Consider the following 55220-nt stretch of genomic DNA (forward strand, 5'->3'; position numbering starts at 1 on the left):
GGTGGAATTGCTCGACTGGGCGACGGGGGGGCCGAAGCCGGCGTTGGCCGTCGCTACGTGAGCGGGCACGGCTATAGAGCCGTGTCCGGTTGGGTTGAATCATGGGGTATCGGGCGGGCTGCGGATCTGATTCGATGTCGGGCTTTTCAAGGAGAGCGGGATGCCGTCAGCCTTATCGGTGGATCTGCGTGAGCGGGTGATTGCGGCGATCGAGGCAGGATCCTCGCGCCGTCAGGCGGCCAAACGCTTCGGTATCGGCCCATCCAGTGCGATCCGCTGGCACGAGCGCTTCCAAGAAGAGGGGGCAATCGCGCCCCGGCCGCCTTGCGGTGAGCGACCCGTACCCGCCCTTGAGGCGCATGCCGATCGGATCCTTCAAGCCTACGAAGAGCACCCGCAGGCGTTCCTGCGAGAGTTACGCGACAACCTGGCCGAGCAGGGCGTCCGGACGAGCGTCAGCGGGCTGTGGCGGTTTTTCTCCCGGCACGCCATCACCCGTAAAAAGGGGCTTCCTACGCAGCTGAGCAGGAACGGGCGGACGTGAAGGCCGCGCGGGAGGCGTGGTTCGAGAGCCAGTTCGACCTCGATCCCGACGCCCTCGTGTTTATCGACGAGACCGCCGCCGCGACGAATATGACCCGAGCCTACGGTCGGGCGCCACGCGGTGAGCGTTGCCGGCTCCTCGTGCCGCACGGGCATTACAAGACCACCACCGTCACCGCCGCCCTGCGCACCAGCGGCTTGGTCGCCACCACCCTGTTCGATGGGGCCACCAACGGCGAACGCTTCCGAGCCTATGTCACCGACATCCTGGTCCCGGTGCTGAAACGCGGCGACACCGTCGTCCTCGACAACCTGCAATCCCACAAAGTCGCCGGCGTGCGCGAAGCGATCGAAGCCGCCGGCGCGCGGATCCTCTACCTCCCCGCCTACTCGCCGGACTTCAACCCGATCGAACAGGCCTTCGCCAAGCTTAAAGCCCTCTTGCGCACGGCCGCCGCGCGCACCGTCCCCGACCTCTGGCAGGCCATCAAAAACGCCTTCGACGCCTTCCGCCCAACCGAATGCCGAAACTACATCACCGCCGCAGGATACGACGCTTATGACCCAACCTGAACGGCAACAGCTCTAGNTCCCCGACCTCTGGCAGGCCATCAAAACGCCTTCGACGCCTTCCGCCCAACCGAATGCCGAAACTACATCACCGCCGCAGGATACGACGCTTATGACCCAACCTGAACGGCAACAGCTCTAGCAGGCGCGCCGGCATACGAAGGCCGGCGCGTCGAAGGGCGGCTGCGCGAGTGGAAAGCCCCTTCGATCGCCCCAACGCTTGGCCCTGCGCGACGTCGGCCGGGCGCCAAGCTCCGGAACTCGCTCCGGCCGCATCCGCACGGGGCTCGATCCGCCGGATCGGGCACGATGCGCGGCGCGCTCCGCTCGACCATGCCCGGCCCCAGCAACGAAGAAGGGGCTGGCCTGAGCCAACCCCTTGCAAACGTTAGGCAATTCTATGGTACCACCGCCCCGGCTCGAACGGGGGACCCCCAGATCCACAATCTGGTGCTCTAACCAACTGAGCTACGGCGGCACTGAGGGGGCTGTATCGCGAGCCGAAGCGCTTTTCAAGCGCCGGCTGCGCATCGGGGCGAGGAGAATGTGTGGAGAGGGCCGCCGAGGCACCGCGCGGGAAACCGATCGACGCCCGGGCGTGGCCCTCTTAAACCGGAGCCATTCCCCTCGATCGACCCGTTCGGCCCCCCGCGATGATGACGCCACGCCCCATCCTCACCCGTGTGCCGGCCCGGGCTCGCCTGTTGGCCCGGGCTCGCCTGCTGGCGAAAGTCCCCGCACGCGCGCGTGCGGCGGTGCGGGGCAGCGAGATCGGTCTCGTCGCCCTGGCGGGCCTCGCCGGCTGCGTCGCGGGCGCGACGGTGGCCGCCATGCAGGGGGCGACGCAGGTCCTGCGCGCGTGGCTCTACGGCCTGCCGCCCGGAATGCGTCTGAGCGCGAGCCACGACGTGCCGGCCCTGACCCTGCTCCTCGTCCCGGCGGCGGGCGGCCTCGTGCTCGGCCTCCTCGCCCATACCATTACCCGGGCCATCGCCCGGCGGCACGGACGGCGCCCGCACGCAGTCGTCGATCCCATCGAGGCCAATGCGCTCCACGGCGGGCGGATGTCGGTACGCGGCTCGGGGCTCGTCGCCCTGCAGAACATGATCTCGAACGGGTCGGGGGCCTCCGTCGGCCTCGAAGCCGGCTATACCCAGATCTGCGCCAGCCTCGCGGCACGCTTCGGAGCGTCGTTCGAGCTGCGCCGGAGCGACCAGCGCACCCTCGTCGGCTGCGGGGCGGCCGCCGCCATCGCGGCAGCCTTCGGGGCGCCGCTCACGGGGGCGTTCTACGCCTTCGAACTCATCATCGGCACCTACGCCATCGCCACCCTGACGCCCGTGGTGGTGGCGGCCCTGTGCGGCAGCGTCGTCGCCCGCGCCCTGGTGGACCAACCGGCGCTGGTCACCGTCAACGGCCTCGACGCCCTCACCAGCACGGCGATCACCGGCGCCGACACCGTGCCGGTCCTGGGCCTCGGCCTCGTCTGCGCCGGCCTCGGCATCGTGATCATGCGCGGCGTCACCCTGGTGGAGGCCGGCATCCGTGCGAGCCGGATCCCCGCCCCGCTGGCCCCCGCCCTCGGTGGGCTCTGCGTCGGCGCCCTGGCGGTCGCGGTCTCGCCGCAGGTTCTCTCGGGCGGGCACGGGGCCCTGCACCTGCATCTCGGCGCGCACGGGGCGGGCATGGGTCTCGGGGGCCTCGCGCTCCTGTTCGCCGCCAAGGCGACGGCGTCGGCCCTCTCCATCGGCGCGGGGTTTCGCGGCGGCCTGTTCTTCGCCTCGCTGTTCCTCGGGGCGCTCGTCGGGGAGATCTTTTCGGGGGCGATGCCCGGCTTGGCCGCCTTCGCGCCGACGCCGCTCGCCTACGCGGTGATCGGCATGAGCGCGCTCGCCGTCGCGGTCATCGGCGGCCCGCTCACCATGACGTTCCTGGCCCTGGAACTGACGGGCAGCTTCCCCATCACCGGCCTCGTCCTCGTGGCGGTGATCGCCTCCTCGCTCGCCGTGCGAAAAACCTTCGGCTACTCCTTCGCCACCTGGCGCTTCCACCTGCGCGGCGAGAGCATCCGCAGCGCCCACGACGTCGGCTGGATCCGCACCCTGACCGTGGACACCCTGATGCGCCGCGAGGTCGCCACCGTGCCGGTCTCCCTACCGCTGACGGCCTTTCTCACGGACCATCCCCTCGGATCGCCCTCGCGGGTCGTGGCGGTGGATGGCGAAGGTCGCTACGCCGGCATCGTCCGGGTGCCGGAGGCCCACGCCGCCGCCCGGGACGCCGATGGCCCGCCGCCCGGCCTCGCCGACCTCCTGCGTCACGCCGACGACGTCCTGACGCCCGGCATGAACGCCAAGGCCGCGGCCGCCGCCTTCGACCGCACGGAGAGCGAGGCGCTCGCCGTCGTCGACGGGCCGGAGACCCGCCGCGTCGTCGGCCTCCTCACCGAAAGCCACACCCTCAAGCGCTACGCCGAGGAACTCGATCGGCAGCGCCGGGCGATGCTGGGCGAGACGGCGTGAGCGTCACGGCGCCCACGCCCGCCCGAGGTCAGGCGTGGACCACGCGCCCCTTCGCCCCCAGGGCCTCCTCGACGGTGCCGTCGCCGTCGAGATAACCGTGACGTTTGGGGTTCGGCATGATCAGCGAGGCCACGAAGGCGATCCCGAGCATCACGGTGACGTACCAGAAGAACGAACTCTCCGAGCCGATCTGCTTCAGGTAGAGCGCCACCATCTCGGCGGTGCCGCCGAACAGGGAATTGGCGATGGCGTAGGACAGGCCCACGCCCAGCGCCCGCACCTGGGTCGGAAACAGCTCCGCCTTCACGATACCGGAGATGCCCGTGTAGAAGCTGATCACGGTCAAGCCGATCATGATCAGGGCGAAGGACAGGACCGGGTTGGTGGTGCTGCCGATGGTGGTCATCAGGGGCACCACCATGAGGGTGCCGAGTCCGCTGTAGAGCAGCATGTTGGCCTTGCGGCCGATCTTGTCCGAGAGCCAGCCGAAGAACGGCTGGATGATCATGTAGACCAGCAGCGCGGCGGTGGAGATCTGCGAAGCGGTGATCTTGTCGATATGCGCCGTGTTGAACAGGTACTTCGGCATGTAGGTGGTGAAGGTGTAGAAGCTCAGGGAGCCGCCGGCCGTGTAGGCCAGCACCACGCAGAACGCGCGCCAATGCTTGAACAGGGCCGCGAAGGTGCCGGATTCCTTCGAGCTCATGTCCGCCTTGGTGGCGGTCTCGGTCAGCGACGAGCGCAGGTACAGGGCGACCACGGCGGCGAGCGCCCCGATCACGAAGGGAATGCGCCAGCCCCAGGCGGTGAGCTGCTGGGCGGTGAGCACGCTCTGCAGGACGATCAGCACGAGGGAGGCCAGGAGCTGGCCGCCGATGAGGGTGACGTACTGGAACGAGGCGAAGAACCCGCGCCGGCCCTTGATGGCGATCTCGCTCATGTAGGTGGCGCTGGTGCCGTACTCGCCGCCCACCGACAGGCCCTGGATCATCCGGGCCAGGAGCAGCAGGGCCGGGGCGAGGTGGCCGACGCTCGCGTAGGTCGGCAGTACGGCGATCATCAGCGAACCGGCGCACATCATCAGCACCGAAATCATCATCGAGGTCTTGCGGCCGAGGCGGTCGGCGAGGCGCCCGAACAGCCACCCGCCGATGGGGCGCATGAAGAAGCCCACGGCGAAGACGGCCGCCGATTTCAGGAGCTGACTGGTGTCGTCGCCCTCGGGGAAGAACACCGGCGCGAAGTACAGGGCGAAGAAGGCGTAGCAGTAGAAGTCGAACCACTCGACGAGGTTGCCCGACGACGAGGCGACGATGGCCTTGATCCGGCGGCGGTTGTCCGCCGCCTCGTCGAGCCTCGGCGTCATGATTCCGGCACCGTCCGACATGCGCGTCTCCCCCTGTTCTATTTGGGATGTTGTTGAATTGGCTCATTATTTTTTGAGCATGGTCCCGCCCGGGCCTGCTGTGCGGCGACGTTAAGCTCCGCGGAAAAATTCGCAAGAGCACCGGCGGATGCCAAAATGACCGCAGGCAACGCGGCCGTGGAAGATCTGCGCTCAAGCTTTCATTCGGCCTCTCGCGCCCGAACGAAAGTCCCCGCGCAAGTCGATCCGGGGAAAATGCGGAACGGTTTCTGGGACGTCCTCGTTGCGGCTGCGCATCGGCGCCGAACGGCGCTGTCCATCGACGGGGCGGGAAACAAAACCATGAGCAAATTCTTTCGGAGCACGGTCGCGGTCGCGGCCCTGGTCATCGGCGCGACGGCGGCCTTCGGTCAGGGCGGCCCGGGTGGCGGCGCGGCCGGCGGTGGGGCCGGTGATGGCGGCGCCGGCATCGGTGCGGGCGGCGGAGCCGGGGGTGGCGCAGGGGGCGGACGCGGCGGTGCCGGCGGCCCAGGCGCCGGTGCGGCGGGTGCCGCCGGTGCCGAGCGTGGCGGCCCGGCCGGAGGAGGCGCAGGTGTGGGCGGCGGTGCCGGCGAGCGCGGTGGTGCTGCCGAGCGGGGCGGTGCTGCCGAGCGCGGCAGCCCGGCGGGCGGCCCGAACCGGGGCACGGAAGACGGCCGCGCCGGACGCGGCGAGGGCCGGACCGACCGCGACGGTCAGCCGGATCGCGGCGCTGCGACCGATCGCGGCGAGCGGGGTGCCCGCGACGGTCGAGGCGACCGGGACGGCAAGGCCGACCGGGATAGTAGGACGGACCGGGACGGCAAGGCCGATCGCGGGGATCGCGATGGCCGGGGTGATCGCGGCGATCGCGGCGACCGGGGCGATCGCGGCGCACGGGGCGATCGCGGGGATCGGGGCGCGGTCCGGGGCGCTTATGGCCGCCTCGGCGCGCCGCAGCGCACGGAGTTCCGCCAGAGCGTGATCCGGCGCGGCATTCCGCGTCTCGCGGCCGGCGCCTTCGCGCTCACCGTCGGCACGGCCATCGCCCGCAGCTACACCCTCTACGACCTGCCGCCGGACATCGTCCGCATCGCGCCGGAATACGAGGATTACCGCTACGTGCTGGTGGACGACGACATCGTCATCGTCGATCCCGACACCTACGAGATCGTCGACGTGATCCGCGGCTGAGCGGCTTCATCTGGAAGACGGGGAGGGCGCGGCCGCGAGGCGGCGCCTTTTCTCGTTGAAGCGCTTGCTCTCGTCTTAGCGCTTGCTGCGGTCGAGCAGCCCCGAGACGACGCGGGCGGTGTAATCCACCATCGGGACGATCCGGGCGTAGTTGAGCCGCGTCGGCCCGATCACCCCCACGACGCCGACGATCTTCTGGGCCCCATCGCGAAAGGGTGCGGCGATCATCGAGGAGCCCGACAGGGAGAACAGCTTGTTCTCCGAGCCGATGAAGATGCGGACCCCCTCGCCGCCTTCGGCCCGGGACAGGAGTTCGATGACGTCCTTCTGGGTCTCGAGGTCGTTGAACAGCAGGCGGATGCGCTCGAGATCCTCGACGGCCCGCAGGTCGTCCAGGAGATTGGCCTGACCGCGCACGATGAGCTGGCGCGCGTCGGACGGGCCGACGGAGACGGCGAGGCCGGCATCGACGAGGCGCTCGGTGATGACGTCGAGTTCGCGCTTCATCGCCTGGCGGCCGGATTCGATCTCGGCCCGCAGGGTCCCGAGGGTGCGCCCCTGGAGGCGGGCGTTGAGGTAGTTCGAGGCCTCCTGCAGGGCGCTCGCGGGCAGGCCGGGCGGCAGGTCGAGGAGGCGGTTCTCCACCGAGCCGTCGTCGGAGACGAGGACCACCAGGGCGCGGGCCGGGTCGAGGCGCACGAACTCGATGTGCTTCAGGTGCACGTTGGTCTTCGTGGTCAGCACCACGCCGGCACCGCGCGAGATGCCCGACAGCAGGGTCGAGGCCTCGGCCAGCGCGCTCTCGAAGGTGTGGCCGGAGGCCGCCGCCCGCATCTGCGCCTCGATCCGCGCCTGCTCGTCCTGGCCGACATCGCCGAGTTCGAGCATGGCATCGACGAAGAAACGCAGGCCCTGCTCCGTCGGCAGCCGCCCGGCCGAGGCGTGGGGCGCGAAGATGAGCCCGGAATGCTCCAGATCCGCCATCACGTTGCGGATGGAGGCCGGCGACAGGGTCATGGGCAGGATGCGCGCGAGGTTGCGCGATCCCATCGGCTCGCCGGTGGTGAGGTAGCTTTCCACGATCTGCCGGAAAATCTCGCGCGCCCGCTCGTTGGGCGCGGCGAGGACATGCATCGGCTGGGATGCGGAGAAGGGGCGGGCGGGCTCGGTCACGACGGTTTTCCTGGGCCACGATTGTGTCCGCGCGGGGGCCCTCGCACAAGGCGGCGGCGCGCGTCCGCATCGGAACGCGGGCTGCGGCGGGGCAGGGCACGCTTCATCCGCCCTTCAGGAACGATGGGCCAAAAGAAAAATCGCGCTTCGATGAAGCCGTCCGGGCCCATCGTGCGTTCCACACCGCTCACCTGTCCGGCCAAGCTCGAAGTCCGTGCAAGGCCGGCCCCGCGTGGCGTCAGGAGTCCCATATGCGCAACACATCCCGTTCCGGTCTGATCCGGTCCTTGGCCATCGTGCTGGCCATGATCGGCGCCATGTTCGTCGCCGCGCCCCAAGGCGCCCAGGCGGCCCCCGCCATGGTCTCGACGGAGGTCGCCGGCCCGGCTGCCGCCCTCACGGAGGTCCAGTACGGCGGCTATGGCCGTCATCACCGTCATCACCACCGCCATTACGGCCACCGCCGCCACTTCGGCAATCATTTCGGCCATCACCGGGGTCGCCATTACGGCCGTCACTTCGGTCATCACCGCGGTCACCACCACGGCTACGGCCGTCGTCACTTCTACTGAGAGACGTTCGGAGGGGCGCCCGGTGGGCGCCCTTTTCGGTCGGGGCGTTGCCGCAGCCGCGCCCGGCGCCTAAGAGCCGCGTCCTGACACTCAACCGGGAGAGCGGCGATGCGGCCCTCGAAGCGCGCCAACGACGATCTGCGCACCGTCACCCTCGAGCGCGCCGTGGCCCGCTACGCCGAGGGGTCCTGCCTCGTCACCTTCGGCGAGACCAAGGTGCTGTGCACCGCCTCCCTGGAAGAGCGCGGGCCGCCCTGGCTGCGCGGCTCCGGCAAGGGCTGGATCACGGCCGAGTATTCCATGCTGCCGCGCGCCACCCACGAGCGCACCCGGCGCGAAGTGAATTCGGGGAAGCCGTCGGGCCGCACCCAGGAGATCCAGCGCCTCATCGGCCGGAGTCTCAGGGCCGTCACCAACCTGCCGGCCATGGGTGAGCGCCAGATCACCGTCGATTGCGACGTGATCCAGGCCGATGGCGGCACCCGCACGGCCGCCATCACGGGCGCCTGGGTGGCGCTGCACGATTGTTTCGCCTGGATGCGCGCCCGCTCGATCATCTCCGTCGATCCCCTGCGCGATCACGTGGCGGCGGTGTCCTGCGGCATCGTCAAGGGCGTGCCCGTGCTCGACCTCGACTACGCCGAGGATTCGGGGGCGGAGACCGACGCCAACTTCGTGGTCACCGGCTCGGGCGGCCTCGTCGAGGTCCAGGGCACCGCCGAGGGCAAGCCGTTCTCGGAAGAGGAGCTCATGGCGCTCCTGCGCCTGGCCAAGGGCGGCACCGAGCGGCTCGTCGCCCTCCAGAAGGACACCATCGCGCGCGAACCCGCCGACAAGCGCGTCACGGACAAGAAGGCCTCCGCATGAGCCAGCACCGCATCCTCTCGGGCCGGGTCGTCGTCGCGACCCACAATGCCGGCAAGCTCGTGGAGATGCGCGAATTGCTGGCGCCCTTCGGGATCGCGGCGGTCTCGGCCGGCGAGCTCGGCCTGCCCGAACCGGACGAGACCGGCACCATGTTCTCGGAGAATGCCGCCATCAAGGCGCACGCGGCGGCCCAGGCCTCCGGCCTGCCGGCCTTCGCCGACGATTCCGGCCTGTGCGTGAACGCCCTCGACGGGGCGCCGGGCCTGTTCTCCGCCCGCTGGGCCGGGGAGTCGAAGGATTTCGGCGGCGCCATGGCGCGGGTCGCGGCCGAGATGGAGAAGCGCGGCGACACCACGCGGCGGGCGCACTTCGTCTCCGCCCTCGTCGTCGCCTGGCCCGATGGCCACACCGAGACCTTCGAGGGCCGGGTGTTCGGGCAGATCGTGTCCCCGCGCGGCACCAGCGGATTCGGTTACGATCCCCTGTTCCTGCCCGACGGCCACGACCGGACGTTCGGGGAGATTTCTTCGGAAGAAAAGCACGGCGTCGATTGGCAAACGGGCGACGCCCTTTCCCACCGGGCGCGGGCCTTCGTGCTCCTGGCCCGGGCCTGCCTGCGGCGGCCAATCTGAGCCCGCCTGAGGGGGCGGCCGGAGCCGCCGGCACCCTAGAGTATTTTCCATGATCCTCGGATCACGGAAAATTCGCTAAGTTATTGTTTGGTCGCATTTTCTTCACGCGAGCCGGTATCCACCTCGCTTGAAAATGCTCTAGCGGCTCGCCAAGCCGTAGCGACGCCCGTTCAGGGGCGGTCCGTCCTGGCCGTTGCCGGCCACCACCACGAGGCGCTGGACCTCGCCGCGGAGATACGCCTGCAGGAAGCGGTTGTAATCGCGAAAGACCACGCAGCCGTTGGACGCGCCGCTCGGTCCGAGCATGTAGGTGTGGGCGAGGAGGCCGACGCGGCCGTGGATCGCGGCGGGGCCGCCCACGGGGTTGAGGCGGATCGCCCGCACCCCGTGGAACAGGGCCTCGCGCTCGCGCAGATCGTAGGTGCCGGGCGGCGTCGCGCCCCGCATGGTGAGGTGCACGTTGCGCGGGTTGTCCTGGCTCGGCCCCAGGCCCGAATGCGCCTCCAGCACCTCGCCGTTGGGCAGGGTCACCCGCCCGGCGGTGATGTCGTAGATCGCGATGCCGCCGCCCGCCACCGGGGCGGGCCCCGGAACCAGGCGCTGGCGCGACGGGACCGCCTCCGACGCACCGTCCACGGAGGCGTAGGCCGTGGGGGCCGGGGCATCGCCGAAGATGCGATCGAACAGGGAGGGTTCCTCGACGCCCGCCGCCCGGAACACGCTCTGGGTCGAGGGCAGGGCGGGACGCCGGGCGAGGCGCGCGGTGACGGCGACGGGCGCGCGCCGGAACTCGGCCGGGCGCGGGACCGGCAACGGTATCGGCAGCGGCACCGACAGGGCGACCTGCTCGGGGCGTGGCAGGGTAGCGGCGACGGGCGTGGAGCGCGCCGGGGTCGCGGCCATCTGCACCGCCGAAGGGGCGGCCTCGGGCGGGGCGGCCTCGGGCGGGGCATCGGCGGCGGCGACCCGGACGTCGACGGCCGGCGCCGGCTCGGCCCGTTGGAAGCCCGAAGCCAGGGGCCCCAGGGAGAGGGGACCGGTGAGGAGGGTGGCGCCGATGGCGGGCGTGGGATCGAGCATCCAGGCGTAGTCGGCGGGCAGCGGCCGGGCGGCGGCCGTCTCGGACGCCGCTGCGACGCTCGCCGGTACCGCTGCGACGCTCATCGGCGCCGCGTCGATCCCGCCGCCGAGGCGGGCTCCGGCGAGGCCGAGGGCGCCCACCGAAACGGCGAGCAGCACGCGGTTGCGGCGGCGGCGACGCTCCTGCCGGGGAGAGCGGTGCGAGCGGAGCGCGACATAGGTCATGGGGACTCGAACTCGATACGCATGTCCCGTTCGGGCAGCCCGCGCCGAGCCCTGTCCGCGCGGGTGCACCGCGCGGACCTGACACGAAATCGGGAGTCACCGTGAAGGGAACGATTTACCGTAAGTGTCCGTGAGTAAGCACGGGCTTGGTTAATCTCGCCTGAAGCGCATCAGCGTATTCGCGCAGGAAAACCGGCCGCGTTGGTTCAGTTCGACACAGGCGGGGGCATCCGGCGGCGGCACGCGGCGGCGCATCCGGAAAAAAGGTCGGGATTGCCAAACGCGCGGCGCGCGCGCACATCGCGGCCATGACCGAACCGACAGGCCCGGACCATCCGACCCGCGACGCGGGCTTCGGGGTCTACGTCCATTGGCCCTTCTGCGCCGCGAAGTGCCCGTACTGCGATTTCAACAGCCACGTGCGCCACGCGCCCGTGGACGAGGTCCGCTACCTCGCGGCCTTCCGGGCCGAGATCGCCCACATGGCCGCGCGGACGCCCGGCCGCACCGTCTCCAGCGTGTTCCTCGGCGGCGGCACGCCCTCCCTGATGCGGCCCGCCACCGTGGCGGGGCTGCTCGATGCCGTCGCGGGCGCGTGGGCCGTCGCGCCAGACGTCGAGATCACCCTGGAGGCCAACCCGACGAGCGTCGAGGCGGAGCGGTTTCGCGGCTACCGGGCGGCGGGCGTCAACCGGGTGTCGCTCGGCGTCCAGGCCATGGACGATGCCGCCCTGAAGGCCCTGGGCCGGCTCCACACCGCGCAGGAAGCCATGGCGGCGGTGCGGGTCGCGGCGACGCATTTCGAGCGCTACTCCTTCGACCTCATCTATGCCCGGCCCGACCAGGGCCTCGCGGCGTGGCGCGCGGAACTCGAGGGGGCCATCGCCCGGGCGGCCGAGCACCTCTCGCTCTACCAGCTCACCATCGAGCCCGGCACGCCGTTCTTCGGCCTCGCCGCCGCCGGCAAGCTGGTGCCGCCCGACGACGACCATGCCCGCGCCCTCTACGACGTGACCCAGGAGGTCTGCGACCGGGCGGGGCTCCCGGCCTACGAGATATCGAACCATGCCCGCCCCGGCGCACAGTCGCGCCACAACCTCCTGTACTGGCGCTACGGCGAGTACGCCGGCATCGGCCCCGGCGCCCACGGGCGCCTCGTGGCCCCTGACGGGCGGCTCGGCACCGTCACCGAGCGGGCACCCGAAGCGTGGCTCGCCCGGGTCGAGCGCGACGGGCACGGCATCATCGAGACGGAGCGGCTGTTGCCGGCCGACCAGGGCGACGAATTCCTGATGATGGGCCTGCGCCTGTCGGAGGGCATCGACCCGGCCCGCTACGCCGCGCTCAAGGGCCGCGTCCTCGACGCCGCCCGGATCGAGACCCTGGTGGCCGACGGGCTCCTCGCCCGGAGCGCCGGCGGCCGCATCGCCGCGACCCCGCGCGGAGCCCCGGTGCTCAACGCCGTCGTGGCGGCGCTGGCCGCCTGAATCGCCGGGCCGACCGGGCGTCCGGTTCGCCGGTCCAGGCTCCTCCGCCTGCATCGGCGTCACCGAGAACCGGTTCGCCCTTCGTTGGCCGAGGCTCCGGTCACGTCCCCGAGGGCCCGAGCACCCGCGGCGCCGGGCTGACCACCGCGGGGGCGCCGCTGCGGATCTCGTAGACCGCGAGGGTCCGGTCGCTCGGGCCGTCGGGCCGGAACCGGAAGGTGCCGTCAACGCCGGAGAAGCCCGACGGGTTGGTGAGCGTGGTGTCGGCGAAGCGCTGCGAGCCGAATTGCCGGCTGAGCGCCGCCGTGAGCGATACGGCGTCGTACGCGAGGGTCGCCACCCGCGGTGGCACCGCCCCGAACCGTGCCTGATAGCGCTGGGAGAAGTTCGAAAAGCCCGCCGCGTCGGGGGCCGCGAACCAGCCGCCCTGAAGGGAGGGCAGGGCGAAGGCGCGGGGATCGTTCCACACGGCGGTGCCGAGGGGCCGGACCCGGGTCGGCGAGAACCCGGCCTTGGCGAGGACCGGGTCGAGGGCGGCGAGGCCGTCCGGCGTGTCGGGGAGGAACAGGGCGTCGGCCTGGGCGCCCCCGCCCGTGATCAGGCCGGAGAGCCGCCCCACCGCCGGACCGGGATTGCCCGGCGCATAGCGCTCGATGCCGACGAGACGGGCGCCTTTGCGCGCCACGGCCTCGCGGAACTGCGCTTCGACGGCGTTGCCGTAGCTGTTCTCCGGAATCAGGGCCGCGAACGAGCGTCGGCCCTTGGCCACGGCCTCGTCAACGATGCGGTCGACCTCGGCCTGGGGCAGGAAGCTCAAGAGGTAGACGCCGCGCGCCGCCACCGCCGCATCGGTGGAGAACGCGATGACGGGCTTGCCCGCCGCGCGGGTGGCCACGGACGCCGCCTGGACGTTGGCGGCGAAGAGCGGACCGAGCACGAGTTCGGCGCCGTCCGCCAGGGCCGCCTGGGCAGCCTCGCGGGCGCCATCCGCCGTCCCGCGATCGTCCTTCACCAGGATCTGGAGGTCGGGTTTCTGGAAATCCTCGACGGCGAGTTCGGCGGCGTTGCGGAGCGCCGCCCCCACGGCCGCGCCGGGGCCGGTCAGCGGCACCACGAGGGCGACCTTCACCGCGCCGGTGCCGATCCGGGTCCCGGAGGCGGCCGGTCCCGGGCCGGTCTCGCCCGGGGGCAGGTCAGTCGGGGGGAGATCGGCCGGCGGCGAAGCGGCGACCACGGGCGGCGCGGACCGGCGTCCGGCGCGCGGGCCGCCGTCGGGGCCGCCGATGCAGCCCGCCAGGGTCAGCGCCAAGGCCGAAGCCAGGGTACCGACGCCCCAGACGCCCATCTGCCGCCACTTCGCGCGTATCATCGCGGCTCCCCTGTCGCCGAGCGTCCCATCACGTTGGGAGTGTCGTTCGCAAAAGTAAATGTGCGTGCCGGGGGATACACGCATTCCGCACGGAGGCGCCGGCGTGGCATGGTCCCGCCCATGACACAGCGAAGCGACAAGCCGGGCCGACCGCGCCGGGACGCCCCGGCGGGGCCGGCAAAACCCATCTCCACCTTCACCGCCTTCGGTCTCGCGGCGGAAGCCGAACCCCTCGATCCGGGGCTGCACGTGGTGGCGACGCCCATCGGCAACCTCAGGGACGTCTCGTTCCGGACGCTCGCCACCCTGGCGGCGGCCGACACGGTGCTGGCCGAGGACACCCGCGTCACGCGCACCCTGCTGATGCATTACGGGATCACCACGCCGCTGGTGGCCTATCACGAGCATTCCAACGCCGCCGTGCGCGAGCGGATGATCGCCCGGATGCAGGCCGGCGAGGCCCTGGCCCTGGTCTCGGACGCGGGCACGCCCCTGGTCTCCGACCCCGGGTTCAAGCTCGTCCAGGCGGCCATCGAGGCCGGCATCCGGATCACGCCGATCCCCGGCCCCTCGGCGGTGATGACCGCCATCGTCGCCGCCGGCCTGCCCACCGACAGGTTCTTCTTCGAGGGCTTCCTGCCGCAGAAGGCGGGCGCGCGCCGCAACCGCCTGGAGGCGCTGGCGCAGGTCCCCGGCACCCTGGTGCTGTTCGAATCCCCCCACCGCCTGCCCGAGATGCTCGTCGACGCCGCCGAGGTCTTGGGGTCCAATCGCCCAGCGGCGGTCGCCCGTGAACTGACCAAGCTCTACGAGACCATCCGGCGCGGCAGCCTCGGCGGCCTCGCGGCGACCTTCGCGGAGGAGGGGGCGCCGCGGGGCGAGATCGTGGTGATCATCGGCACCGGCGCGCAAGAGCCCGATCAGGCCGAGACCGATGCGGGCCTCGATGCCGCCCTGACGGCGGCGCTCGCCCGCCACTCCATCAAGGACGCCGCCGCTCTGGTGGCCGACGAGACCGGCCAGCCGCGCCGGGTGGTCTATGCCCGCGCCCTGGCCCTGTCCCGGCGGACCGATGACGAGGCCTGAGCCCCGCACCAAGGATGCCGCCCGGCGGCGCGCCACCCACGGACGCGGCCTCACGGGCGAGACCCGCGCGCTGCTGGCGCTCCTGCTGAAGGGCTACTGGCCGCTGGCCCGGCGCTACGCCGCCGTGGGCGGGGAAATCGACCTCGTGGTCCGCCGCGGACGCACCATCGCCTTCGTCGAGGTGAAGGCACGGGCGGACCTGGCGACGGCCCTCGACGCCATCGACGGGCGAAAGCGGGCACGGTTCTCGCGCGCGGTCCGGAGCTGGATCACGGCGCATCCGGCCCATGCCGGGTTCACCCTGCGGGCGGATGCGGTGCTGGTCGCACCGGGGCGCTGGCCGGCCCACGTGGCCGACGCGTTTCCCCTGGACGGGCGGTGAGAGTCAGGCCCGCGCGGCGGCGACGGCGGCGAGTAGGGTGCGCTTGAGGTCGGCCTGGCTGAACGGCTTCTGCACGACGGGACGATCGCGGAACGGCTCGCGGATGCCGGCACCGCCGTAGCCCGTGGAGAACACGATGGGGAGGTTGCGCTTCACGATGGCCTCGGCCACCGGATAGATCGGCTCGCCGGCGACGTTCACGTCGAGGATCGCCACTTCGAAATTTTCGACTTGCGCCATCTCGAGGGCCGTCGAAAGGCGGGCGGCGGGGCCCACCACCGTGCAACCGAAATCGAGCAGCATGTCCTCGAGCAGCATCGAGATCGCCGCCTCGTCCTCGACGACAAGCACGCGAGCCCCGTTCAGAAGGTCTTCGTCCACTTGAGCACTCACGCCGGGGCTTCTTCCCTTCGATTCGTTCCGGGTTCGGGAACGTCGTCTACAAAGAGGAGTCTTGGATCGACCTCGGCGCAGGTGCTTCCACCCTCGACCGCGAGCGCGACAACATTGCCGAAGATCCGGTACGGCGTGGGCCGTTCCGGGACGAAGCGAGCCGTCGCCCGTTCCGCCGAGCGTGTCAAGCGCTTCCCCGGCTCCGGACGACGCCGAAAGACGTTGATGTTACGAAGTGATACATTTGCGTCTCAGCCGGCCGAAAAAGGATCCCCGCACCGGGGGTGAAGGGATTTATGTCGGAACGGTTTCCACCTCGCCCACACGTCCTCGACCGGCGCACCCTGCTCGCGGGGCTTGCGGGGGCGGCCGTTGCCCCGTCACGACCGGCGCGGAGCGCTGCCCCCCTCGTCGTCGCCTCCAAAAGCGACACGGAGGGGGCGCTGACGGGGGCGATGATCGCCCTGGCGCTCGAAGCCCTCGGCCTGGCGGTGGTGACGAAGCTCGGCCTCGGCCCGACGCTGATCGTGCGCAACGCCCTGCTGTCGGGCGAGGTCGACCTCTATCCCGAGTACACCGGCAACGGGGCGTTCTTCACCGATACGGTGTCCGACCCAGCCTGGAAGACGCCGGACGGGGCGTTCGCCGCCATCGCCCGCGCGGATGCGGGCCGCGGCCTCGTCTGGCTCGATCGGGCGCCGGCCAACAACACCTGGCTCATCGCCGTGAACGGTGCCCTCGCCCGGCGCGAAGGGCTCGCCACCATGGCGGATTTCGCCCGGGCCGTGGGGCGGGGCCTGATCCGGCTCGCCGCCTCGACGGAGTTCGTCGAGAGCCCCGCCGCCCTGCCGTCCTTCGAGGCCGCCTACGGGTTCCGGATGCCGCTGGATCGCATCGTCAGCCTGCCGGGCGGCGACACGGCGGTGACGGCCCGCGCGGCGGCGCAGGGGATCAGCGGCGTCGATGCCGGCATGGTCTACGGCACGGACGGGGCCCTCGATGCCCTCGACCTCGTGGTGATGGAGGACCCGAAGGGTGCGCAGATCGTCTACGAGGTCGCGCCGGTGATCCGGGCCGAGACCCTCTCCCGCCACCCCGAGATCCGCCCCGCCCTCGCCCGCATCTTCACCGGCCTCGACGCCCCGACCCTGCGCGGGCTCAACGCCCGCATCACCGTGGAGGGCGTCGTGGCCGAGACCGTGGCGCGCACCTACCTGACGGAGCGCGGGTTCCTGAGATGAGCGCCCCCGGACAGACCCACGGACACGCGGCCAGTGCCGCGCGCGGATTGCCGGCTGTGCTGGCGCTCGCCTGGTTCGTCGGCCTCGGGGCAGCCCTCGTCCACGGGCCGCTCCTCACCATCGCGGCCAATCGTCTGGTCCCCGGCGTTCCGGTGGCCGGCTGGGCCGGTCTCGGGCCCGCTCTGCCGGGGGTGCTCGCCCTGTCCGCCCCCGCGGCGGGCCTCCTGGCATCCGCATCCGGACGCCGGGCCGGTGCCGTCGCCCTGGCCCTGCTCCTCGCCGCCGCCGGGCTCCTCGCCTGGGGAATCGGACACGGCGCCGCCCTGCGGATGGCGGGCGAGCCTCCGGCGGCGCGGGCCGGCCTCGGCGCCGGGGCGTGGCTCGCCGCCGCCCTGCTCGCCGCGGCCCTCGGGGTCGCCGTCCAACGCGGACGCCGTCCCGGCCTCGGGCTCGGCATCGTGTGTCTCGTCGGGGTCGGACTGATCGTGGCCGGGCGGGCCGGCACCTTCGCGGCCCTGTCGCTCGCCGTCGAGTATGCGGGCCGGCGCGCGGCCCTGCACGCCGCCTTCGTCGAGCACCTCGCCCTGGCGGGCGGCGCCCTCGCGCTGGCGATCCCCGTGACGATCGCGCTCTCCCTGTGGCGGCGCGGCCAGGATCTCGTCGGAATCGTGGTCGGCGGGCTTCAGGTGGTGCCGGCGGTGGCCCTGCTCGGCGCCCTGGTGGCACTCACCGGCGGCCTCCTGCGGGCGGTGCCGGCGTTGCGCGAACTCGGCCTCTCCGCCCTCGGGCCGGGACCGGCCGCGGTCGGCATCGCGGGCTACCTGCTCCTGCCCCTGTGGCGCGGCCTCGCTTCGGCGTTGCGGGCGCCCGACCCCGACAGCCTCGACGCGGCGCGGGCGTTGGGTCTCACGGACGCACAGATCCTCGTACGCCTGCGCCTGCCGCTGGGCGCGCCGCAACTCGTCGGCGCCCTGCGGGTCGCTGCGGTCCAGGCCATCGGCCTCGCCACCCTCGGCGCCCTCATCGGCGCCGGCGGCCTCGGCCGCATCGTGTTCGACGGCATGGCGCAGTTCGCCCCCGACCTCATCCTCCTCGGCGCCGTGCCGGTGATCGCCCTGTCCCTGGTCGCCGAGCGGGCGTTGAGCGCCGTGGAAGACCGGATGCGCGTCGGAGCGCCCGCATGAGGCTGCGGCGCATGGTGCCCATCGGCCTCATCGGCCTCGTCCTGGCGGCCGTCAGCCATCCGAGCGTCGCGACCGAACTCGCGAAACTCCTCGGCGAGGCACCGCGCCGGGCGCTGGATTTCGACCGCCTCCTCGCCCTCGCCGTGCAGCACCTCGTGCTCGCGGGGACCGGCCTCGGGCTGGTGACGACCCTCGGGCTCGGCCTCGGCATCCTGGCGACCCGCCGGGCCGGCGCCGCCTTCCGTCCCGCCATCGACGGCCTCGCGGCCGGCGCGCAGGCGGTGCCGCCCGTGGTGGTGGTGGCCCTCGCCCTGCCGATCCTCGGGTTCGGCGGACCGCCGACCCTGCTGGCACTCGTGGCCTACGGGGTGATGCCGGCCCTGCGCGGCACCGTGGGCGCCCTGGAGGCGGTCTCGCGCGACGCCATGGCGGCGGCGGAGGCCATGGGGATGACCCGCCGGCAGATCCTGTTCTCCGTCGAGCTGCCCCTTGCCGCACCCGAGATCGTCGAGACCCTGCGCACGGCCCTGGTGCTGGCGGTGGCCACCGCCGCCGTGGGGGCGCTCGCGGGCGCCTCCACCCTCGGCACCCCCATCGTCGCCGGGTTGCAGAACCAGAACACCGTGCCGATGCTCCAGGGGGCCGCTGCCACGGCTGCCCTGGCCTTCCTCGGCGACGCCGCCCTGCTCGGGCTGGCGGCGGCGTTCCGGATCAATCGTCCTTGAACGCCACCTCGGTGCCCGGGGCGACGCGCAGGGCGAGGCTGCGCGCATCCCAGTTCGTAAGGCGAATGCAGCCGTGCGATTCGGTCTTGCCGACTTTCTCGGGCTCCGGCGTGCCGTGGATGCCGTAGGACGGGATCGCGAGGTCGATCCAGACCACGCCCACGGGATTGTTGGGGCCAGGGGGAATCGTGAACTTCTCCTTCGTCTTCACGCCCTTGAACGCGTATTTCGGGTTGTAGGTGTAGGTCGGCGCGAAGGCGACGCCCTTCACCTTGGTGTTGCCCGACGGCGCCGGCTTCTCGGCGCTGCCGATGGAGGCCGGATAGAACGCCAGAAGCTTGCCGGCCTTGTCGAAGGCACGCACGTGCCGGGTGGTCTTGTCGACGGTGATGCGGGCGACGTCCTTCGTCGGCCTGTCCTCGGATTTCGACGTGTCGTCGGCCTTGGATTTATCGTCGGCCTTGGATTTTTCTTCCGGTTTGGATTTCTCGTCCGGTCTGGGCTTGCCCGTCTCCAGGGCCGGTACCGCCGCGACGGTTATCACCGTACCGGCCTTGTCGAGGGGCTTGTCGGGGTTAAGGGCCACGAGCAGGGCGCGGGCCATGTGGAACCGCTCGGCCAGCATCTCGCGCGGGTTGGTGTAGGACAGGGCCTCGAGGTCCGCTTGGCGCTCCATCTTGGGCGGGATCGTGGCCACGTAGGGCCCCGCCACGTCGGCCTCCGTCAGGGTGTACTCGGCCGTCACCGGCTCGGTGCTGGTCGCCGCGAGCTTCTCGAACACCTCCGCGTTCACCGCCTCGGTGGCCGGCAGGCCGTTGGCCGTGGCGAAGGCCGCGAGGGCGCCGCGCATGTTCTCGCCGTCGCGCCCGTCGATGGCGCCGGGGGAGAACCGTGCCCGGTCGAGGAGAACCTGCACCTTCACCAGAAGCGGATCGGGCCGCTTGTCGTCGGCCTTGGCGGTCTTCTTAGTCCGGACCTTTTCGTTACGGACTTTTTCGCCGTCGGAGGGCTTTGTGTCGGAAGACTTGCTGGCGGATGCCGGGGCGGCGGCCTCGATGGCGTCGCGGGTGAGGGCCGACGAAGCCGCGTCGACTTTGCCGGGAGCTTCCTTACCGAGGGCTTCCTGGCCGGCGGCTTGTTTGTCCGGAGCCGCCGCCACGCCGCCGGCGAGGCAGGCCAGGGCCAGCAGAGAGACGCCGCCCATCATCGAAAATCTACGCATCGTCCAGCGTCCGCATCCTGCCCGGGGCGCCGTCGCCCACGCGCCGGAACAAGCGTGACCGACCGCAAGCCGTTCCGCCGATGGGAATTATTGGCAGAGGCGGTGGCCGGCGGTACGTTCGCGTTCGTCGAGGTGGAAGTGGTTGGCGTGCGCCGCGTCCGTGCCCGGCCCCAGGACCGTGCGGAAGAAGCCGCACGCCTTGGCACGGGCATGGGCGAGGAAGGCCGCCTCCGGCGTGCCCTCGGGCAGGGGGGCTACGGCGATGACGGCGCGGTTCGCGAAGGTGAAGCCCATGACGTCGATGCCGTTGGCGAAGGCGTGCTCGCTCAGCTTGGCGTCGGGATCGTGGTTCTGGCCCCGGCAAAGGTAGGTGGTGCCGAGGCTCAGGCCCTTGAGCGGCTGCGACAGGTCGCGCTCGGCCAGGGTCTGCGCTTCCGTGGCCCAGCGCGCCAGGGCCTCGGCGGCGCCGCACACGAGGGTGGCGGGCGGGTTCAGGGCGAGGTCGCCCGCGAGCGCCGTGATCTTCAGGGGCCGTGCCGCGCCGCACTGCCCGTCCGAGAGGGCGGGCACGGGTTCGAAGCGGGCGCCGAGGCGCTCGAGGCGCTGGCGGCAGGCGGTGTCGTCGGCCGCCGCGACCGTCACGGCGAGGGCCGCCTCGCCGGAGAGTTCGGGCGGACGCGCCGGGGGCAGGGGCGTGGGCTCTGCCGGTTTGGTCTCGGCGGGTTTGGTCTCGGAAGCTTTGGTTTCCGCGGGCTTGGTGTCGTCCGGCTTGATCTCGGGCGCCTTCACGGCCGGGGTGGTCAGTTCCGGCGGGCGCTCGGGCGGACGCGGCGCGTCGAGGGACGGGCCGGGCTCGGGCGGACCGGTCACGAGCTCCGCCGGGCGGGCCGGCGGTGCCGGCGGTGGCACCGGGATCGCCGTCTCGGCTTGCGCGCGGGCGCCCCCGCAGAGCGCCAGCATCACGAGGCCGCAGCGGAACAGGGCCGGTGCGGCTTTGGGCGAGGGCGCGGGCATCCGGTTCCAATCCTGTCCGGACCTTGACCCTGCAAGGCGGTCGACGGTGCCCGCACGATCGGCGCATCGGCGCCCCGGGACAAGGGCAGGGCCGCAACAGCCGCGCACCATCGGCCTCGCGCACGCGACCGTCGGACCTCGCGCGCGCCGGACTTGCGCGCGCCGGACTTGGGCCTACCGTGCGGCCGACACGTCCGAGCCCATAGACCCAGGATGACCATGACCGCCGGTACCCCCTCGACGTCCACCGCCTCCCTCGGCCCCTTCGCCGAGCGCGACTGGGCGACGCCCCACGGCCTGCCGCCGTTCGAGCGCATCGCGCCCGCCCATTACCTCCCGGCCTTCGAGGCGGCGCTCGCCGCCCACAATTCCGAGATCGACGCCATCGCCAAGAACCCCGAGGCGCCGCGCTTCGACAACACCGTCGGTGCCCTGGAGCGGGCCGGCCACGCCCTCGACCGGGTCGCGGGCGTGTTCTTCAACCTCAGCGGCAGCCACACCAACCCCGACCTCCAGGCGGTGGAGCGCGCCATCACCCCGCGCCTCGCCCGCCACGGCAGCGCCATCTACCTCAACCCGGATCTCTGGGCCCGCATCTCCGCCGTCGATGCCGACGCCGAGGATCTCGGGCCGGAGGAGCGCCGGGTGCTCGACCGCTACCGCACGCGCTTCCGCCGCTCCGGCGCCGACCTCGCCCCCGAGGCCAAGACCCGCATGGCCGAGATCGCCGGCCGCATGGCGGAGCTCGGCACCAGCTTCAGCCAGAACCTGCTCGCCGACGAGGGCGCCTTCGCCCTGCCCCTCGACGGCGCCGACGATCTCGCCGGCCTGCCCGACTTCCTGCGCGATGCCGCCGCCGCCGCCGCGAAGGAGCGCGGGGGCAAGCACGGCCACGTCATCACCCTGTCGCGCTCCCTCATCGAGCCCTTCCTGGTGTTCTCCACCCGCCGGGACCTGCGCGAGCGCGCCTACGAGGCGTGGTCGAAGCGCGGCGAGACCGGGGGCGAGACCGACAACCGCGGCATCATCGCGGAGATCGTGGCGCTCCGCGCCGAGCGCGCTCGCCTCCTCGGTTTCGACAGCTTCGCCCACTTCAAGCTCGCCGACACCATGGCGGGCACCCCCGACAACGCCATGGACCTCCTGCGCAACGTCTGGACGCCGGCCCACCAGCAGGCGGCGGCCGAGCGCGACCGGCTCCAGGGGCTGGTCCAGGCGGAGGGGCACAACTTCAGCCTCGCCCGCCACGATTGGCGCCACTACGCCGAGAAGCTGCGCCGGGCCGAGCACGATCTCGACGAGGGCGAGATCAAGCCTTACCTGCCCCTCGACGGGGTCATCGCGGCCGCCTTCGACACGGCGACGCGCCTGTTCGGGCTGCAGTTCGAGGAACTCGCGGACGTGCCGCGCTACCACCCGGACGTGCGCGCCTGGGCCGTGCGCGACGCCGACGGCTCGGACGTCGGCGTGTTCCTGGGCGACTACTTCGCCCGCGCGTCGAAGCGCAGCGGCGCCTGGATGAGCGCCTTCCGCTCGCAGGAGCGCCTCGCCGGCACGGTCCGGCCGATCATCGTCAACGTGATGAACTTCGCCAAAGCCCCCGAGGGCGAGGCGACGCTGCTGTCCTTCGACGACGCCCGCACCCTGTTCCACGAATTCGGCCACGCCCTGCACGGGCTCCTCTCCGACGTGACCTATCCGCTGCTGGCCGGCACGGCGGTGGCGGGTGATTTCGTCGAGCTGCCGTCGCAGCTCTACGAGCACTGGCTCGAACAGCCCGAGGTGCTGCGCCGGCACGCCCGCCACCACCGCACCGGCGAGCCGATGCCCGAAGACCTGCTGAAGCGCCTGCTCGCGGCCCGCACCTTCAACCAGGGTTTCGCCACCATCGAGTACACGTCGTCGGCCATCGTCGACATGACCCTGCACCTGTCGAATGCCGGCGAGGCCGGCCTCGACGTGCTGGCCTTCGAGGCGGATGCCCTCAAGCGCATCGCCATGCCGGCCGAGATCGCCATGCGGCACCGGACCCCGCACTTCGCCCACATCTTCTCCGGGGACGGCTACGCGGCGGGCTATTACAGCTACCTGTGGTCGGAGGTGCTCGACGCCGACGCCTTCGACGCGTTCCGCGAAGCCGGGGACATCTTCCATCCGGAGACGGCGGCGCGTCTGCGCAAGTTCGTCTACGGCGCCGGCAACCTGCGCGATCCGGGCGAGGCCTACACGGCCTTCCGCGGGCGGCTGCCCAGCATCGACCCGCTCCTGCGCAAGCGAGGGCTGGCCGCCTGATGGACGGGCCCACCTTGGTAACCCTTCCGTAAACAAGCATGCTTAACCAATGCTTCCTGACATCTTCGGGAAGCATTGGTCATGACGGACACGGTCGGAACGGCGTCGGACACCTCGCCGGAAGCCCTGCTCAAGCGGGCGGTGATGGGCGCCAGGACGAAGGCTGCGGCCAAGCCCGCCACGGGGGACGCCGCGCTCGGGAACACCTCGGGCTTGGGCGCAGCGGTGCCTGCCTTTCGCCGGATCGATCCGCGTCTCGCCGGCCTCGTCGGGGCGGCCCTGCTCCTCGGGGGGGTCGTCGGCGCCGGCGCGAGCCGCCTCGCGGCGACGGGCGACGACCGTGCGACGGGGGCGATGGCCTACATCCAGCGCCAGCTCGGCGCGGCGCAGGCCGAGACCGAACGGCTGACCACGGCCCTTGGGCAGGTCGGCAAGGCCGTCGCGCACACGCAGGAGACCGTCGACGCGGCCCGCTCGGAGGCGCGGACCCGCAGCACCGCCGTGGTCGATCGCGTCGCCCGGACGGAACAGACCCTCGCCGCCAAGTTCGCGACCCTGAGCGAACGCTTCGAACAGACCGAGAAGGACCAGGCCGGGCGCCTCGCGACCCTGACCGCCCAGGTCGAGAAGCGAAGCGCCTCAACGGCACCGGCCGCCGTGAAGCCGGAGCCCACGGTCACCGGATCGCTTCCGGACGCCAAGGTCCAGACCGACAGATTCCAGGCCGACAAGGTCCTGGCCGAAGCCAAGATCCAGGCCGAAGCCAAGTTGCAGGCAGATGCCAAGGCGCAGGCGGCGTCGAAGCCGCCTGCCAGCGACAACTGGGCCGTGCGCGAGGTCTACGACGGCATCGCGGTTCTGGAGGATCGCAAGCGCCGCCTCGTCGAGGTCGGAATCGGCGATACGGTCCCGGGCGTCGGCCGCATCGAGACCATCGAGCGCCGGGGCCGGGCCTGGGCCGTCGTGACCCGCCAGGGCGTGATCACCCCGCAGGCTTGGTAGGCTGCGCCGGATTTGGTCAGCCGTACCGGCCTTCCGAGGCACGGTTCGCAATGAAAAAGCCGCCGTCCCGGTCTGGGGCAGGCGGCTCGAATTTCCCCGGTGGTCGGGCACGATGGTCGAGGCAGTTCAGCGCCGGCCGAGGACCGAGCCTCAGGTCGCCTGCGCTTCGATCTCCACGTCGCAGGGGCACATGGGATAATGCGGCTCGATGGTCATCGGGTCGGCCATGATCGAGGCGCGCAGGGCGCGGTTGCGTCCGTGCGTGAGTGCCCGTGTCTGCGCCTCCTGGGAGGGGTGCAGGATCGCGGCGAGGAAGGCGTGGCCCTCGAACTCCGCATCGAGATTCTTGGCTTCGAACACTGGCATGGCGTTCACCGACCCGGCGCCGTTGAGGTCTCCAAAGGGAGCCGCGACCCGGTCATTGGCAGAAAGCGTGGATAACGCCAATAAGTTCCCGGCGCACGTGTTGATTGATGATTAATTTACATTTGCGTAGTTCGAGCCGTTGATTGGGTGCGGCCGCGCACGCGAATACATCGGATCACTGATGATGCACCGCAGCGCCCTGCCGGCCCGACGGGCGCCGTCGATGGGCTTGCCGCCGTTGCGCCGCAAAGATGCCCGATTCGCTCGGGGGTGATTCGGGCCGCTGCGAATCACGAATGGTGGTCACGCCGCGTCGTCCTTCAGAAGTTCGGTGTTGATCGCGAAGGCCGCCATCGCGCCTTCGGCCGCCGCCACCACGGCGAATTGCACCCGACGGGACGCATCCCCCGCCACGTAGAGGCCGGGCACGTTGGTGCCCTCGTAATCCCCCGTCGGCACGATGCCCTTCGGCGTCAGGTCGCAGCCGAGTTGCGTGATGAGGTCGGACGGGCGGCATCCCCCGGGCGTGAGGAAGACGGCGTGGCACGGCCGCTCGGTCCCGTCCGCGAACACGAGCCGCTCCGCCTGCTCGCCGTTCCCCGCCAGGCGCGCCACGGCGCCGTCGGCGACCCCGATCCCGTGGCGGTCGAGGCGGGCGCGGTCCGCCTCCGACAGGCTGTCGGCCCGGTCGTCGGTGCACAGGGTCACGTCCCGGCTCCAGACGGTGAGTTCGAGGGCGAGGCCGACGCCGGCGTGACCGTGTCCGTAGGCGACCAGGGGCTGGTCGCGGCTCTCGTAGCCGTCGCAATACGGGCAGGTGTGGACGCCGCGCGTCCAGTAGGTGTCGAACCCCTCGACCGTGGGCAGGTCCTGATGCAGCCCCGTGGCGAGGACAAGGCGGCGTGCGGTTTCCGTTTGGCCGTCGGCCAGAACCACCGCGAAGGCGTCACCCTCGCGGCGCGCCGCCGTCACCTCCGCGGTGCGGCATTCCACGGTGGGGTAGCGCGCGAGATCGGCCCGCCCCTGCGCCCGCAGGGCGGCGGGTGGCGTCCCGTCGCGGGTGAACAACCCCCAGGTCCGGGGCGTCGCGGCGTTGCGGGGGTCGCCGCAGTCGATCAGCAGGACCGATCGGCGACAGCGGCCCAGGATGAGTGCGGCGTTGAGGCCGGCGGGTCCGCCACCGACGATGATGGCATCGTGCATCGGTCGATCGCTCCGGGATGGTGGTGCCGGTACACCAACGACCGGAGGCGCCAACCCGTTGCCGGACACGAAAAAGGGCGCCCGCGGCGCCCCTTTCCATTCCAGGGTTTCGGGTGCCCGTTCAGGCGGCCGTGGTCGCGGCCTTCACCGGGATGCCCTTCTCGGACAGGAACTGCTGCAATTCGCCCGACTGGAACATCTCGCGGGTGATGTCGCAACCGCCGACGAACTCGCCCTTCACGTAGATCTGCGGGATCGTCGGCCAATTGGAGAAGGCCTTGATGCCGTCGCGGATCGCCATGTCGTCGAGGACGTTCACGCCCTTGAACGGCACTTCGAGGTGGTTGAGGATCTGCACGACCTGGCCCGAGAAGCCGCACATGGGAAATTGCGGCGTGCCCTTCATGAACACGACCACGTCCTGGGATTCGATCTCGGTCTTGATGGCGGTGTTGGCGTCGGTCATGGGAATCCTCGTATGGTCGGGAACGGTGTGCGTCACCGTTGAGGTCAGGATTGATTCGTCGATTTCAAGGCCGTCGCGTCGGCGATGGCGCGGAGAGCGGCATCCAGGTCGAAGGGCGCGACGAGAAGGTCGTCCGGTCCGAGAGGGCATCGGGCGGGCAGATGGGGGAGCAGAGTATCCCCATAGGTGGTCAGGCCTAGTTTGGCCTGCGACTGAGCCACGGACCAGATCTTGTCCCAGTCCAGGCGCTGGCGCATCGACCGCTCGTAGCGGGTGAACGCGGCGACCTGGAACGTACCGGCTTCCTTCCGCCAATGCTCTACGGAAAGAGTATCCGGCGCGGACAAGCGTTTGAGCAGATGCGCCAGAGTCTGTGCCAGCAGGCTCTCCACGGCACCGATCTGCGAACGCCCCACGCTCTCGATCTCCTCGGCGACGTTCTCCCAATCGAGGATGTTCGACAGGTCCGGCCGGCGCGCGAGTTCGCGAAGGGTCGACGCCTGCTGCTCGGCCCAGGTCACGATGTCGTCGTCGTAGAGGCTCGGCTGGTCCATTCGGTCCGCCCCGTGAGGTCCTTCGCTTCGCGAAGGGCGCCCCTCAATCCTGGGGGACGCCCGTGGTGAGTGCAAGGGCATGGAGCACGCCCCCCATGCGCCCCTGAAGCGCGCCGTAGACCATCTGGTGCTGGGCCACCCGGGTCTTGCCCTTGAAGGCGGCGGACAGGACCGTGGCGGCGTAGTGATCGCCGTCCCCGGCCAGATCCTTGATCTCGATCCGGGCGTCGGGCAGCGCCTCGCGGATCATCGCCTCGATCTCACGCGCATCCATCGGCATGGGAAGTCCTCCTGAACAGCGGGGATTTATGCGGGAACGCCGGCGGGCTGGCTCGCCATATAGGCGGGCAACCAGCCCTCGTGGGCTTCGCGCAGGTCGGCGACGGCGATGGATTCGCCGCCCGGCAGGGTGATGCGATCGCCCCCCGTCACGCCGACCACGAGGGCGTCGATCCCCTGCGCCGTGGCGCTGTAGAGGAGGTCGGGCGCGGTCTCGGCATCGACGGCGAGGAGATAGCGGGCCTGATCCTCTCCGAAGAGGTAGGCGTGCGTCGCCATGCCGGCCGGCACCTCGGGAAGTGCCGCGCCGATGCCGCCCGCCATGGCCATCTCGGCCACGGCGACGGCGAGGCCGCCATCCGAGAGATCGTGCACGGTGTCGACCTGGCCGGAGACGATGAGGCCGCGCACGAAATCGCCGTTGCGGCGCTCGGCGGCGAGATCGACGGGCGGCGGCGCGCCCGCCTCGCGGCCGGCGATCACCGCGAGGTAGACGGACTGGCCGAGCCAGCCGGCGGTGTCGCCGACGAGCACCAGGAGGTCGCCTTCGCGCTTGAGCGCCAGGGTGGCGTGGCGGGTCACGTCGGCGAGGACGCCGACGCCGCCGATTGTCGGGGTCGGCAGGATGCCCACCCCGTTGGTCTCGTTGTAGAGCGAGACGTTGCCGGACACGACGGGGAAGTCGAGGGCGAGGCAGGCCTCGCCGATGCCCTTGAGGCAGCCGACGAGCTGGCCCATCACCTCGGGCTTCTCGGGGTTGCCGAAATTGAGGTTGTCGGTGATGGCGAGCGGCGTGCCGCCCACCGCCGTGATGTTGCGCCAGGCCTCCGCCACGGCCTGCCGGCCGCCCTCGACGGGATCGGCCTCGCAGTAGCGCGGCGTCACGTCGGCGGTCATGGCGAGGCCCTTGGGGCCGTCCTCGACGCGCACGATGGCCGCATCCCCGCCGGGCTTCTGCACGGTGTTGCCGCCGATGAAATGGTCGTACTGCTCGTAGACCCAGCGCTTCGAGGACAGGTCCGGCGAGCCGACGAGGCGCTTCAGGGCCTCCGCGCTGCCCACGGTCTCGGGCACGTCGGCCGCCAGGATCACCGGCTGGTGGGTGTTGGCGATGTGGGGCCGGTCGTAGAGCGGGGCTTCGTCGCCGAGTTCCTTGATCGGCAGATCGGCCATCACCACGCCGTCGTGCTTGACCACGAAGCGCAGCGTGTCGGTGGTGTGCCCGATGATCGCGAAATCGAGGCCCCACTTCACGAAGATGGCTTGCGCCTCGGCCTCCATGCCGGGCTTGAGGACCATGAGCATGCGCTCCTGGCTCTCCGACAGCATCATCTCGTAGGCGGTCATACCGGCCTCGCGGGCCGGGACCTTCTCGATGTGGAGCTCGACGCCGAGATCCCCCTTGGCGCCCATCTCGACGGCCGAGCAGGTGAGGCCGGCGGCCCCCATGTCCTGAATGGCGATGACGGCGCCCGACGCCATGAGTTCGAGGCAGGCCTCCAGCAGCAGCTTCTCGGCGAAGGGGTCGCCGACCTGCACGGTGGGGCGCTTCGATTCCGAGGCGTCGTCGAACTCGGCCGACGCCATGGTGGCGCCGTGGATGCCGTCGCGGCCGGTCTTCGAGCCGAGGTAGACGATGGGGTTACCCACGCCGGTGGCCGCCGCGTAGAAGATCGCGTCGGTCTTGGCCAAACCCACCGCCATGGCGTTGACGAGGATGTTGCCGTCGTAGCGCGAATGGAAGCCCATGAGGCCGCCCACCGTCGGCACGCCGAAGGAATTGCCGTAGCCGCCGATGCCCGCGACCACGCCCGAGACGAGGTGGCGGGTGCGCGGATGGTCCGGCGAGCCGAAGCGCAGGGCGTTGAGTGCCGCAATGGGGCGCGCCCCCATGGTGAACACGTCGCGAAGGATGCCGCCCACGCCCGTCGTCGCGCCCTGATAGGGCTCGATGAAGCTCGGGTGGTTGTGGCTCTCCATCTTGAAGACGCAGGCCAGGCCGTCGCCGATGTCGATGACGCCGGCATTCTCGCCCGGCCCCTGGATCACCCACGGCGCCTTGGTCGGCAGGCCGCGCAGGTGCTTGCGCGAGGACTTGTACGAACAGTGCTCGTTCCACATGGCCGAGACGATGCCGAGCTCGGTCAGAGTCGGGTCGCGCCCGATGAGGCCGCGGAAGCGGTCGTACTCGTCGGGCGTCAGGCCGTGCTGGCGCACCAGTTCGGGGGTGATCGGAACATCGTTGCGGAACATGCGGCCCCTCTCGACACGATCCAGTTCGGCCGTCTCGGTCGAGACGGCTCTAGAGCGTTAGGGCGCGCCCTGGCAACACGCGATCGTCGCGCGACCGTTCCATGCACCTCATGGAACGGCGGATTCCTCCGTCACACGGGCCCTTGCTCCGTCACACGGGCCTTGGGATGTTCCGCGCCGTCGCGCCAGCGCCGGATCGCGGCGTGGACCGGCTCGGGCCCGGCGACGAAGGCGACGTAGTCGAACGCGTGCGGGTCGCGGCTCGACATGAGCAGCTGGAAGTGCATGCGGAACAGGTTCCACTTGCGCCGCTTGAGGATGCGCTTCTCGATGAGATCCTCGATGCGGACGTGGATTTCCACCGGCCGGTGCGCCATCGGCGCCGGCACCCGCGAGGCGCTCAGGGGATTGCGTTTGTGGATGGAGAGCCAGTCCCATTTCGCCCGGACATCGAGCCAGCCGACGGCATCGCAGGCGGCGACCCGCGCCAGGGACGCCCGCATCGCCACGGCCCGGGGGTCGAGGGTGATCCAGGGAATCACGCTGCCGATGCTGACGAACGAGACCGGGGTACCGCGCCGGCCGAACTCGGGATCGCGGGCGAGCACCCGGTCGAGGACCTCGATGCCGAGGAAGCTCGAAGAGGAATGGCCGATGACCACGATCTCACCGGCCCGGCCGTCCGCCGCCCGGATGAGATCGGCGAAGGCGTCGAGGCGCGCATTCATCCGCGCCTCGCGCCCGTCGGCATGGTCGTGGGTGAAGGCGGTGTCGTCGACGAGATGCGCGACGTAGAACGGCTTTCCCCGCGTCACCGCCATGAGTCCGGCGAGGATCGCATAGGCGAGCGCCGGCGCCGAGAGCCAGGACCAGGGGCGCGTCCAGTCGGGAAGCAGGCCGACGAGACCCAGCGCGGCCCCGAAGCTGAAGACCACGAGCGCCAGGTAGATGAGGTGGACGCCGACGATCACCCGGGAAAAGCGTCGCGCCTCGCGACGGAAGCGTCGAACGTAGCCCGTGCGCCAGAGTCGCCACCACAGGGCCGGCACGGCGAGGAGGCGGCGCGTGTTCCCACGGGGAAACCGGGCGGCGACGATGTCGTCCCAGCGCAGCAGGGTGTAGCGGGTCTCGGTGCCGTCCGCCGCCACCCTCCAGTCGAGGCGCAGGCCGTCGGGCGAGCGCTCAGGATCGCCCACCGTGATCGCCATGCCGCGCCGGGCTGCGGTCAGACGACTCTCGCGACGGAACAGGCCCCAGTAGGTCTCGGGCGCGCGCGGATCGAAGCCCGGCATGTAGAAGATGTGGCGCGGCCTGGTTTCGGCCGAGGGGGCGTCCTGAGCGATGGGGCTGTCCGTCCGATGATGCGATGGAACGCGGGTCTCGGCGGTCGCAGCGGCGACCACGCCCGTCCCTACACGATCAAGATCCCGTCCGACGAGTGCGAAACCGCATCACGAAGACCCGGCTGGGGCGTGCGACAGGAACTCGGCGATGGCCTCGACGAAGCGTGCGCCATAGGCTTCGCGCTTGCGCTCGCCGACGCCGTGGACCGTGCGCAGGGCGTAGAGATCGACGGGTTTGGAGCGCGCCATCTCGATCAGGGTGCGGTCGGGGAACACCATGAAGGCGGCGATGCCCTCGGCGCGCGCGATGGTGGCGCGCAAGCCGCGCAGGTGCTGGAACAGGGCCTCGGTGGCCGGGTCGAGATCGAGGCTGGCATCGTCGCGTGAGGCCGCGCGCTTGCGGTCGCGCGGCTCGGCGACCTTCGGCTCGGGGTCCGGCCGCATCTGGATGGTCTCGCGGCCGAACAGGATCGCCTCGCCCTTGTCGGTGAGTGAGAGCCCGCCGAAGCCGTCGCCGTTCTCGGAAACGGCGCCCGCGGCGAAGAGCTGCCGCAGCATGGCGCGCCAAGCCGCGACAGGCTTGTCGGCGCCGACCCCGAAGGTCTTGAGCGACGCGTGGCCGTTGCGGCGGATCGGGTCGGATTCCTTGCCGTGGACCACATCGCAGACATAGGCCGCCCCGAAGCGCTGGCCGGTGCGGACGATGGCCGAGAGCAGCTTCTGCGCCGGCACCGTGGCGTCGACGAGGGAGACGCCCGAGCGGCACAGGTCGCAGCGTCCGCACGGCTCGCTCGCCTCGCCGAAATAGCCGAGGAGCGACTGGCGGCGGCAGGTGGCGCCCTCGCACAGCGCGATCATCGCCTCGAGCTTGCGCCGCTCGACGCGGCGACGCTCGTCCGGCACCTCCTTCTCGTCGATCTGCCGCCGGCGGAGCGACATGTCGTCGAGGCCGTAGATGGTGAGGGTGTCGGCGGGCAGGCCGTCGCGGCCGGCGCGGCCGATCTCCTGGTAGTAGCCCTCGACGTTGGACGGCATGTCGGCGTGGCAGACGAAGCGCACGTCGGGCTTGTTGATGCCCATGCCGAAGGCGACGGTCGCCGTCATCACCACGCCGTCCTCCTGCAGGAACGTGTCCTGGTTCTTCATCCGCGTGCCTTGGTCGAGGCCGGCGTGATAAGGCAGGGCGTTGAAGCCGTCCTTGGCAAGGCTTTCGGCGAGCTGCTCCGTACGCTTTCGCGAGGAGCAGTAGATGATTCCGCTCTCGGAGCGGCGGTGCTTGAGGAAACGCTCGATCTGCCGGGTGGGGTTGTCCTTCGGCACGAAGGTCAGGCGGATGTTCGGCCGGTCGAAGGAATGGACGAACGCCTTGAGCTCGCGGCCCGCGGGAAACAGCCGCTCGGTGATGTCGGCCCGCGTCGCCTTGTCGGCGGTGGCGGTGAGCGCCACGGTCTGGACGTTGCCGAGCGCCTCGCGCGCGCGCGACAGATCGCGGTATTCGGGTCGGAAATCGTGGCCCCATTGCGAGACGCAGTGGGCCTCGTCCACGGCGAGGCGCCGAACGCCGGCGCCCCGCAGGGCATCCATCAGCCCTTCCATCATCAGCCGCTCGGGTGAGACGAAGAGGAGGCGCAGATCGCCGGAGCGTATCTGGCGCCAGGTCTCGCGCGAAGTCGCCTCGGGCACGGAGGAGTTGAGGGTGGCGGCGGCGACACCGAAGCCGAGCATCTGCTGAACCTGATCGTGCATCAGGGCGATCAGGGGAGAGACCACCACCGTGAGCGAGGATTCCACCAGGGCGGGCAGCTGGTAGGTCATCGACTTGCCCGAGCCCGTCGGCATCACGGCGAACACGTCGGTCCCGTCGAGCACCGCGCCGATGACCTCGTCCTGGCCGGGGCGGAAATCGTCGTAGCCGAAGGTCGTTTTCAACGCGGCGCGGGCTTCATCGAGGCGAGTGTTCATCGCTACCTTCAGGATTTCAACTTTTGGTTGTTTTTGTGGAATGGGTAGCTTGCGCGAAAGTCGTGTAGGCACCATCGTAAACGCGTCTACACGAGGGGCGTACGATGGCGCTGAATATCCGTAGCGAGGAGGTTAACCAACTCACTGAAACGCTGGCATCAGCGGCAAGGGTGAGCAAGACCGAGGCCGTGCGAATGGCGCTCGTCAACGAGTTGGCGAGACGGGAGGCGAAGCCGTCGCTTTTGGAACGCATCAAACCGATCCAGGATGCGATTGCCGCCTATCCCAGAACGGGCCTGAAGGCCGACAAAGCCTTTTACGACGATCTCAGCGGTGAGCCGTGATGTTCATCGACGCATCTGCGATCGTAGCGATTCTCCAGCGCGTCCCCATTTCGAGGCGCTCGTAGACCGGCTCGAAAAGACAAGTTCCGCGATGACATCGGCGATCGCGATCTTCGAATCGACATTGGCGATCAGTCGTTTCGGTACGATTCCAACCACCGAGGCGGAGGAAAAGGTCCGCAGCTTTCTAGCAGCATCCGAAATCGCCATCGTGCCGATCGATGGCCGAGACGCAAGTCATGCGATCTTCGCGCATCACCGCTACGGAAAGGGCAGGGGCCACCCCGCGCGCCTCAACCTCGGCGACTGCTTCGCCTATGCCTGCGCCCAAACTCGTGATGTCCCACTCCTGTTCATCGGCAACGATTTTTCGCAGACCGACATTCCATCCGCCCTCGCGTGAGGCTCACCGCGTGGCGATGGCGACCGCCGCGCCCGCCATCACCGTGCCGGCGCTGCGGTCGATCGCACGCCGCGCGCGAATCGAGGTGAAGACCCGCCGGGCGCGGTCGGCGGCCCCGGCATAGGCGCACAAGACAGCGCTCAAGACGACGACGATCGTGGCGCCGATCTCGGCGAAGCCGAGGAGGGTCAGGCGATCGAGATCAACCACACCCGGCAGAAGCGCAAGGAAGAACAGGATCACCTTCGGGTTGCCGAGGGTGAGGACGAGGCCGCAGAAGAACAGGCGTATCCGGCCGTCTGCGTCCACGCGCTCGGTCTCGATAGGCTCCAAGGGCGCGGTCCAGGCTTTCCAGGCGAGAACCGCGAGATAGACGGCACCGGCGTACTTCAGGACGACGAACGCGACGGCCAGGGACCGTGCGAGGAGGGCCATACCGGCCGCCGCCACGCCGAACCAGACGAGGTCGCCCACGACGAAGCCGGCGATGAAGGCCCCGATGCCGACCGGCCCGCGCGCCAGTACTCGCGCCACCAGGGCGGCGATGCCAGGACCGGGAGAGGCCACCGCAACGGCGTAGATACCGGCGAAGAGGAGGAGATTCGCGATCGACATGGCCCACCGGCGCCTCAAGGCACGGCGACGCGCCCCTCGACGATCTTCACCAGATCCGCCCGTCCGTCGAGTTCGGCGAACAGGGCCGGATCGGCCCCCGTCATCCAGACCTGACCGGACAGGGCTTCGAGGGCGTCGAACAGGCCGGCGCGGCGGCGCGGGTCGAGATGGGCGGCGACCTCGTCCAGCAGGACCAGGGGGGCGATCCCGCACATGGCCTGGACCAGGCGAGCATGGGCCAGAACGAGCCCGATGAGCAGGGCCTTCTGCTCGCCCGTGGAGGCGGTGGCGGCGGGCACGTCCTTGGGACCGTGGCGCACCACGAGATCGCTGGTCTGCGGTCCGCTGAGCGTACGGCCGGCCGCGCGGTCGCGGGCGCGGCCCTGGCGCAGGGCCATGCGGAAACGGTCTTCGGCCTCCAGCGCCGGCCAGACGGCGACGAGATCGTCGAGGTCGCCTTCGAGGCGGAGCGCCGCCCAGGGGAAGGGCTGGGCATCGTCGCGCCCCTCGGCGATGAGCCGGTCGAGGCGCTCCGTGGTCTCGCGCCGGGCGAGCGCCACGGCAACCCCAAGTTCGGCGACCTCGCGCTCGATGGCGTCCAGCCATTGCCCGTCGTTGGGCCGCTCCTCCAAGAGGCGGTTGCGCGAGCGCAACGCCCGCTCCAACGCGTTGACCCGGGCACCGTGGGTGGCATCGACGGCAAGCACCAGCCGGTCGAGGAAGCGGCGGCGGTCACCCGCCGCCCCTCGGAACAATCCGTCGAAATCCGGGGTAAGCCAGACCACGCGCAGGAACTCGGAGAACGCCACGGGGGAAGGCGCCGTCGCGCCGTCGATCCGGCACAGGCGCGCGGCGCGCCCGTCGAGGCCGGGCGGTTCGTAGCCGGTGCCGACCCGGTGCTCGCCTTCGCCCGCCGCCAGGGTCATCGACACGGCGAAGCCGCCCGGTCCGCCGATGCGGGCCATGCCCGCGAGATCGGCCCGGCGCAGGCCGCGCCCCGGCGAGAACAGGGATACGGCTTCCAACAGGTTGGTCTTGCCGGCCCCGTTCTCGCCGACCAGCGCGACGAAGCGGCGGCTCACCTCGAGATCGACGTCGGCGTGATTGCGGAAGTCGCGGCAGATCAGGCGGGTCAGGCGAAGCCCGCGACCCGCCGAGGCATCCTCGGGTGCATGCGCAATGGGATTGGACGAAGCGGTCGCGATCACACCCGCATCGGCATCAGCACATAGAGGGCGGACGCGCCCTCGCGGTCCTGGATCAGGGTCGGCGAGCCCGGGTCGGCGAGCTTGAACAGGGCGGTGTCGCCCTCGAGCTGAGCCGTGATGTCGAGGAGGTAGCGGGCGTTGAAGCCGATATCGAGGGCGGCGGCCTCGTAATCGACGTCGAGCTCCTCGGTGGCACTGCCGGAATCCGGATTGTTCACGGAAAGTGCAAGACGCCCTTCCTGCACGGCGAGCTTCACCGCGCGGCCGCGCTCCGACGAGATGGTCGAGACACGATCGACCGCCCGGGCGAACTGGTCACGCTCGACGGTAAGGCGCTTGTCGTTTCCGGAGGGGATGACGCGCTGGTAATCCGGGAATGTACCGTCGATGAGCTTGGAGATCAGCACCACGCCACTGGCGAACTTGAATCGGATCTTGGCCGAGGACAGGTCGATCTCCACGCCCTCGCCCCCATCCTCCACGAGCTTGATGATCTCAGCGACCGCCTTGCGGGGCACGATGATGCCCGGCATGTCGCGGCTTCCGTCCGGCGCCTCGATCTCGACCCGAGCGAGGCGGTGTCCGTCGGTGGCGACGGCCCGCATCTTCAGCGACCCCTCGGACTCGATGGTGTGGAGGTAGATGCCGTTGAGATAGTACCGCGTCTCCTCCGTTGAGATGGCGAACTGCGTCTTCTCGATGAGGCGCTTGAGATCGGATGCCGCCAGTGTGAAGCGGTTCGGCAACTCGCCGGCGGCGAGGTCGGGGAAATCGCCTTCCGGCAGGGCGCCGAGCGAGAACCGCGAGCGGCCCGAGCGGATGGTCATCTGCCCCGTCTCGCCGCTGGTCTCCAGGGAGACCTGGGCGCCGTCGGGCAGCTTGCGTACGATGTCGTAGATGACGTGCGCCGGCACGGTGGTGGCGCCCGCATCGGCCACATCGGCCGGGATGGTCTCCGTGACCTCGATGTCGAGGTCCGTGGCGCGCAGCTCCAGGCCCGCAGGGCCGCCGCGCAGGAGCACGTTCGACAGGATCGGGATGGTGTTGCGGCGCTCGACCACGCGGTGCACGTGGCCGAGCGAACGAAGGAGGGCCGCGCGCTCGACAGTGACTCTCATCGACAAAACTCGTGGTCTGAAGGTGGACGTCGCTTGAGCCGGCGCGGCGGCGCGCCTCGGCATTCCGCGTGGAAAGGCACCGTGGAACGGCACCAAAACCCGGCACCGTGGCCGATGAACTTGGCGAAGCCCATCGGCGAACGCAAGTGCGAGAGGGCGGCTATCCCGGCTTCGATCCGCGGCGGAGCCGAAAGCTCCGCCGCGCGACGCGCCTCAATCCTGCAGCATGCGCTTCAGGAGTTCGACTTCGTCGTTGAGCACATTGTCCTCGCCGATGAGCTTGTCGATCTTGCGCACGGCGTGGAGCACGGTGGTGTGGTCGCGACCGCCGAAGCGCCGGCCGATCTCGGGGAGGGAGCGCAGGGTCAGCACCTTCGACAGATACATCGCGATCTGGCGCGGCTTGACCACGGCGGCCGTGCGTCGCTCGGACAGGATGTCGGAGCGCGAGACGTTGTAGCGCGAGGCCACCAGCTTCTGGATGTCCTCGATCTTGATGCGCTTGGGCTCGCGGTTCTTCACCAGATCGCGGATCGCGGCCTCGGCGGTCTCCATGGTCACCGCCGCCCCCGTGAGGGTGGCATGGGCGAGCAGCCGGTTCACGGCGCCCTCGAGATCGCGCCCGTTGGCGGTGATCGCCCGGGCGACGTAGGTGGCGACCGTGGGCGAGACCTCGAAGCTCGGATGCGAGACCTGCACGGCGGCGAGCCGCGCCGAGAGGATCGAGGTGCGCAACTGCTCGTCGAGGGTGCCGATCTCGACCACGAGGCCGCCGGCGAGGCGCGAGCGGACCCGCTCTTCCAGGGCTTCGAGTTCGGTGGGCGGCCGGTCGGAGGCGACGACGACCTGGCGGCCGGCATCGATGAGGGCGTTGATGGTGTGGCCGAACTCGGCCTGGATCGACTTGCCCTGGATGAACTGCACGTCGTCGAGGATGAGGAGATCGATGGCGCGCAGGCGCTCCTTGAAGGCTAGGGCGTTCTGGGTCTTCAGGGCGTTGACGAAGCCGTACATGAAGCGGTCGGCGGTGAGGTAGATCACCCGGCGGCCGGAATCGCGGGCGGCGTGGCCGATGGCGTGCAGCAGGTGGGTCTTGCCCAGGCCGACCCCGGCATGGAGGTAGAGCGGGTTGTAGAGCGCGCCCTGGCCGTCGTGGCGGGCGACGCGCTCGCCGGCCGCATGGGCGAGGGCGTTGGAGCGGCCGACGACGAAGCTCGCGAAGGTCAGGCGGTTGTCGAGGGGCGCACCGTTGAGGTCGCCGGAGCCACCCTCGGCGCGGACCGGGGCGGAGACTTCCGAATCGGCTTCGCCCGGGGCGTGCATTCCGGAGCCGGCGGCCTGGAGACGAGCCAGGGGGCTTGGCGCCATCGCGGGCTTCGGAGCACTCGCGGCGGCGGCCGGACGGGCGGCGGGACCGCGCACCGAGACGTCGATGCGCGAGACCTCCTCGACCTCGCTGCGGAAGGTGTTCAGGACGCGGTCGATGTAGTGCGACTCGATCCAGCTCTTGAGGAAGCGGGTGGGCACCGTGAGGCGGGCCGTGGCGCCTGAGACTTCGAGCAGTTCGAGCCGGGCGAACCAGCTCGCGAACACGTCCTCGCCCAGTTCCGCCCGCAAGCGGCGCTTCACCCGAGCCCAGGCGGCCACCGGATCGGTCCCACCCACGCCGCTCATGCCCGTCTCGGGGTTGCCGGACACGCTACCGTCGACATGCATCATCGCTCTCCTCGCGCCGAGGACGGAGAGCCGCCGCCGGAACGTACGCACACTTGACTGACGTCGCGTCCCGCAAGCCATTCGCGGGACCCTGATGTTCGCGCCGGTGTCAATGGACCCACGGCACCTTTTGTCGATGAAAACAGCCTATCAACAATAAGCTACGGTTCTCCTAACAACGGGACTAATGGGGATAGCCAAATTTGCGCGAATTGCGACGAGGGCTTGGCGGGGTGAGTCGAGCCGGAGCCCCGACCTTGTGAACGGTTCATCCTCGACTCGGAGATGCACGGCTTTTGTGGCGTCTTCTCAAGCGATCGTTAAGTTACACTTGGCCTGCGCACGCCACAACATGGGAGATTCGGCAATATCGTTAACGAGACACTGCAGGTGGACGCATGTCGCGGTGTCACGACGGGATGGCGCATGGTCCAGGCTCGCCACCGGCGGCGCGAGAAGGGCAGCCGAAAACGAAGAAAGCCCGGCATCGCTGCCGGGCTTTCTTCGCAATGGGTCCTAAGGACGGAGGGTTAGGCGGCGAGCGCCTTGACCCGTGCCGCGAGGCGCGAGACCTTCCGGGACGCGTTGTTCTTGTGCACGATGCCGTGCTGAGCGGCCCGCATGATCTCGGGCTCGGCTTCCCGCAGGGCGGTCAGCGCGCTGGTCTGGTCGCCACCGGCAATGGCCTCTTCGACCTTGCGGACGAAGGTGCGCATACGGCTGCGGCGCGAGCGGTTCACAGCGGTCCGCTTCGCGATCTTGCGGGTCATTTTCTTGGCCGACACGGTGTTGGCCATGGGGCATCCTCATCACGTTTGAGGCGATCCCGACGGGCCCGCAGGCCGGAGTGTCGTATGATCGCGTGCAGGTTGTTCGGGCAATGGCGAAGCCGACGGACGGGGAAGACCGCGACCGTCGGCAATCCGCGCTCTATAGCCACGCACCGCCGATCCGTCAACGCGAGGGTTTTCGCAGCTACGGGGGCCGCGGGGCGATCATGCGCTTGATCGAAGCGCCATCCCGGCGAAAGGATGCCCTAACGATCGCTTTGGCAGACGCACGTGGAGGAACGATGACCGAAGACCCGGATGCGGGACGGATCGCGCGCCATCGCCCGCCCTCGGGCATGGCGAGCCCGCGCTTCTCGGGTGTCGCGAGCTTCATGCGCCTTCCGATCCTAGCCCCCGCCGAGGCCCCGGGCCGCATCGATATCGGCCTCGTCGGCATCCCGTTCGACGGGGCCACCACCAACCGGCCGGGTGCACGCCTCGGGCCGCGCGGCATACGCGAGGCTTCCACCGGCACCCGTGCGCGCAATGCGGCCACCGGGATCGCGCCCTACGATCTCGCCGCTTGCGCCGATCTCGGCGACGTCTGCGTCAACCCCATCGACGTCGCTGCGACCGCGGCACGGATCGAAGCGTTCTACGCGCCGCTGGCGGCCGCCGGCATCGTTCCCCTGGCCGTCGGCGGCGACCATTTCGTGACCTATCCGGTCCTGCGGGCGCTCGGCCGCGACCGGCCCCTCGGCCTCGTCCATATCGATGCCCACAGCGACACCGACGACGGCCAGTACGACGGCAGCCGGCTCACCCACGGCACGCCGTTCCGCCGGGCCATCGAGGACGGCGTCCTCGATCCTGGGCGCATGATCCAGATCGGCCTGCGCGGCAGCGTCGACGCCGCCGACGAACTCGACTGGGCGCGGGCGCAGGGCGTGCGGATCGTCCCCATGGACGAGGTCGCGATGAGGGGCCTGCCCGCGGTGGCGGCGGAGGCCCGCGCCGTGATCGGTGCCGGGCCGGCCTATCTCAGCTTCGACATCGATGCCCTCGATCCGGCCTACGCCCCCGGCACCGGCACGCCGGAAATGGGGGGCTTCACCAGTCGGGAGGCGCTGTTCCTCGTGCGGGCCTTGAGCGGCCTCGACTTCGTCGGGGCCGATCTTGTCGAGGTCGCCCCGCCCCTCGACCCGTCCGGCATCACGGCGCTGGCCGGCGCCACCCTGGCCTTCGAGATCCTGTGCCTCCTGGCCCAGGCCGTCGCGGCGCGCCGCAACTAGCGCGCTCCGGTTGACGCTGGCCCGCCCGGCGCAGACCCTGCGGTCGACGATTCGCGAAAGGCATTCTGCTTGGCATCCGAGATCACGCTCTACCATGCGCCCAACACCCGCTCGACGGGGGTGCGGATTCTCCTGGAGGAGCTCGGCGCGCCGCATCGGCTTCAGGTGATGAGCATGAAGGCCGGCGAGCACCGCGCGGCGGCGTACCTTGCCATCAACCCCATGGGGAAGGTCCCGGCCCTGACCCACGGCGACGCCCTCGTGACCGAGCAGGCGGCGATCTACCTCTACCTCGCCGACCTGTTCCCCGGGGTGGGCCTCGCCCCGGCTCCCGACGATCCCCTGCGCGGGCCGTACCTGCGCTGGATGGTCTATTACGGGTCGAGCTTCGAGCCGGCGGTCATCGACCGAGCGCTCCAGCGCGAAGCGGGTCCGCGCGCCATGTCGGCCTACGGCGACTTCGACACGGTGCTGGCGACCCTGCTGGGGGCTCTCTCCAGGGGACCCTACATCCTCGGCGAGCGCTTCACCGCCGCCGATGTTCTGTGGGGCACGGCGCTTGGCTGGACCACGAGTTTCAAGCTCGTTCCCGAGGAACCGGCGATCATGGCCTACATCGCCCGCGTCAACGGGCGGCCCGCCGCCGTCAAGATCGCGGCGGAGGAGGCCGATCTGGCGGCCCGGCACGAAGCCGCCCAGGCACAGGCCTGACAGCATTCAACCACGGGGAGACGAAACATGCGGATGATTTTCGTAAACCTCCCCGTGAAGGACCTCACGGTCTCACGGGCGTTCTTCGGCACCCTCGGGTTCGGCTTCGACCCGAACTTCTCCAACGACGCGGCCGCCTGCATGATCGTGGCGGAGAACATCTTTGTCATGCTGATGGTGGAGGGCCGGTTCCGGGATTTCATCACCGGGCCGATCAGCGACGCGAACACCGCCACGGAGGTGCTGACCTGCGTCTCGGCGGAGTCTCGCGAGGCGGTGGACACGATGCTGGCCCAGGCCCTGGCCGCCGGAGGCCGGCCGTGGAAGCCCGTGATGGATCACGGCTTCATGTATGCCTGTAGCTTCCAGGACCCGGACGGCCATGTCTGGGAGGCCGTCCACATGGACCCCGCCGCCTCGGACGGCTGAGGTCGTCAACCTGGGGGAAGGGCGGGCACGGTGCGCGACACGACCTCGGCGGCGGGCTTCTGCGTCCCAAGGTCGACCGGCCCAAAGGTGGCAAACAGGTGCATGCCGACCACGGGCGCGAAAACGAGGCTCATCATCACCGCCATGATGAGGGCGACGTTGGCATCGCGCTTTTTCTTCGGGGGCGATTTCGGCGCGGCCTTACGGGTGGACCGCGATGGTACGGCGCGGAGGCGAACGTCGCTCAGGGGAAGGAGGTTCGTACGAAAAGCGGCCGGAAAGGCAGAAAGCTTCAAGACGGTCATGGGCTCACCTCGTTCGACCGGTCACCGGGGGTCGATCGCGGGCGAGCCCGATCAGCGATCAGGCGTGACGCACGCGGACGGCCGAAGGCGGCACGGTCCATCGACTACTGTCGCTGGGCATTGGGTCAGTCAGATCCTATGGAGCCGCACGACCGGCACGAGGCGGAATCGGAGGCGACGCCGAAATGATGCCGGGAGACGGGTTAGTCAAGCGTTAACGCGCCAATACGCGCACGGGGTCCGCAGGTTTTTGCCGCACCGCGTCACGCCGGCAGCAACGCGGCGAAGCGGGCCACGAGGCGGCGCCCGACCTCATCCTTGTCGAGGGTCGGCCAGGTCTCGACGGAGCCGTCGCGTCCAACGAGGTGGACGGTGTTGTTCAGCCCACCCATGACGCCCCCGGCGGCCGAAACGTCGTTGGCGACGAGTAGATCGCAGCCCTTGCGGGCGATCTTCCGCTGCGCGTTGGCGAGCACGTCGTCGGTCTCGGCGGCGAAGCCCACCACGAGAGCCGGGCGCCCGCTCGCCCGGCCCGCGATGGTGGCGAGAATGTCGGGGTTCTCCACGAGGAGGAGGGGGGGCGGCTCGCTCCCGTCCTTCTTGATCTTGCGCGTGCCGACCTCCGCCGGGCGCCAGTCGCCGACGGCGGCCGTGAACACCGCAATGTCCGCCGGCAAGGCCGCCTCCACGGCGGCCAGCATGGCCCGCGCGGTCTCGACGGGAACCACATGCACGCCATCCGGATCGGGAATCGCGACCGGGCCAGAGATCAGGGTGACGTCGGCTCCCGCCGCCGCAGCCGCGGCCGCAATGGCGTGTCCCTGGCGGCCGGACGAGCGGTTGGCGAGGTAGCGCACGGGATCGATGGGCTCGTGGGTCGGCCCCGAGGTCACGAGGACGCGCCGTCCCGCGAGAGGACCGGCCGGTGCGCGCCCGGACACGGTCCGTCCGGCAAGGAAACCGAACCCGCCGGGTCGCTCGCCCTCGGCCAGCATCGCCTCCACGGCGGCGGCGATCTCCGTCGGTTCGGCGAGGCGCCCGGGCCCGAACTCGGCCTCCGCCATAGCGCCGTCATTGGGCCCGACCACGCGCACGCCGTCGCCCATGAGCGTCGCAAGGTTGCGCCGTGTCGCCGGGTGCTGCCACATCCGCACGTTCATGGCCGGGGCTATGAGGATCGGCAGGGTGGTGGCGAGCAGCACCGTGGCGGCCAGATCCGAGGCTTCGCCGGTTGCCATCCTGGCCATCAGGCTCGCGGTAGCGGGCGCGACCACGATGGCGTCGGCGTCGCGGGCAAGCTTGATGTGGCTGATATCGGCCTCCTCCGCCCGGTCGAACAGGTCCGTATGCGCACGCTCGCCAGCGAGCGCGGCGGCGGCCAGCGGCGTCACGAATTCCTGCGCGCCCTTGGTGAGGAGGGGACGCACCTGGGCCCCACGCTCGCGCAGGCGGCGGATAAGGTCGAGGGACTTGTAGGCCGCGATGCCGCCGCCGATCACGAGGAGGATGCGGCGGTTCTCGAGCGAACGGGGCTTGGAGGCGGTGGTCATGGGACACTCATGGGCCGGGCGCGGGCCGGAGCCCGATGCTCTCCATACACCCGAACCGCCCCGGACGCAGGCTACCTCAGGCCGGGGGCCTCGACGCCTGCGCGAGACGGGCGGGGGCCTGGGTCGCCCCCATGGACTGGGCCATCTCGGCGGCGGTGAGCCCGGCCCCGTCGCGCCGGTCCGGGTCGGCGCCATGGGCTAAGAGCAGGTCGATGATCGCGACGCGGTCGAACATCGCGGCCGTCATCAGGGCTGTGCGGGTACCGTCGCCGGTGCCGTCCACGAGGGCACCGTGTGCGAGGAGCAGTTCGGTCATGGCGATATCGCCCTTGAACGCGGCCCCGGCCAGGGGCGTCTGGCCCCGGTCGTTGGCGAGTTCCGGGTCGCCGCCATGTTCGAGGATCGCCTGCGCAGCCTCGGCCTGGCCGTTATAGGCGGCGAGCATGAGCAGGCTGTCGCCCTTGTCGTTGCGCAGGTTCGCCGGCATGCCCTGACCGAACAACTCGGCGAGTTCCCGGGCATGGCCCAGACGGGCGAACTGAAACACCTTCCCGGCGAAGGCGAGGGTGGCGTCGTCGAGTTCGGGCTTTGCGGGGGTCTGAGGCTGCATCGGGGTCCGTCCGGTCTCGTGTCCAGCGTGATCTGGGTCCCGAGCCCCGGCCTGTCCAGCCGGGGACGGTGTTCCGGTCACCTACGGGATCACCCGCTCGGCCCGGAGCCGCGAGAACAGGTCGAAGAAGGCGTCGTCGCTGGGCTGGTAGTCGAGGAAGCCGAGGCGGCGGCTGCGGCTCATGTCGGTGACGACCTCGATGGGCCGGCCAAGGTCGGCATCCGTGTGCCAGGGCGAGGCGAGGCGGTCGAGATCCGGCTCGACGAGCCCGTGCCGGGCAGCAAGTTCGCGCCACAGGGGGGCCGCACCCGACATCTGCTGCTCAAGGGGCATCGCCTCGCCGGAATAGGGCGCCGGCTGAACGCCGAACCACTCCGCGATGCGGCTCCACATCCACGACCACCGGAAGACATCGCCGTCGACGACGTTGAATGCCGTGCCGGCGGCAGCCCGGGTGGTCGAGGCCCAAGCGAGGTGACGGGCAAGCAGGCGCGCATCGGTCACGTCGGTGAGCCCGTTCCATTGCTGGGCCGAGCCCGGAAACACGAACGGCCGTCCGGTCTCACGGCACAGGGTGGCGTAGCAGGCCAGCGTCACGCCCATGTTCATGGCGTTGCCCAGCGCATAGCCGATGATGGTGTGCGGCCGGTGCACGCTCCAGGTGAAGCCACGCCGGGCAGCGGCGGCAAAGACTTCGTCTTCCTGCACATAGTAGAAATTCTCGACGGGCAGGCGATCCTGATCCTCGCGGAACGGGGTCTGGGGCAGGGTGCCCTTCCCGTAGGCCTCGAACGGGCCGAGATAGTGCTTCAACCCCGTCACCAGGGCGACGTGGGCCAGAGGTGCGTGGTCGAGGGCGCCGAGAAGGTTGCGGACCATGGCGCCGTTGACCCGGCAATTCTCGGCTTCGGTCTCCTGCCGCATCCAGGTGGTGATGAAGACGTGGGTCGGGCGTATCTCGGCCAGGGCCGCTCTCAAGGCGTCCGGATCGGTGAGGTCGGCCGCGACCGGGGTGACGCCTGGGCTCTGCACGGGCCGGCGGGCAAGGCCGTGAACGTCCCAGCCGGTTTCGACGAGGTGGCGGGCGAGGTTGTTGCCGACGATGCCGCTGACACCGGCGATGAGGGCCGTTCCGGTCATGAACTCACTGCTCCATGGCCGTGAAGGCGGCCCGCCGGATCAACGGTTTCGACGGCGGGCCGTTCGCCCGCGCACGTGAGCCATGTGCGCGTTGCAGGGGCGAACGCTGCGGTGGAGATGCCATCGGGGCGCGAACCCTTCCCGGCCCCCGTCGAAAGGCCCATATCTCATCCATGGCCGCCCCGAACAAACCGCGCTCCTCCACCGTCACGGGTTCCCCCCCCAAAAGCTCACAATCCAGGGGCTCCCCGAAGGCGTCGAAACCCGAGCTTCAGCCCCTCGACGAGCATCTCGCCGCCCTGCTGAGCCCGGCCCTGAACCGTAATCGCCTGCCGGTTGTGGAGAACACCGCGCCGCCCGCCCCCGCCCGGCCTGGCCGCCCGAAGAAAGCGATCGCGAAACCCGCATCCGCGAAGGGGTTCGGCGAGGCGCCCCAGGCGGCCTTCACGCATGACGCGGCCGAGGTCGATCCCCGCCTCGCCCAGGCTCTGGGCCTGACCCCGCCGGAGGACGGCCCGGCTCCGGAGGGACTGGCCGACGATGGCGACGCGTCGCTCGCCACCGACGGCGTCTCGGCCACGGTGGACGCCCTGTCGCGCCTCCTCACCGAGGGCAACCCTCTATTCAAGGACGGCAAGAACTGGGCGCCGCACCGACCGGAACGGCCGAAAAAATCCGAGGGCGGCGTGCCGTTCCGCCTCCAGTCCGAGTTCGAGCCGGCGGGCGACCAGCCCCGCGCCATCGCCGAGCTCGTGGACGGGGTCAAGAAGGCGGAGCGCGATCAGGTGCTGCTCGGCGTCACCGGCTCGGGCAAGACCTTCACAATGGCCAAGGTCATCGAGGCGACGCAGCGTCCGGCCCTGATCCTCGCCCCGAACAAGACCTTGGCGGCGCAGCTCTACGGTGAGTTCAAGAGCTTTTTCCCCGACAACGCGGTGGAGTATTTCGTTTCGTACTACGACTACTACCAGCCCGAAGCCTACGTGCCGCGCTCGGACACCTTCATCGAGAAGGAATCGTCGATCAACGAGCAGATCGACCGCATGCGCCACGCCGCCACCCGCGCCCTGCTGGAGCGCGACGACGTGATCCTCGTGGCCTCCGTCTCGTGCATCTACGGCATCGGTTCGGTGGAGACCTACACCGCCATGTCGTTCACGGTGTCGCTGGAGGAGAAGATCGAGCAGCGCCAGCTCGTAGCCGACCTCGTAGCGCTCCAGTACAAGCGCATCCAGTCGGATTTCGCCCGCGGCACCTTCCGGGTGCGCGGCGACGTCATCGAACTCTGGCCCGCCCACTTGGACGATCGCGGCTGGCGCATCGGCCTGTTCGGCGACGAGGTCGAGTCGATCACCGAGTTCGACCCGCTCACCGGCAAGAAGATCAACGACCTCAAATTCGTGAAGGTCTACGCCAACTCCCACTACGTCACGCCGCGCCCGACCCTCCAGCAGGCGGTGAAGGGCATCAAGACCGAGCTGAAGCTGCGGGTGGACGAGTTGACGAAGATGGGCCGCCTCATCGAGGCCCAGCGCATCGAACAGCGCTGCACCTTCGACATCGAGATGATCGAGGCCACGGGCGCCTGCAACGGCATCGAGAACTATTCCCGCTACCTGACGGGACGCAAGCCCGGCGAGCCGCCCCCGACCCTGTTCGAGTACCTGCCCGACAACGCCCTCGTCTTCACCGACGAGAGTCACGTCACGGTTCCGCAGATCGGCGGCATGTACAAGGGCGACTTCCGCCGCAAGGCGACGCTGGCCGAATACGGCTTCCGCCTGCCGTCCTGTCTCGACAACCGCCCGCTGCGGTTCGAGGAATGGGACGCCATGCGGCCGCAATCGATCCACGTCTCGGCGACTCCGGCGAAGTGGGAGATGGAGCAGACCGGCGGCGTCTTCGCCGAGCAGGTCATCCGCCCCACGGGCCTCGTCGATCCGGTCATCGAGATCAGGCCCGCCCGCAGCCAAGTGGACGATCTGCTGGGCGAGGTCCGCGAAGTCGCCCAGGCCGGCTACCGGACGCTCGTGACCACGCTGACCAAGCGCATGGCCGAGGATCTCACCGAATATCTGCACGAGAACTCCGTGCGCGTGCGCTACATGCACTCGGACATCGACACCCTGGAGCGTATCGAGATCATTCGCGACCTGCGCCTCGGCGCCTTCGATGTCCTCATCGGCATCAACCTCCTGCGCGAGGGCCTCGACATCCCCGAATGCGCCCTGGTCGCGATCCTCGACGCCGACAAGGAGGGCTTCCTGCGATCGGAGACCTCGCTCGTCCAGACCATCGGACGCGCGGCCCGCAACGCGGAGGCGCGCTGCATCCTCTACGCCGACAACATCACCGGCTCCATGGAGCGGGCGATGGCCGAGACCGAGCGGCGCCGGACGAAGCAGCTCGCCTACAACGTCGAGCACGGCATTACGCCCCAGAGCGTGAAGCGCGGCATCTCCGACATCCTCTCGAGCGTGTTCGAGGGCGACCATGTCCAGGTCGATACGGGGCTCGCCAAGAACGCCGCCACCATCGGCCACAACTTCAAGGCGGTGATGGCCGACCTCGAGAAGCGCATGCGCACGGCCGCCGCCGACCTCGACTTCGAGGAGGCCGCGCGCCTGCGCGACGAGCTCAAGCGCCTCCAGGCGACGGAGCTCCTCGTCTCCGACGATCCGATGGCGCGCCAGGGCGACGTCGAACGCGAGGCGGGACGCTACGGCGCGAAGCAGAGCCGCATCTCGAAGCCGACCCTCGACAACATGGGGCCGGGCACCGACCGCGAACTGCCCGTAGGCACCGCCCCGCCGCAATGGCAGGAGCGTCCCAAGGCTCGCTCGACGCAGGGGCTCGGTGGGCAGAAGCCGAAATACAAGGGTGGGGGCGGGCGCAAGAAGGGCTGAAGCGGGGGAGGGGAACCAGCCCGGCCCGGCCGGGCTTGGTGCAGCAGATGGCGCCCCCGCGCAGGCGCCGAGCCCGTCCTCCCACGGAGATCGTCTTGCTCATGACCACCACCTCCGCCCGCCGGCGCCATGCCCTGCGGCCCCGCGCCGGCACCGCGGCGACCGGCCTGTTCGTTGCCGGCCTCGCCGTCTCGGCCGCCTTCGGCATGCTCATCACGCCCCTCGGCGGCCAGCCCGCCGTGGCACAGTCGGTCGCCAACCCCAACGATCAGCCCACTCCCGCTACGCTGCCGTCACGCGATGCCCGCGCGGCGGAGCGGCCCACCGGACAGGTCTCGCCGCCGAAGGCCATCGACCACTCGGCCGCGGTCGTCGGATCGAGCGGAAAGCGGACCAATCCCCTCGATCACTTGCCCGACCGGGACCGCGCCGCCACCGGCGGCAGCCAACAACGGTAGGCCGACACGTCCACGCAGCACGGGAGAAACGATCATGGGCCTCCTCGATCAAGTCATTGGCGGCGTTCTCGGACAGGTTCTGGGCGGCGGCAGACCCGAACAGGGCGGCGGGCAGGGCGGCGGAGCCGGTGGCGGCATGGGCAATCTCTCGCCCATCGTGCAGGCCCTCCTGATGCTCCTGATGTCCAAGGGCGCCGGGGGCCTCGGCGATCTTCTGGGCGGCAGCGGCCGCCCCCACCGTGATGATTCCCAAAGCGGGCATGGGTCGGGCGGGCAGGCCCCCGGCGGCTACGACGATGGTGATCTCGGCGGCTTCGGGCACGATCGCGGACGAGAGTATGACCGGGGGGGCGGTGCCGAGCCGCGCGGCCGCCAGGAGGGTGATTTCAGCGATCTCTCGGGGATGCTCGATGGACCGGGGGAGCGGGGTACGGCAGATGGCGGCGGTGGAACGACCGAGCGCGATCCGGGTGCCGGCCCCTACGCCCGGCTCGACCGCGAGCCTGGTGACGGTGAGACTGGCCTCGACGGACTGATCGACCGGTTCCAGCGCGGTGGTCTCGGCGACATGATCGAATCCTGGATCGGCTCCGGTGAGAACCGTCCGGTCCAGCCCCGACAACTCGCGGACGCCCTCGGTTCCGACACCGTCGATGCCCTTGAGCAGCGCACCGGCCTGCAACGCGACGATCTCCTGTCGCAGCTGGCGCAAGCTTTGCCGCAGGTGATCGATCGACTGACGCCGCAGGGCCGGCGCCCAACGGGCGAGGATACCCGAGGGTGGTAGCAACATCCGGCGCCCATCGGACGCCGGCGAGACACCCCTATCCGGCCGCGCGGGTCCTGAACGCGCGGTCGAAACGCATCCCCGGCTCGTAGCATCGGAAGGTGTTCCGGCCGGCTGCCTTTGCACGATACAGGGCGAGATCGGCGTGCCGGCACAGGGTGTCGGCGTCTCCGCCATCCTGCGGAGCCCGGGCGATTCCGACGCTGGCCCCGACGATCACTCGTTCGCCGTCGAGGTCGATCGGTTGGCGGATGGCCTCGATGAGCCGCTGAGCGAGTTGCTGCGGATCCTCGGGCCTGTCCGTACCGGCCTGAATCACGGTGAACTCGTCACCGCCGACCCGCGCCACGGTATCCGACTGCCGGACGAGCCCCTTCAGACGATCGGCGACCCGGCACAGGAGCCGGTCCCCGGCTTGGTGACCAAGACCATCGTTGACCGCCTTGAAGCGGTCGAGGTCCAGATACAGCACGGAAAACCCATCTTTCCCCCGTCGATTCGCTGTGAATGCCTCGATCAGGCGCTCCCGGAACAGGGTCCGATTGGCGAGATCCGTGAGGGCGTCGTGCCGGGCCATGTGACCGATACGGCGGGCCGCTTCCTCGCGTTCGGAGATATCACGTACGGCCGCGACGTATCCGGTCGGGTGCCCATCCGTGGCATCGCGGGTGAGATTGAAGGTCACCTCGACCCAGACCCAGGACCCGTCCTTGCGGCGGTAGCGCTGGCGGGTCACCGCACGGGCGGTCCGTCCCTCCCCGAGGGTGGTCAGGACGCGTGCGTAGGCCTCGGCATCGTCGGGATGGATCTGGTCCATCGGCATCGTTCCGACGAGTTCGTCGGGATCGTAGCCCAGCAGGGTCCGGGACGCCGGGGAGACGTAGTGGCGGCGGGTGTCGAGACCCGAGCGGACGATCATGTCGGACGTGTTCTCGGCAAGCAGCCGGTAATGCGCCTCGCTCTCGCGCAGTCGCGCTTCGGTCCGGTGCAGGGTCAGTTGCGCCGCGACCACAGCGGCGAGATCGGCTAGTTGCGCCTCCTCCACGGCGGAGAACCCGCGCGGAACGGTCCCGAGGACGCAGACGGTACCGATGCGGATGCCGGGCGCCAGAATGATCGGGGCCCCGGCATAGAAGCGGATCTGCGGCCCACCGGTGACCAGGGGGCTGCCGGAAAAGCGTGGGTCCCTTGTCGCATCCTCGACCACCAGCACGTCGTCCGTCAGGATCGTGTAGGTGCAAAACGAATCCTGCCGGGGACTACCTTCCCCGCCGACGCCGCACTTCGCCTTGAACCATTGCCGATCCGCTTCGACGAGGGTGACGGTGGCCATCGGCAGGCCGAACAAGGCGCAGGCTGTGCGGCAGACGGCATCGAAGCGCACCTCGGGCGGCGTGTCGAGAATGGCAAGTTCGTGCAAGGCGGCGAGCCGCTCCGCTTCATTGCCGGGACGTGGGTACATGCGTGCTCCGAAGCCCTCGGTGTCTTAGGCGACTGGTCGGATCTGGGTCGACCTCTGATGATGATTAGACACCGGGCCTTAACAGAACCCTCGCCGTCCGCAGACTTGACGAACGGGGGCGGCTAAAAGCCAAGTTCTCAAAGCTCGACCTTGGATTTCACGGGTATTTTCGATGAACCGGACAACCCCTCCGGGTGACGCTGACAAGTCGCGCAGTAGAATGTCGACCGGCCCGACTGGGTGATCCGTTCGATGCATCCACCACATCCTATCGTGCGGCACGCTTCTCCAGCGCGATCATACACGCGAAACGCATGCTGGAACGCGCCGGAACTTCCGTCCGTCTGTGCATAGTCTCGCAAGGTGGATCCCCCGGCGGCCACCGCCTCCGTGAGAACCTGAGGGATGACCTTTGCCAGGAGACGCGCCTTCGAGGACGGGCGTCCATCGGGCCCGGCCAGCCGTCCGGCAGGCATTTCCGGGTGCAGTCCCGCCCGGTGCAAGGCTTCGCAGACGTAGATGTTCCCGAGACCCGCGATGAGGCGCTGATCGAGGAGGGCGGCCTTCAGGGGCGTGATCTTGTGGCGGAACAGCCGTGCCACGGCCTCCGGCGTCAGGGCGTCGCTCAAGGGTTCGAGACCCATGGCGGCGAAGTGCCGGCATGTCGCCAGGTCGGCGCTGGGCACGAGGTCCATGAAGCCGAAGCGGCGGGCGTCGTTGTAGGTCACGGTGGCACCGTTCGACAGGGCCATGACCACATGGTCGTGCTTTGGGGCGCCCTGCGCCCCGTCGAGGTAGAAATCGCCCGGCGAGAGATTGCGGCCGTCCGGCATCGCCACGTCGAAGCGCCCGCTCATGCCGAGGTGAAGAATCAGCGACTCGCCGGAATCGAGGCCGGCCACGAGGTATTTGGCCCGCCGGTCGAGGGCCAGGACCGTCCGTCCCTCCAAACGCTCGACGAAGCTTTCGGGGAAGGGAAAGCGCAGGTTCGGCCGGCGCAGGGTGACGCGGGCGAACCGGGCACCCACCATGGCTGGGGCGAGACCGCGGCGCACGGTCTCGACTTCGGGCAGTTCGGGCATGGCTCTCCGGCGCGTGGCGTCCAAGACTTGGGCGGGATGCGGTGCTGGCGAACATGGCGATCCGCCCCGCCTTTCGCTATGACGCTCAACCCGAGAGGTGAGGTTCATGAGTCACGCCGAGCGTTCCCCCCCCGACGAGAGCACGCATTTCGGTTTCGAGCAGGTGGCGCTCGGCGAGAAGCAGGCGCGCGTCGACGATGTGTTCCGGTCCGTCGCGAAGCGCTACGACCTCATGAACGACCTCATGTCGGGCGGCCTGCACCGGGCCTGGAAGTCGCAGCTCATCTCGATGCTGCGCCCGCCGCGCAACCGCCCGTTCCATCACCTCGACGTGGCCGGCGGCACCGCCGACATCGCCTTCCGGGCGCTGGAGGCCGGCGGCCCTGCGACGCACGTCACCGTGCTCGACATCAACGAGGCCATGCTGCGCGTCGGGGCAGAGAGGGCGGGAAACCGCTTCACCGGGCGCATCGACTTCGTCACCGCCAATGCGGAAGCCTTGCCGCTGCCGTCGGAGCAGTTCGATGCCTACACCATCGCGTTCGGCATCCGGAACGTGCCGCGTATCGATGTCGCCCTGGCGGAAGCCCACCGGGTCCTCAAGCCCGGCGGGCGCTTCCTGTGCCTCGAATTCTCGAAGGTGGACCTGCCTGTCCTCGACCGGATCTACGACGCTTATTCGTTCCACGTCATCCCACGCCTCGGCTCGAAGGTGGCGGGCGATGCCGAATCCTACCGCTACCTCGTGGAATCCATCCGCAAGTTCCCGAGCCCGGGACGCTTTTCCGGCATGATCGAGGCCGCCGGTTTCCGCCATGTGAGCCACCGGCCCCTGTCGGGCGGCATCGTGGCGATCCATTCGGGCTGGAAGGTCTCGTGAGCGCAGCGGGCCGGGCGGCGTTCGGCCCCCAGGAAACGACGATGCGAGACAGAGATCGGCGGATGGCCTGATGCTCCGCTCCCTCGTCCGCGGCGCCCATGTGGGTTTCGTCCTCGCCCGCGAGGGCGGCCTGTCCCTCGTCGATTCCCGCGACCTGCCGCCTCACCTGCGCTTCGCCCTCCGGGTCGGACGGATGCTGGAGCGCCGCGGCCTCGGAACCGGGGCCGCCCCTCTGCAGCGGGCGCTGACCCGGCTCGGGCCGTCCTACGTCAAGTTCGGGCAGTTCCTCGCCACCCGGCCCGACATCGTCGGCATGCATGCCGCGCGCGATCTCGAGACCCTGCAGGACCGGGTGCCGCCCTTCCCGCAGGAAGTGGCTCTCCAGGTCGTCGAGGCGGCGTTCGGCAAGCCGGTTTCCTCCCTGTTCGTCTCGTTCAGCCCGCCCATCGCGGCGGCCTCCATCGCCCAGGTCCACAAAGCGCACGTCATCGACCCGGACGGCGCCGAGCGGGTGCTCGCCGTCAAGATCATGCGGCCGGGGGTGCGCGAGCGCTTCCAGCGCGATCTGGAAGTCATGCGGTTCCTCGCCCGCATCGTCCACGCCCTGTCGCCGGAAGCCGAGCGCCTGCGCCCGCGCGAGGTGGTGGAGATCCTGGCCCGCTCCGTCACCATGGAGATGGATTTCCGCCTCGAGGCGGCGGCCATGTCGGAGCTCGCCCATAATACGAAGGACGATGCCGATTTCCGGGTGCCTCGGCCCGATTGGGAACTCACCGCCCGCGACGTCCTGTCGAGCGAGTGGATCGAGGGCATCCGCCTCAACGACCGGGCCGCCATCGTGGCCGCCGGACACGACCCGCGGGCGCTCGGACGCGCGGTGATCCAGTCGTTCCTGCGCCACGCCATCCGGGACGGCTTCTTCCACGCCGACATGCATCCCGGGAACCTGTTCGTCGATCCGACCGGCACCCTGGTGGCGGTGGATTTCGGCATCATGGGCCGCCTCGGGCATCCTGAGCGGCGCTTCCTCGCCGAGATCCTGCTCGGCTTCATCCTGCGCGACTACAAGCGCGTGGCGCAGGTGCATTTCGAGGCCGGCTACGTGCCCGCGCACCATTCCGTGGACGATTTCGCCCAAGCCATCCGCGCCATCGGTGAGCCGATCCATCAGCGCCGGGCCGACGAGATCTCCATGGCCAAGGTGCTGACCCTGCTGTTCGACATCACCGCCCTGTTCGACATGCGGACCCGCACGGAGCTGGTGATGCTCCAGAAAACCATGGTGGTGGTGGAGGGCGTCGCCCGCTCGCTGGATCCTCAGCTCGACATGTGGACCGGGGCCGAGCCCGTGGTACGCAGCTGGATCGCCCGCAATCTCGGCCCACTGGGCCGCATCGAGGGTGTGGGGCGCGCAGCCCTGACGCTGACCGACGTCATCTCGGACCTGCCCGATCTGGCCCAGCGCCTGCGCCGCATCCTCGTACGCCTCGACGAATCGGGAACCGGGAATGCCGACCGCCTCGACGCCTTCGCGCGTGCCACAAGACGGCGCGCCATCTGGTCGACACTGGCCCTATGGGGCATCGCCGTCGGCGCACTGGTGATGGCCTTCCGCTGACGTGTCGGCCCGGTTCGCCGGGCCGATGGAACGGAATCCGGGCGCCACCCCTTTGCTTGTGCGCAAGGGTGTCCGGAGGGGCTGCGTGGCGAACGAACTGTCCCGGCCCGGCCGCCGTGCGGTGATGATGGGTCTTGGCGCGGCGGCGGCGCTGATTCCGCAGGCTCACGCGGCCGGAGGCCTTGCCCGCCTCACCCTCTGGCCGGATCTACCGCCGGGCGGCGGCGGACCGTCGGGGCCCCAGGTCGAGGATGGCAGCGGCGCGGTATCGAACGTTTCCACCCCGGTCCTCGAAGTCTTCCTTCCGCAGAAGCCCAGCGGCGCGGCGGTGCTCGTCGCGGGCGGCGGCGGGTACCGCCGCATCGGCCTCGTGAAGGAGGCCTATCCAGCGGCCTACCTTTTGGCGTCGCAGGGCATCACGGCCTTCGTGCTGACGTACCGGCTCCCGAGCGAGAACTGGGCCGACGGTCCCGTCGTCGCGATGCAGGACGGACAGCGCGCCCTGCGGGTGATTCGCGCCAATGCCGAGCGGTTCGGCCTCGATCCCGGCCGCATCGGCGTGATGGGCTTCTCGGCCGGTGGCCACCTCTGCGGCATGGTCGCGGCCCGCTCCACCTTCCGCGCCTACGCACCCGTCGACGCCGTCGACGAACTCTCGGCGCGGCCTGATTTCGCGGCGCTGATCTATCCCGTCGTGAGCCTGCAGCCCCCCTTCGACACCACGAACACTCGCCGGTCCCTCGTCGGAGAGACGCCGCCGCCCGAGGCGCGCGCGGCCTGGTCGCTTCACACCCATGTCGGCCCCGATTGCCCATCGATCTTTCTCGTGCAGGCGGACGACGATCGGGTGGTCAATCCCCAGCAAAGCCGTATCCTCGACGAGGCGTGCCGGGGGGCCAAGGTCATGGTGGAATATCATCGGTTCGCCGTCGGCGGGCACGGCTTCGGCATCGGCAGCGCCGAGGCGTCCGTCGCCCTCTGGCCCCGGCTCTACCGGCTCTGGCTCACGAGCCTGTCGGTGATGCGCTGACCGGTCTCGGTCCCGCTACGGTGGACGCTCCACCGCGCCGGGCCCCGAACGTCGTCCTCTCGCCCTCACCGCCGCGAAGCCGCGACGCACGCATCGACGTGATCCGCGGCCTCGCCCTGCTGACGATCTTCATCGATCACATTCCGCGCAACGCGCCGGCCCTGCTCACCCTCCACAATTTCGGATTCTCCGATGCGGCCG

The 55220-nt window shown here is 70.0% G+C and carries 52 protein-coding genes and 1 tRNA gene (1 of these 53 running past the window's edge); 26 read left to right on the forward strand and 27 right to left on the reverse strand.

Annotation, left to right across the window (positions count from 1 at the left end; genetic code table 11):
* The first annotated feature begins 160 nt into the window (after positions 1-160).
* Positions 161-1116, forward strand: a protein-coding gene (locus ASF25_RS21980) for an IS630 family transposase (RefSeq protein ID WP_156368969.1) whose coding sequence is annotated in 2 segments (ribosomal slippage) — positions 161-506 and positions 506-1116 — 957 coding nt in all. Because the reading frame shifts where the segments join, the coding sequence is not laid out codon by codon here.
* A 398-nt stretch (positions 1117-1514) separates the two neighbouring features.
* Here the strand turns inward: ASF25_RS21980 and ASF25_RS12655 are convergent.
* Positions 1515-1591: transfer RNA gene (locus tag ASF25_RS12655), tRNA-His, on the reverse strand.
* A 178-nt stretch (positions 1592-1769) separates the two neighbouring features.
* On the opposite strand from ASF25_RS12655, the gene ASF25_RS12660 reads away from it, so the two are divergent.
* Entirely contained in the window at positions 1770-3635 is a 1866-nt protein-coding gene (locus tag ASF25_RS12660; RefSeq protein ID WP_056305246.1) for a chloride channel protein, read from the forward strand.
* A 28-nt stretch (positions 3636-3663) separates the two neighbouring features.
* Here the strand turns inward: ASF25_RS12660 and ASF25_RS12665 are convergent, their stop codons facing one another.
* The gene (locus ASF25_RS12665) at positions 3664-5022 is read right to left on the reverse strand and encodes an MFS family transporter (protein ID WP_056175617.1); all 1359 of its coding nucleotides are present in this window, start codon (positions 5020-5022) and stop codon (positions 3664-3666) included.
* Between the two features lie 321 nt (positions 5023-5343).
* On the opposite strand from ASF25_RS12665, the gene ASF25_RS12670 reads away from it, so the two are divergent.
* The gene (locus ASF25_RS12670; RefSeq protein ID WP_056305248.1) at positions 5344-6213 is read left to right on the forward strand and encodes a DUF1236 domain-containing protein; all 870 of its coding nucleotides are present in this window, start codon (positions 5344-5346) and stop codon (positions 6211-6213) included.
* A gap of 75 nt (positions 6214-6288) precedes the next feature.
* On the opposite strand, the gene hrcA is transcribed toward ASF25_RS12670, so the two are convergent.
* Positions 6289-7347 (reverse strand): heat-inducible transcriptional repressor HrcA, encoded by a 1059-nt coding sequence (gene hrcA / locus ASF25_RS12675; protein ID WP_200918873.1) that lies wholly within the window; start codon positions 7345-7347, stop codon positions 6289-6291.
* Positions 7348-7637: 290 nt separating this feature from the next.
* On the opposite strand from hrcA, the gene ASF25_RS22730 reads away from it, so the two are divergent.
* The 3 genes from ASF25_RS22730 (at position 7638) to rdgB (ending at position 9457) form a co-directional block, all read left to right on the forward strand.
* Positions 7638-7958, forward strand: coding sequence for a hypothetical protein (locus ASF25_RS22730; protein WP_056305012.1), 321 nt, complete (start codon positions 7638-7640; stop codon positions 7956-7958).
* A gap of 108 nt (positions 7959-8066) precedes the next feature.
* A complete protein-coding gene (gene rph, locus ASF25_RS12685) occupies positions 8067-8825 on the forward strand; it encodes a ribonuclease PH (protein WP_056175606.1) in 759 nt (252 codons plus the stop codon).
* Positions 8822-9457, forward strand: coding sequence for an RdgB/HAM1 family non-canonical purine NTP pyrophosphatase (gene rdgB / locus ASF25_RS12690; protein WP_056175603.1), 636 nt, complete (start codon positions 8822-8824; stop codon positions 9455-9457). Before rph ends, rdgB begins: the two co-directional genes overlap by 4 nt.
* Positions 9458-9595: 138 nt before the next feature.
* Here the strand turns inward: rdgB and ASF25_RS12695 are convergent, their stop codons facing one another.
* Positions 9596-10762, reverse strand: a complete 1167-nt coding sequence (locus ASF25_RS12695; protein ID WP_056305014.1) for a DUF2778 domain-containing protein — start codon at positions 10760-10762, stop codon at positions 9596-9598.
* A 308-nt stretch (positions 10763-11070) separates the two neighbouring features.
* Here ASF25_RS12695 and hemW point away from each other — a divergent pair, with 308 nt between their 5' ends.
* The gene (gene hemW, locus ASF25_RS12700; protein WP_056305017.1) at positions 11071-12249 is read left to right on the forward strand and encodes a radical SAM family heme chaperone HemW; all 1179 of its coding nucleotides are present in this window, start codon (positions 11071-11073) and stop codon (positions 12247-12249) included.
* A 100-nt stretch (positions 12250-12349) separates the two neighbouring features.
* On the opposite strand, the gene ASF25_RS12705 is transcribed toward hemW, so the two are convergent.
* Positions 12350-13618 carry a penicillin-binding protein activator gene (locus ASF25_RS12705; RefSeq protein ID WP_156368970.1) on the reverse strand — a complete coding sequence of 423 codons (1269 nt, stop codon included), beginning with the start codon at positions 13616-13618 and terminating at the stop codon, positions 12350-12352.
* Between the two features lie 120 nt (positions 13619-13738).
* On the opposite strand from ASF25_RS12705, the gene rsmI reads away from it, so the two are divergent.
* Positions 13739-14704, forward strand: a complete 966-nt coding sequence (rsmI, locus tag ASF25_RS12710; RefSeq protein WP_056305251.1) for a 16S rRNA (cytidine(1402)-2'-O)-methyltransferase — start codon at positions 13739-13741, stop codon at positions 14702-14704.
* A complete protein-coding gene (locus tag ASF25_RS12715; RefSeq protein WP_056305252.1) occupies positions 14691-15086 on the forward strand; it encodes a YraN family protein in 396 nt (131 codons plus the stop codon). The genes rsmI and ASF25_RS12715 overlap by 14 nt, the downstream gene beginning before the upstream one ends.
* 3 nt (positions 15087-15089) lie before the next feature.
* Here ASF25_RS12715 and ASF25_RS12720 read toward each other — a convergent pair whose 3' ends face one another.
* Positions 15090-15479, reverse strand: a complete 390-nt coding sequence (locus ASF25_RS12720; protein ID WP_056175593.1) for a response regulator — start codon at positions 15477-15479, stop codon at positions 15090-15092.
* Positions 15480-15775: 296 nt separating this feature from the next.
* Here ASF25_RS12720 and ASF25_RS12725 point away from each other — a divergent pair, with 296 nt between their 5' ends.
* The 3 genes from ASF25_RS12725 to ASF25_RS12735 are packed head-to-tail and all read left to right on the forward strand — an operon-like array spanning position 15776 to position 18629.
* Entirely contained in the window at positions 15776-16720 is a 945-nt protein-coding gene (locus tag ASF25_RS12725) for a glycine betaine ABC transporter substrate-binding protein (protein ID WP_056305019.1), read from the forward strand.
* A complete protein-coding gene (locus ASF25_RS12730; RefSeq protein WP_056305022.1) occupies positions 16717-17904 on the forward strand; it encodes an ABC transporter permease subunit in 1188 nt (395 codons plus the stop codon). Before ASF25_RS12725 ends, ASF25_RS12730 begins: the two co-directional genes overlap by 4 nt.
* Positions 17901-18629, forward strand: coding sequence for an ABC transporter permease subunit (locus ASF25_RS12735; protein ID WP_056305023.1), 729 nt, complete (start codon positions 17901-17903; stop codon positions 18627-18629). The genes ASF25_RS12730 and ASF25_RS12735 overlap by 4 nt, the downstream gene beginning before the upstream one ends.
* Here the strand turns inward: ASF25_RS12735 and ASF25_RS12740 are convergent.
* Together ASF25_RS12740 and ASF25_RS12745 are read right to left on the reverse strand one after the other, a co-directional pair.
* Entirely contained in the window at positions 18616-19851 is a 1236-nt protein-coding gene (locus tag ASF25_RS12740) for a L,D-transpeptidase (RefSeq protein ID WP_056175581.1), read from the reverse strand. The genes ASF25_RS12735 and ASF25_RS12740 overlap by 14 nt on opposite strands.
* A gap of 87 nt (positions 19852-19938) precedes the next feature.
* The gene (locus ASF25_RS12745) at positions 19939-20811 is read right to left on the reverse strand and encodes an extensin family protein (RefSeq protein WP_056175707.1); all 873 of its coding nucleotides are present in this window, start codon (positions 20809-20811) and stop codon (positions 19939-19941) included.
* Positions 20812-21084: 273 nt separating this feature from the next.
* Between ASF25_RS12745 and ASF25_RS12750 the strand changes: the two genes are divergently transcribed.
* Complete coding sequence (locus ASF25_RS12750) at positions 21085-23157, forward strand: M3 family metallopeptidase (protein ID WP_244473006.1); 2073 nt, start codon at positions 21085-21087, stop codon at positions 23155-23157.
* Positions 23158-23238: 81 nt separating this feature from the next.
* Positions 23239-24159 (forward strand): hypothetical protein, encoded by a 921-nt coding sequence (locus ASF25_RS12755; protein ID WP_056305025.1) that lies wholly within the window; start codon positions 23239-23241, stop codon positions 24157-24159.
* A gap of 150 nt (positions 24160-24309) precedes the next feature.
* Here ASF25_RS12755 and ASF25_RS12760 read toward each other — a convergent pair whose 3' ends face one another.
* The 8 genes from ASF25_RS12760 to recQ form a co-directional block, all read right to left on the reverse strand.
* On the reverse strand, positions 24310-24525 hold the full coding sequence (locus ASF25_RS12760) for a hypothetical protein (protein ID WP_056175574.1): 216 nt from the start codon (positions 24523-24525) through the stop codon (positions 24310-24312).
* 303 nt (positions 24526-24828) lie between these two features.
* The gene (locus ASF25_RS12765; RefSeq protein ID WP_056305027.1) at positions 24829-25728 is read right to left on the reverse strand and encodes an NAD(P)/FAD-dependent oxidoreductase; all 900 of its coding nucleotides are present in this window, start codon (positions 25726-25728) and stop codon (positions 24829-24831) included.
* Between the two features lie 121 nt (positions 25729-25849).
* The gene (gene grxD, locus ASF25_RS12770; protein WP_056175569.1) at positions 25850-26194 is read right to left on the reverse strand and encodes a Grx4 family monothiol glutaredoxin; all 345 of its coding nucleotides are present in this window, start codon (positions 26192-26194) and stop codon (positions 25850-25852) included.
* A gap of 44 nt (positions 26195-26238) precedes the next feature.
* Positions 26239-26748, reverse strand: a complete 510-nt coding sequence (locus ASF25_RS12775) for a DUF29 domain-containing protein (protein WP_056175566.1) — start codon at positions 26746-26748, stop codon at positions 26239-26241.
* A gap of 43 nt (positions 26749-26791) precedes the next feature.
* A complete protein-coding gene (locus tag ASF25_RS12780) occupies positions 26792-27028 on the reverse strand; it encodes a BolA family transcriptional regulator (protein ID WP_056095688.1) in 237 nt (78 codons plus the stop codon).
* 26 nt (positions 27029-27054) lie between these two features.
* Positions 27055-29280 carry a phosphoribosylformylglycinamidine synthase subunit PurL gene (gene purL / locus ASF25_RS12785; RefSeq protein ID WP_056305029.1) on the reverse strand — a complete coding sequence of 742 codons (2226 nt, stop codon included), beginning with the start codon at positions 29278-29280 and terminating at the stop codon, positions 27055-27057.
* Positions 29281-29411: 131 nt separating this feature from the next.
* Positions 29412-30572: a hypothetical protein gene (locus ASF25_RS12790; protein WP_056305254.1), complete on the reverse strand. Its 1161-nt coding sequence runs from the start codon at positions 30570-30572 to the stop codon at positions 29412-29414.
* Between the two features lie 159 nt (positions 30573-30731).
* Positions 30732-32585, reverse strand: coding sequence for a DNA helicase RecQ (gene recQ, locus ASF25_RS12795; RefSeq protein WP_056175561.1), 1854 nt, complete (start codon positions 32583-32585; stop codon positions 30732-30734).
* A gap of 104 nt (positions 32586-32689) precedes the next feature.
* On the opposite strand from recQ, the gene ASF25_RS12800 reads away from it, so the two are divergent.
* Both ASF25_RS12800 and ASF25_RS12805 read left to right on the forward strand, forming a co-directional pair.
* A complete protein-coding gene (locus ASF25_RS12800) occupies positions 32690-32929 on the forward strand; it encodes a type II toxin-antitoxin system VapB family antitoxin (protein ID WP_056305032.1) in 240 nt (79 codons plus the stop codon).
* Positions 32919-33332, forward strand: a complete 414-nt coding sequence (locus tag ASF25_RS12805; RefSeq protein ID WP_244473007.1) for a type II toxin-antitoxin system VapC family toxin — start codon at positions 32919-32921, stop codon at positions 33330-33332. The genes ASF25_RS12800 and ASF25_RS12805 overlap by 11 nt, the downstream gene beginning before the upstream one ends.
* Positions 33333-33335: 3 nt before the next feature.
* Here ASF25_RS12805 and ASF25_RS12810 read toward each other — a convergent pair whose 3' ends face one another.
* From ASF25_RS12810 to rpsT, 5 genes are all read right to left on the reverse strand, one after another.
* Positions 33336-33947 carry a LysE family translocator gene (locus ASF25_RS12810; protein WP_056305033.1) on the reverse strand — a complete coding sequence of 204 codons (612 nt, stop codon included), beginning with the start codon at positions 33945-33947 and terminating at the stop codon, positions 33336-33338.
* Positions 33948-33961: 14 nt separating this feature from the next.
* Entirely contained in the window at positions 33962-35128 is a 1167-nt protein-coding gene (gene recF / locus ASF25_RS12815) for a DNA replication/repair protein RecF (RefSeq protein ID WP_056305256.1), read from the reverse strand.
* A 23-nt stretch (positions 35129-35151) separates the two neighbouring features.
* A complete protein-coding gene (gene dnaN / locus ASF25_RS12820; RefSeq protein ID WP_056305035.1) occupies positions 35152-36273 on the reverse strand; it encodes a DNA polymerase III subunit beta in 1122 nt (373 codons plus the stop codon).
* A gap of 213 nt (positions 36274-36486) precedes the next feature.
* Entirely contained in the window at positions 36487-37989 is a 1503-nt protein-coding gene (gene dnaA / locus ASF25_RS12825; RefSeq protein WP_056263189.1) for a chromosomal replication initiator protein DnaA, read from the reverse strand.
* 530 nt (positions 37990-38519) lie between these two features.
* Positions 38520-38786: a 30S ribosomal protein S20 gene (rpsT, locus tag ASF25_RS12830; RefSeq protein ID WP_056095665.1), complete on the reverse strand. Its 267-nt coding sequence runs from the start codon at positions 38784-38786 to the stop codon at positions 38520-38522.
* A 275-nt stretch (positions 38787-39061) separates the two neighbouring features.
* Between rpsT and speB the strand changes: the two genes are divergently transcribed.
* The 3 genes from speB to ASF25_RS12845 all read left to right on the forward strand — a co-directional run bounded on the left by speB (position 39062) and on the right by ASF25_RS12845 (position 41191).
* Positions 39062-40051 (forward strand): agmatinase, encoded by a 990-nt coding sequence (speB, locus tag ASF25_RS12835; RefSeq protein ID WP_056305037.1) that lies wholly within the window; start codon positions 39062-39064, stop codon positions 40049-40051.
* A 69-nt stretch (positions 40052-40120) separates the two neighbouring features.
* Positions 40121-40762, forward strand: coding sequence for a glutathione S-transferase (locus ASF25_RS12840; protein ID WP_056305039.1), 642 nt, complete (start codon positions 40121-40123; stop codon positions 40760-40762).
* A 27-nt stretch (positions 40763-40789) separates the two neighbouring features.
* Positions 40790-41191: a VOC family protein gene (locus ASF25_RS12845; protein WP_056305041.1), complete on the forward strand. Its 402-nt coding sequence runs from the start codon at positions 40790-40792 to the stop codon at positions 41189-41191.
* 5 nt (positions 41192-41196) lie between these two features.
* Here ASF25_RS12845 and ASF25_RS12850 read toward each other — a convergent pair whose 3' ends face one another.
* The 4 genes from ASF25_RS12850 to ASF25_RS12865 all read right to left on the reverse strand — a co-directional run bounded on the left by ASF25_RS12850 (position 41197) and on the right by ASF25_RS12865 (position 44796).
* Complete coding sequence (locus tag ASF25_RS12850; protein WP_056175543.1) at positions 41197-41496, reverse strand: hypothetical protein; 300 nt, start codon at positions 41494-41496, stop codon at positions 41197-41199.
* A gap of 263 nt (positions 41497-41759) precedes the next feature.
* Positions 41760-43046 carry a bifunctional phosphopantothenoylcysteine decarboxylase/phosphopantothenate--cysteine ligase CoaBC gene (gene coaBC, locus ASF25_RS12855; RefSeq protein WP_056305044.1) on the reverse strand — a complete coding sequence of 429 codons (1287 nt, stop codon included), beginning with the start codon at positions 43044-43046 and terminating at the stop codon, positions 41760-41762.
* Between the two features lie 76 nt (positions 43047-43122).
* A complete protein-coding gene (locus ASF25_RS12860) occupies positions 43123-43656 on the reverse strand; it encodes an ankyrin repeat domain-containing protein (protein ID WP_056263134.1) in 534 nt (177 codons plus the stop codon).
* Positions 43657-43737: 81 nt separating this feature from the next.
* Positions 43738-44796 carry an SDR family oxidoreductase gene (locus ASF25_RS12865; protein WP_056305046.1) on the reverse strand — a complete coding sequence of 353 codons (1059 nt, stop codon included), beginning with the start codon at positions 44794-44796 and terminating at the stop codon, positions 43738-43740.
* Positions 44797-44969: 173 nt separating this feature from the next.
* Here ASF25_RS12865 and uvrB point away from each other — a divergent pair, with 173 nt between their 5' ends.
* The 3 genes from uvrB to ASF25_RS12880 all read left to right on the forward strand — a co-directional run bounded on the left by uvrB (position 44970) and on the right by ASF25_RS12880 (position 48947).
* On the forward strand, positions 44970-47702 hold the full coding sequence (gene uvrB, locus ASF25_RS12870) for an excinuclease ABC subunit UvrB (RefSeq protein ID WP_056305047.1): 2733 nt from the start codon (positions 44970-44972) through the stop codon (positions 47700-47702).
* Positions 47703-47908: 206 nt separating this feature from the next.
* On the forward strand, positions 47909-48160 hold the full coding sequence (locus tag ASF25_RS12875) for a hypothetical protein (RefSeq protein WP_056175696.1): 252 nt from the start codon (positions 47909-47911) through the stop codon (positions 48158-48160).
* 34 nt (positions 48161-48194) lie between these two features.
* Positions 48195-48947, forward strand: coding sequence for a YidB family protein (locus ASF25_RS12880; RefSeq protein WP_056305049.1), 753 nt, complete (start codon positions 48195-48197; stop codon positions 48945-48947).
* Positions 48948-48984: 37 nt separating this feature from the next.
* On the opposite strand, the gene ASF25_RS12885 is transcribed toward ASF25_RS12880, so the two are convergent.
* Entirely contained in the window at positions 48985-50409 is a 1425-nt protein-coding gene (locus tag ASF25_RS12885; protein ID WP_082502675.1) for a sensor domain-containing diguanylate cyclase, read from the reverse strand.
* A 137-nt stretch (positions 50410-50546) separates the two neighbouring features.
* Entirely contained in the window at positions 50547-51491 is a 945-nt protein-coding gene (gene mutM, locus ASF25_RS12890) for a bifunctional DNA-formamidopyrimidine glycosylase/DNA-(apurinic or apyrimidinic site) lyase (RefSeq protein WP_056175524.1), read from the reverse strand.
* A gap of 106 nt (positions 51492-51597) precedes the next feature.
* Here mutM and ubiE point away from each other — a divergent pair, with 106 nt between their 5' ends.
* The 4 genes from ubiE to opgC form a co-directional block, all read left to right on the forward strand.
* Positions 51598-52371 (forward strand): bifunctional demethylmenaquinone methyltransferase/2-methoxy-6-polyprenyl-1,4-benzoquinol methylase UbiE, encoded by a 774-nt coding sequence (gene ubiE / locus ASF25_RS12895; protein ID WP_056305051.1) that lies wholly within the window; start codon positions 51598-51600, stop codon positions 52369-52371.
* 70 nt (positions 52372-52441) lie between these two features.
* Complete coding sequence (gene ubiB / locus ASF25_RS12900; RefSeq protein WP_056175518.1) at positions 52442-53989, forward strand: 2-polyprenylphenol 6-hydroxylase; 1548 nt, start codon at positions 52442-52444, stop codon at positions 53987-53989.
* 85 nt (positions 53990-54074) lie between these two features.
* Positions 54075-55019 carry an alpha/beta hydrolase gene (locus ASF25_RS12905; RefSeq protein WP_244473008.1) on the forward strand — a complete coding sequence of 315 codons (945 nt, stop codon included), beginning with the start codon at positions 54075-54077 and terminating at the stop codon, positions 55017-55019.
* Positions 55020-55039: 20 nt separating this feature from the next.
* Positions 55040-55220, forward strand: the start of a protein-coding gene (gene opgC, locus ASF25_RS12910) for an OpgC domain-containing protein (RefSeq protein WP_056175515.1). It continues 956 nt past the right edge of the window; the window shows 181 of its 1137 coding nt (coding positions 1-181); the start codon lies at positions 55040-55042; the stop codon falls past the right edge of the window.

Source organism: Methylobacterium sp. Leaf100 (genome assembly GCF_001422845.1).
Taxonomy (GTDB): Bacteria; Pseudomonadota; Alphaproteobacteria; order Rhizobiales; family Beijerinckiaceae; genus Methylobacterium.

What these genes read in the sequence shown, in the direction of transcription:
- ASF25_RS12660 (WP_056305246.1), top strand. Translation starts at nt 1,770, where the DNA reads ATGACGCCACGCCCCATCCTCACCCGTGTGCCGGCCCGGGCTCGCCTG.
- ASF25_RS12665 (WP_056175617.1), bottom strand. Translation starts at nt 5,022, where the DNA reads ATGTCGGACGGTGCCGGAATCATGACGCCGAGGCTCGACGAGGCGGCG.
- ASF25_RS12670 (WP_056305248.1), top strand. Translation starts at nt 5,344, where the DNA reads ATGAGCAAATTCTTTCGGAGCACGGTCGCGGTCGCGGCCCTGGTCATC.
- hrcA (WP_200918873.1), bottom strand. Translation starts at nt 7,347, where the DNA reads ATGCATGTCCTCGCCGCGCCCAACGAGCGGGCGCGCGAGATTTTCCGG.
- ASF25_RS22730 (WP_056305012.1), top strand. Translation starts at nt 7,638, where the DNA reads ATGCGCAACACATCCCGTTCCGGTCTGATCCGGTCCTTGGCCATCGTG.
- rph (WP_056175606.1), top strand. Translation starts at nt 8,067, where the DNA reads ATGCGGCCCTCGAAGCGCGCCAACGACGATCTGCGCACCGTCACCCTC.
- rdgB (WP_056175603.1), top strand. Translation starts at nt 8,822, where the DNA reads ATGAGCCAGCACCGCATCCTCTCGGGCCGGGTCGTCGTCGCGACCCAC.
- ASF25_RS12695 (WP_056305014.1), bottom strand. Translation starts at nt 10,762, where the DNA reads ATGACCTATGTCGCGCTCCGCTCGCACCGCTCTCCCCGGCAGGAGCGT.
- hemW (WP_056305017.1), top strand. Translation starts at nt 11,071, where the DNA reads ATGACCGAACCGACAGGCCCGGACCATCCGACCCGCGACGCGGGCTTC.
- ASF25_RS12705 (WP_156368970.1), bottom strand. Translation starts at nt 13,618, where the DNA reads ATGATACGCGCGAAGTGGCGGCAGATGGGCGTCTGGGGCGTCGGTACC.
- rsmI (WP_056305251.1), top strand. Translation starts at nt 13,739, where the DNA reads ATGACACAGCGAAGCGACAAGCCGGGCCGACCGCGCCGGGACGCCCCG.
- ASF25_RS12715 (WP_056305252.1), top strand. Translation starts at nt 14,691, where the DNA reads ATGACGAGGCCTGAGCCCCGCACCAAGGATGCCGCCCGGCGGCGCGCC.
- ASF25_RS12725 (WP_056305019.1), top strand. Translation starts at nt 15,776, where the DNA reads ATGTCGGAACGGTTTCCACCTCGCCCACACGTCCTCGACCGGCGCACC.
- ASF25_RS12730 (WP_056305022.1), top strand. Translation starts at nt 16,717, where the DNA reads ATGAGCGCCCCCGGACAGACCCACGGACACGCGGCCAGTGCCGCGCGC.
- ASF25_RS12735 (WP_056305023.1), top strand. Translation starts at nt 17,901, where the DNA reads ATGAGGCTGCGGCGCATGGTGCCCATCGGCCTCATCGGCCTCGTCCTG.
- ASF25_RS12740 (WP_056175581.1), bottom strand. Translation starts at nt 19,851, where the DNA reads ATGCGTAGATTTTCGATGATGGGCGGCGTCTCTCTGCTGGCCCTGGCC.
- ASF25_RS12745 (WP_056175707.1), bottom strand. Translation starts at nt 20,811, where the DNA reads ATGCTGGCGCTCTGCGGGGGCGCCCGCGCGCAAGCCGAGACGGCGATC.
- ASF25_RS12750 (WP_244473006.1), top strand. Translation starts at nt 21,085, where the DNA reads ATGACCGCCGGTACCCCCTCGACGTCCACCGCCTCCCTCGGCCCCTTC.
- ASF25_RS12755 (WP_056305025.1), top strand. Translation starts at nt 23,239, where the DNA reads ATGACGGACACGGTCGGAACGGCGTCGGACACCTCGCCGGAAGCCCTG.
- ASF25_RS12760 (WP_056175574.1), bottom strand. Translation starts at nt 24,525, where the DNA reads ATGCCAGTGTTCGAAGCCAAGAATCTCGATGCGGAGTTCGAGGGCCAC.
- ASF25_RS12765 (WP_056305027.1), bottom strand. Translation starts at nt 25,728, where the DNA reads ATGCACGATGCCATCATCGTCGGTGGCGGACCCGCCGGCCTCAACGCC.
- grxD (WP_056175569.1), bottom strand. Translation starts at nt 26,194, where the DNA reads ATGACCGACGCCAACACCGCCATCAAGACCGAGATCGAATCCCAGGAC.
- ASF25_RS12775 (WP_056175566.1), bottom strand. Translation starts at nt 26,748, where the DNA reads ATGGACCAGCCGAGCCTCTACGACGACGACATCGTGACCTGGGCCGAG.
- ASF25_RS12780 (WP_056095688.1), bottom strand. Translation starts at nt 27,028, where the DNA reads ATGCCGATGGATGCGCGTGAGATCGAGGCGATGATCCGCGAGGCGCTG.
- purL (WP_056305029.1), bottom strand. Translation starts at nt 29,280, where the DNA reads ATGTTCCGCAACGATGTTCCGATCACCCCCGAACTGGTGCGCCAGCAC.
- ASF25_RS12790 (WP_056305254.1), bottom strand. Translation starts at nt 30,572, where the DNA reads ATGCCGGGCTTCGATCCGCGCGCGCCCGAGACCTACTGGGGCCTGTTC.
- recQ (WP_056175561.1), bottom strand. Translation starts at nt 32,585, where the DNA reads ATGAACACTCGCCTCGATGAAGCCCGCGCCGCGTTGAAAACGACCTTC.
- ASF25_RS12800 (WP_056305032.1), top strand. Translation starts at nt 32,690, where the DNA reads ATGGCGCTGAATATCCGTAGCGAGGAGGTTAACCAACTCACTGAAACG.
- ASF25_RS12810 (WP_056305033.1), bottom strand. Translation starts at nt 33,947, where the DNA reads ATGTCGATCGCGAATCTCCTCCTCTTCGCCGGTATCTACGCCGTTGCG.
- dnaN (WP_056305035.1), bottom strand. Translation starts at nt 36,273, where the DNA reads ATGAGAGTCACTGTCGAGCGCGCGGCCCTCCTTCGTTCGCTCGGCCAC.
- dnaA (WP_056263189.1), bottom strand. Translation starts at nt 37,989, where the DNA reads ATGCATGTCGACGGTAGCGTGTCCGGCAACCCCGAGACGGGCATGAGC.
- rpsT (WP_056095665.1), bottom strand. Translation starts at nt 38,786, where the DNA reads ATGGCCAACACCGTGTCGGCCAAGAAAATGACCCGCAAGATCGCGAAG.
- speB (WP_056305037.1), top strand. Translation starts at nt 39,062, where the DNA reads ATGACCGAAGACCCGGATGCGGGACGGATCGCGCGCCATCGCCCGCCC.
- ASF25_RS12845 (WP_056305041.1), top strand. Translation starts at nt 40,790, where the DNA reads ATGCGGATGATTTTCGTAAACCTCCCCGTGAAGGACCTCACGGTCTCA.
- ASF25_RS12850 (WP_056175543.1), bottom strand. Translation starts at nt 41,496, where the DNA reads ATGACCGTCTTGAAGCTTTCTGCCTTTCCGGCCGCTTTTCGTACGAAC.
- coaBC (WP_056305044.1), bottom strand. Translation starts at nt 43,046, where the DNA reads ATGACCACCGCCTCCAAGCCCCGTTCGCTCGAGAACCGCCGCATCCTC.
- ASF25_RS12860 (WP_056263134.1), bottom strand. Translation starts at nt 43,656, where the DNA reads ATGCAGCCTCAGACCCCCGCAAAGCCCGAACTCGACGACGCCACCCTC.
- ASF25_RS12865 (WP_056305046.1), bottom strand. Translation starts at nt 44,796, where the DNA reads ATGACCGGAACGGCCCTCATCGCCGGTGTCAGCGGCATCGTCGGCAAC.
- uvrB (WP_056305047.1), top strand. Translation starts at nt 44,970, where the DNA reads ATGGCCGCCCCGAACAAACCGCGCTCCTCCACCGTCACGGGTTCCCCC.
- ASF25_RS12875 (WP_056175696.1), top strand. Translation starts at nt 47,909, where the DNA reads ATGCTCATCACGCCCCTCGGCGGCCAGCCCGCCGTGGCACAGTCGGTC.
- ASF25_RS12880 (WP_056305049.1), top strand. Translation starts at nt 48,195, where the DNA reads ATGGGCCTCCTCGATCAAGTCATTGGCGGCGTTCTCGGACAGGTTCTG.
- ASF25_RS12885 (WP_082502675.1), bottom strand. Translation starts at nt 50,409, where the DNA reads ATGTACCCACGTCCCGGCAATGAAGCGGAGCGGCTCGCCGCCTTGCAC.
- mutM (WP_056175524.1), bottom strand. Translation starts at nt 51,491, where the DNA reads ATGCCCGAACTGCCCGAAGTCGAGACCGTGCGCCGCGGTCTCGCCCCA.
- ubiE (WP_056305051.1), top strand. Translation starts at nt 51,598, where the DNA reads ATGAGTCACGCCGAGCGTTCCCCCCCCGACGAGAGCACGCATTTCGGT.
- ubiB (WP_056175518.1), top strand. Translation starts at nt 52,442, where the DNA reads ATGCTCCGCTCCCTCGTCCGCGGCGCCCATGTGGGTTTCGTCCTCGCC.